This is a genomic window from Streptomyces sp. NPDC051243 (assembly GCF_044455405.1).
GTDB lineage: Bacteria > Actinomycetota > Actinomycetes > Streptomycetales > Streptomycetaceae > Streptomyces.
Genome location: NZ_JBITES010000017.1, coordinates 55,100 through 109,461 on the forward strand (window position 1 = coordinate 55,100; position 54,362 = coordinate 109,461).

The window sequence follows — 54,362 nt, forward strand, 5'->3', positions numbered from 1 at the left end:
GCCGGGGCGGTCGGCGCCGATGTGGCGGGCATTGTGCGACAGCCATAGCCCTTGCACCGCGAAGTGATCGCCGTCGTGTTCCCAGCTGACGATGTCCTGTCCGATGACCGTGTGGCGCAGCTTCTCCTTGAGCGTGGATACCCCGGTGTGTGCGCCTGCGCCGGGGATGCCCTGCCTGAGCAGTTCCGCGAGCTCCCGGCTGAACACGAGGTCGTATGCCTCCTGTTCGGCCCCGGAGGCCATGAGCAGGGACACGCGGGTGCGCCCGCTCCGCACGCCTGCCACGAGGGCCTTGATGTCGGGCACGGCTCCCGCGGCGTGGCAGGTGTCGACCAGGCCGATGACGCCGTTGACGCCTGGCTGCTCCGCCGCCTGGACGAGGAGGTGGCCGACGTTCACCGTAGTGCTCAGCACATCCGGCTGCGCGTCTGCTCCCATCAGGTACAGCTCGGAGTGTCCGCGTGGCGCCATCCCATGGCCGAGGATGACGAGGACCAGCGTGGCGCCGGTGTCTCCGGCCCGCTGGGCGGCAGCACGCACCGCCGTCTCGATCCGTGCCTGAGTGACGTCCGTGCCGTACAGCACGGCGGCCCCGTCGGCCAGCGCTGGGGAACACTGGCCCAGATCGTCGTGCTGGAGTACTTCGCCCAGGGCACGCGCGGCGCCCTCCAGCTTGTCCAGATGGCCCATGGCCATGTTCTGAGGCGCCAGGATGAGAAGCAGCCGCGAGGCGGTCATGCAGCCGACCTCTCGCCGGCGCGGCGGATGGCCTCGATGACCGGGCCGGCCACGCTGGCCTGCGCCAGGTACTTGGTGGCCGTGTGGACCCAGATGCCGTCGGAGTCCACCCGATCACTCACGGGCAGGCAGCCACCGATGTTGGGCAGCACGTCCCGCTCCAGCCACGGGCGCGGGGCGATGACGTCATCCCGGTCCCAGAAGTTGAGCCAGCGCTCCACGCAGCCTGGGGTGGCAGGCGGCTGGGGACGCAGCCGGGGGTGGACGACGGTGCGCATGCAGATCGGGGATCCCACCGTCACCAACAGCGGTATGAAGCCTTGATGGTCGTGCAGGGCTTCGAGAGCGACCACGCTCCCGAGGGAGTGCGCGATAACGACGGTCGGCCGGTCACCGTCCAAGAAACCGAGGACGCGGTCGCGGATGCGTTCATCGAGCGTGCGTCCGTCGACGTCCGGCTCGGCTCTGGCCAAGTAGCGGGTCACCTGGGCGAGATGCCCCGCCATGAGTCGGCCGCTGGCCCACTGACCCGCACGTCGCATGCCAGGCAGAGCCAGCAGGGTCGTGCAGACGTTGATCAGCCGCCGTACGAGGTCTCCGCTGCCTTGCGGCTGCTGGGTCGCTGTCAGCTCTGTGCGCGCGTGGCGCAGGGTACGTCGCTCACCGTCGTCAGTGCAGGTCTCCAGCTGCGTGTCGATCAAGTCCGCCAGCAACTGCCGGAGCACCTCGCCCTCGCCTGCCTCGAGGTGCGGCGTGGTGCCGCCTTGGGACTGGGGGCATATGAACAGGTCTCCGTAGTAGGCGAAGGCCACGTCGGCGAAGCCGTTTTGGGCCAGTGCCGAGCCCTCCGACGAATGGCCTGCCTTGCGGGCTCCGGTGGCCAGGGCCGCAAGCCAGGAGTCGCGTTCCGTCTCGGGATTGCGTGCACCGCCAATCCCATGAACGAACACTAAGGCCGGTCTCACTCCAGGGTCCCCCTCTCCCCTAGCTGCTCTGCCACCGCACAAATGCAGACCAGCGGTGCGGTACGCAACAGCAGTCGACACGGTCCGCGTGTTCGGAGGAGGGCCAAGATTAGCAAGCACAGTCCCCCGCGCGGGCGAACGTGCAGCGCGGGCCATCGCAGCAGGCCGTCTACGGGCGTCATGTGCTGCCTTCGATCAGTCGAAGGCGGAGACGATCGTGTCGATGATGGCCCGGATCCCGTCCCAGTCGTGCCCGTTGGCCTGTTTGGAACGGTGAGCCTGCACCTTGTGCAGGAAGCGGTCCTGCGCCGCTTTCTTTTCCGCTTCCGCAAGCGTTCCCTGGTAGCGGCGCAGCTTCGGGTTCCATGAGCGCCATTGCACGGGCACGAGTGTGTGGTCGTCGCTGCGCAGGACATCGCGGCCGAGGTACATCTCCAAGGATCCCGCACGTCCGTTGATGTCTGCCGGCACCGGTTCGTCGCCATATGGGCCGAGGGTCGGATAGGTCTCGAGGAACCGGAGCGGCGGATAGTGCAGTACTCGGCAGCGTTCCGGCAGCGGCTGTTTCTTGAGGTTGGCCAGTCCGGCGTGGGCTTCGGTGTCGTTGTCGGCCAGGGCGACGAACCGATTGGCCACGCCGGCAGCCACGAACGCCGATACGGTCTTCGCGAGCTGGGCGACTCCACCCTCGGCACCGGCGACGGCGAAGTCAAAGAAGGTGACGAAGCCCTTCAGATGTGGGTGAGTCACTTCCATGCCCGCTGCCAACAGGCGGGCATCTGTGGGGCCTTCGGTCAGGACAAGCAAGGGGGCGTCCTGGGCGAGGCGCGCCAACTGTTCAGCGCGTGCCTCGCCGGCAGCCGGATGCGCAGGGTCCAAGTCGACACCGGATCCGGTGAGTTCGCTGAGGTCCAGGAAGACCTTGGCGTGCGGGTCAGGGGCGCATTCGAGCAGCAGGCGCGTCATGCTGCGGCGGTCCATGTAGCGGGACAACGCCTCGGGTAGGTCATACGGGTTAGGCTGCCTGCTGTCCTTGGGCCATGCCTCTTCGAACGTCATGGCCAGGAGCTGACGGATTGAGGCCTCGACGCTCTGCACGCTGGGCACCTCGGAGAAGAGCGGTGCATCCAGCGGCCTCTTCTTCGCCCACGTGGCCAGGACCTCGGCGAGTTCGGCTTTCGCCCGGGCGGCGCTGAAGCCTTGTACATGGAGTCGCTCCCGCAGCTGCGCCACGGTCGTTCCGTAGACGAACTCGGTGAGGTTCGACCCTATGGGTGTGCGCGTGCCCATGGGCTGGCGCTCCGACTCGGTGAACAGGGCCGCCAGTTCCGGGGGGCATTCTCCTCTGCAGTACAGGAACTGATGGTCGGCAATCCCCAGGTGCGCATGAAAGGCCATGCGGGACAGCTTCCCAAGGCCATGCCCGGGGCGCTGCTCATATTGTTCGGCTGGCGGCCGGGGGCAACGGCGCCTGGGCCGCTCGCCCTTGACGGCGCCGCCAGGACCCGCTGGTGCCGGAGGGCGGCTGCACGGTTCCGGTTTGCGGCAAGTAGCCGTTGGCAGAGGGCGGTTGGCAATGACGCAGCCCACCAGAAAGCTGAATCATCCGAGGAATATTCTGTGTTAATGCTTTGAGGTCTGATCTGAGGTGGTGTCGTGTGATGGCGTCCAGTGACCTGCAGGCACATCCCGGGATGCTCGTGCTGGCGCGAGAGTCGCGGGGCATGACGCAGGTCGACGTGGCCGCTGCCATGACCAAGGTGGCCCCTGATAGCGCCGTAGCGGTGTCCCAGGGATATGTCAGCCGGGCGGAGTCGGGCCGCCTTGCGGTGGCGAGGACCGTCTGGAGCTGTATGCCGCCGCCCTGGGCTACCCGCGGGAACTGTTGTGCCTGGATCCTCAGGTGAGCGGGGTGGGGGTGGGACTGATCCATCACCGCAAGCGGGCCTCGCTGTCGGCCTCGGCGATGCGCCGCATCCATGCCCAACTTGCCCTGGTGCGGCTCAGGTGACGGGCATCGCCAAGGCTGCCTCGGCGGTGGACGGTCCGCACCGGTTCCCGCGCGTGGTCCTGAACGACTTCACGACGGCCAAGGATGCGGCCCGGCAGGTGCGCCGGGCCTGGGGTCCGCCGAGGGGGCCGGTGGCCGATGTGATCGGCTCGATCGAGGCGGCCGGCGGCTGGGTCGTGTGGCCGGTGACGGACCCGGCCCAGTACGAGAAGAAGATGGGGCATCTAGCGGCCGAGGTCGAGACTCTGCGCAACGGCCCGAAGATCACCTCGCGTGGGCTCCGCGAAACCGCCCGCTCGCTCGGCTACCTATAACCGGCGACAGGCCTGCCACAGAGCCGTGGCCCGGCGTACGGAAACACCTTGACGGCCCGGGCTCCAAGGAGTCAGCTCCCTGGCGCCCAGGGCCTTGGGCTTGGGCAACGGCGCGGCAGCGCGCCGCCCGGCTGGTCGTCGGCCGGAGCCGAGGCGGAAGGGGGAACGCGGTGCGCGGGTGTGTGGGCCGGACGCCATCTCATGATGTGCACCTATACGGCGTTCCACCGGTCTCACGTCCGGGTTGCCACTCACGAGGTGGGTTCCTCGTCCGGGCGCGTCTGGTCCTCGCTGTACGGGTACGGGTCGATGGTGCTGACCGCGTAGTCCATGCCATCGAAGAGATAAGCGTGCGCCGGGAAGTTCTCGGCTTCCAGGGCTTTCCGCTCTTCGCGGATCTCCTGCGCCAGTTCGCTGTCGTAGAGGTCGAACACCTCCTCGATGGCCACGCGCTCCCAGCCGTGCGCGAGCAGGGCGGCAGTGATTCTTCCGCGACCCTCCAGAAGATTTTCCAGCGGCTCGAAGCCGGACGCGCTCATTCGGTGTGCTCCCCGCGCTCGGCCCGAGTCTTCGGGCTGCCGTTGATCCGGGTGGGCGGTCGTGGGCACGGTCTCGTGGTTGACCCATGCCCACCGGCCGATCTCACGAAAGGACGCGCTGTCCAGGCGGTAGGGGCGACAGCTCGGCGCGGAGCCCGTGCGCGGCCGTCTCCTCGATCTCTTCGCGAGCGGCTCGGCGGGCGTCACGAACTGGGGCGCCGTTGCTTGGCTGCACTAGGTCGTGTCGGGGCAGGCGGGACTTTGCGGACACGGCCTAGCCGTCCATGCCGTCGTGGTCTGCTGCCGGTACGGTGATCATCGGCCGGTAGGTGGCGGTGTCGGCTGGCTCGCCGACGGGCTTGCCGTCGGCCTCGACCCACGCGTGAGCTCCGAAGGGTGCGGTGCGTACTCCGCTGCACCAGGTGGGCCAGTGGCCGCGCATGCGGCACAGCAAAGTGGTGGCCAGGGAGCGTTGGAGGCAGTAGCGGCCCGCGCACAGGGTGCTGACGGCTGTCACTTCCCTGCGTGCCCGCAGGGCCTCGTCGTAGCGGGCGGGTCTGGCTCCTCGCCGGCCCTGGCCCAGTACGGCACGGATCCGGCGTGGTGGCAGGTGGGCGAGGAGCCGGGCGGCGATGACGGCGGCGTGGGCGGTGAGCCGGGTGCCGAGCCCGGGGCGGGTGCCGTCGGTGTCCAGGATCTGGCTCACGAGTCGGTCACCAGCCTCTCTTTCACGAGGTGTGCGACCAGTGCCGTGACGTCGGCGGTGGCGCGCTCAGGGGTGACCGGGCGGGTGGCGGCGAGCCGTTCGGCAACCTGCTCGGGCGTGGCGCCGTCCAGCAGGGCTTGTACGACGAGGGCGCCGGTGCCGTTCAGCTGCCAGTAGTGCCCGGCGCGTTCGTCAAGCAGGACCATGCCGTCGCCTGTGGCGCAGGCGGTGACATCAGAGCGTAGTCGGTGCACTGCTCATCTCCCTTGTGCCGCCCGGGGTGCGCTGGTGCTCCAGGCCGCGCAGCCACGCCTCCACTCCCAGCGTGGTCTCGAATTCCGCGATCCCGCCGATCAGTAGGTGGGGCGAGAGCAGGGCGCGGCGCAGTGCGTCTTCGTCGGCCAGTCCGGCGGCCACCAGGCGGGAGTCCTCGGCCCAGGCGGCGAGCGTGTGTCGGTTGCGGCGCAGGCCGTTGTGCCATTCGTATCCGAAGTGGTCCTTGGTGGTGCGGCGCAGGATGGTCTGGGGTACCAGGCCGTGCATGGCGGCGGCGAGGAGCGGTTTGTAGGACCAGGGGCTGGCGGCCTCGTGGGGGCGGGCGGCGAGCGCGGCTGCGATCACGGCGTCGTCGCAGAACGGGCTGTGATACGGCAGCCTGGCGAGCTGCCCGCAGTGGGCCAGAGGGCCGGCGAGTCGGCCCCCACGCTGCGCGGCGGCGAGCCAGGCGTGCCGCCCGCGTTCACGGTGCAGCGGCTCGGTGGCGTCCTGGGCCGCGCCGAGCAGCCGCTCACGGCACAGCTGTACGGTCTGCTCGCTCGCCCAGGGCGGAAGGCATGGGCGCAGCCCCCAGCGCAGGTCGTCTCCAGTCACAGGCGTGTGCAGCAGTGCGGCGGCCTCGGTGAGCCAGGCGGCGTATGAACCTTGGTCGAGCAGCGCCCTTGTGATCGCCCCGAGGGGCCGGCGGTGTCGCGCGCGCCACCCGGCCGCGTGGCGCAGGCCGGCCGCGGGTGAGCGCCGCAGCAGACCGTGCACATATGAGGGTTGCGACTGGATGACCTGGTCCCCGCCAAAACCGGACAACCGCAGCCGGGCCCCGCGCGCCCGCATCTGCTCGGCCAGGTACCGCTGCTCCACCCGCGTACGCACGATCGCGGACGGCTCGTCGCCCAGATCCACGCGCTCGTCCAGCCCGCTGAACTGGGCGGGCACATCGGCCGACTCGAACACCAGATGCTCGATGCGGGGCAGGTGCCCGGCGGCCCGGGTGGCGTAGAGACGGTCCTCGTTGGTGGGTGCGCCCGCGTCCAGGGTGACGGTGACCTGCCGGGCCCCCGCCTGGGCCGCCAGGAAACACAGCGAGGTCGAGTCCATACCGCCGGACAGATCCGCGCCCACCAGCTCGTCCGGTCGGACCCGCAACGCGACCGCCCGCTCCAGTGCCTCCCGCAGCCCGGCCGCGGCCTCATCCACGGGAAGTTCGGCCACCGGCGGCCGCCACCAGCGGCGGGTGCGCACCTCGCCGCCGGGCGCCAGCTCCATGGCGGTGCCGGGCAGCACGGCGTGCACACCACGCCACAGCGCACCCCAGCCGAGCGGATGCGGAACGGTGTCACCGGTGAGCCGCAGCGCCAGCTGCGCGGTGTCCAGCCCCGCCGCGGTCAGACGGGCGAGGAGGCGGGCCTGGTCGGAGCAGACCGTGCCGCCGCCGGCCTCGGCCCGGTACACCCGCCGCTGCCCGGAGAAGCTTCCCCGCACGTACGTGTGCCCCGCGACGGACGCCAGAACGTGGAAGCAGCCGTCGGCATCCGAAAGCACCGGCTCGATCTGCGCGCTGTCACTGATCTGCCGGGCCCGCGCGGCCAGTTCGGCGGCCTTCAGGGAACACGTCCCGGCGACCACCAGACGCACGTCACCGACGGCGCAGGCAGTCAGCTCCCCGTCCGGCCAGCAGCCGACCAGCCACGGACGGCCGGAAGCATGCGGCACGACCCGGACCACGGCCGGGCCGGCGAAGTTCCGGAGACGATCGAGGAAACCGGGTGAGAGATCCCGGTCAGGAAGGACAACGAACCAGCAGGCCGGCGTGGCGCCCATCGACAATCTCCAGAGTGCGGGACGAGTGACAGCGTGGCGGCATGGCACCGGGTGCCGGCCCAGGCCTCGCGGCCCGGACCGGGACCCGCCGGGATCATCAGAGCCACAGACCGACCGGGAAGTCGGGCCAGTCCCCGAATTCGCCCTGGGTCAGCTCGGCGTACTGCCCGACCTCGGACAGCAGCGGCGGCTCGTACACGTCCGCGGCCTCGAAGCCCTGCGACGTCTCCTGCACAGCGATCCACCTCCAGTCACACAGAGACGGAACTCCCGTCTCCCATAGGCCAGTTGGGCACTCCTGAGTGGGTCACGACAAGCGGCGCCGGGCTAATCCACCCGTAAGCAGGGAAAAGGGGTAGACATTCCGCGGCGCCTGCCGGGAAGCACACACCGGCTCACAACAAGCGCGGGAGCGACCGAAATGCCTTAGAGATCGCCTTCTCCCCGACATTTTGTCCCGGAATGAGTGTTTGTTTCCCGGATGTCGGGTCGTGGCAGGAGAGAGCGGCATCGCCGGCCAGGCACACCGGCCCGGGCCGCATCCTCGTTTTCCGGTCCCGCAAACAATTCTGACCCCGGCTCACGGCAGATCCCCTGCTCGCCACCCACCCCTGTAATCAACTCCGTCTGTCTCATTGACATCTCACTCAGAAGGCCCGACTTTGGGAGCGCTCCCATACCAGCCTTGCAACTGGAAGGAGTCCTCCCACATGTGCAAAAAGAGTCCGTTAACCCGGCGTTCGCGGGCGTCCCTCCGCCGGCCTCTCCAGGCGCTCGTCATGCTGTTCGCCGTGGCCGTCGGCGCCGTCGCCTGGTCGACCCCCGCCCAGGCTCACGGCACCGTCGTCGGCCCCGCGACCCGCGCGTACCAGTGCTGGAAGACGTGGGGCAACAACCACACGAACCCGGCCATGCAGACCCAAGACCCCATGTGTTGGCAGGCCTTCCAGGCCAACCCCGACACCATGTGGAACTGGATGAGCGCGCTCCGCGACGGCCTCGGAGGCCAGTTCCAGGCACGGACCCCCGACGGGACGCTCTGCAGCAACAACCTCTCGAGGAACGCCAGCCTGGACAAGCCCGGACCGTGGAAGACCACCACCATCGGCAACAACTTCTCGGTCCACCTGTACGACCAGGCGTCCCACGGTGCCGACTACTTCAAGGTCTACGTGAGCAAGCAGGGCTTCAACCCCAAGACCCAGACCCTGGGCTGGAGCAACCTCGACTTCATCACGCAGACCGGCCGCTTCGCCCCGGCACAGAACATCACGTTCCCCGTCCAGACCTCCGGCTACACCGGACACCACATCCTGTTCGTGATCTGGCAGGCCTCGCACCTCGACCAGGCCTACATGTGGTGCAGCGACGTGAACTTCGGCTGAGCCGCAAAGCACCGCACACGGCACCGGCCTCTGCCGGGCGCCGGTAACCCGCCGCCCGGCCGACCGAGCCCCGTCGGGGCAGGGGCCCCATTGGGTCACCCTGCCCCGACGGGGCTTCCTGCGTTCCTCACTTGACTCTCTCGGGGATCTTGGACGTTCGGGCTCAACTATCGAGGATCCGCCGGGACTTCGACCGGGAGGGCTCGGAGCCGAGGCGCCGCTGCTGGAGGAGGACGTGTGGCTCCTGGCCCACCGCGCCCGCTCGCTGCGTAGATGCAGCAGGGCGTCAACTGCAGACCCAATCGCCCCCGGAATACTTGATGCCGTTGAGCTCCACCCACCCGGAAATGTAGGCACAGTAGATCTCGGCGCCGGAGACGTAGATGGCGCCGGCGTACCTGTCGTAGTAGCCGTTGTCGTACCAGGAGGTCTGCCAGCCGTCGCGGCGGACGCGGACCTCCATATGGTGTCTGCCGTCCCGACGGTCGAAGGTCATCGCGCAGAACGTGCCGCTGCCCTCGGTCGAACGCCAGACCGCGATGTACGCCGCACCATCAGGGTCACCCAGCGGTATGGAGTCATGCTCGTTGCCCTTGCAGTACGAGAACGGGCCCGCGTAGCCGGGCGGGGCATCGGCCGGGTTGGTCGCCGATGCGGCGCCCGCCCCGCCGAGCACGGCACCCGCCACGATTCCGTAGACCGCGACGGCGGACACGATGCGCCTCGTCATCCTGATCCTGCTCACCGGGAACCTCCCCCTGTTCCTCGTGTGACCGGCAATCGACGGTCCCCGGGCCGGCGAGACGCGGACAGCGCGCCCTGCCCGGGCAGAGCCCCCGATCCCGTGCTTGGCCGATCCACCGTAGCGCCGGAGACGCCGCCGCGAGGGGCGTTCCCCGCCGAATGCATGGCTGACGAACCCCCCGGTAGCCCTCGGTCGCCGAACGGGGCCCGGACCAGGTGGTCCGGGCCTTCGCCATGCCCCGCGCATGTCTCCCACCGGTGCTGTACCAGCCCCGGCATCCGGCCCCAGGCCGTGAAGACGATGAGAGACCGCATCCGGCAGGCCATGGCGCCGTGGACCTGCGCAGGCCGCTACCGTCGTGCACGAGCCGGATCCCATCCTGCTCAGGGTCCTGTCGCCGGGGCCTGGCTCAGGAGGTGGTACAGGTCCCGGAGTCCTGTAGGCGCCCTGATCCCTTGATGTCTCGTCGCCCTGGATGACCGTACCGGGGTGACGGGTCTTGAGAGACACACTCTCTCAGGACCAGGTCACAGCGGGAGTTGTATGCCGAGGTCCTGCATAGCGCGGGAAGGCGGGCCGTCTTCTGAGCGTTCGGTCTTGTAGCCCTTGACGATGTCCTTGACGTGTCGCTCGATCGCGCGCTGATCAATCCTGGGTTTGCGGGCCACACTGCCCTCCTGTCTCGGATACCTCACGACTGTCTCGGATACCTCACGACCAGCCTACGGAGGGGGTCCGACAATGGGCCGTCCCTTCCGCCGCCGTCATGACGGGTTGCCGGGCGGAGCCAGAGGGGCCAGTGCGGGCCGGCCGCACCGCATGGGTCGACGTGTGCTTCGCCGGTGCGGCCGCTCTCATATCCAGCTCCGGCCCGACCTCATCGACGGCTGCCTGGCCGGCACCAGACTGACCCTCACCCAGCAGCCGAGAACGACCCGAGGAAGTCAGTAGCCACCGAGGCGACCACCGGTCTGCTGCGTCGGCCCGAGGCAGGCGGACGCCGGCGCTCGTGGTAGTCCCACGGTGTCGATCACACGCGAGGCCGGTTCAACAGCCGGGAGAGCACGATGGCGCTCTCGGTCCGTTCCACAGGAGCGGTGGCGCGCACGCGTTGGATGGCCTGTTCCAGGTGGGGGATGTCCCTGGCGAGCATGTGGACGACTGCGTCGGCGGCGCCCGAGACGGTACAGGCTTCGACGACCTCGGGGATGGCCTCCAGGGCTTGGCGCAGTTCTGCGGGGGTGGGATTGCCGGTGCAGTAGACCTCGACGAAAGCCTCGGTATGCCAGGCCAACGCCTGAGGATCGACGAGAGCGGTGAAACCGCGGATCGCTCCGGTAGCCACGAGGCGGTCGAGACGCCGCTTGGCGGCGGGCGCGGACAGCCCGGACGCCTTGCCGATCTGGGCGTATGTGGCCCGCGCGTCGTGCAGCACGTACCGGATGATCGCTTGATCGATGGCGTCCATGACCTCACTCCAGACGTCAGAACCTGCGGCCCAGCGCAAGAAATGGCCACGGACCCGCTGACATTGCAAGAAAGCGACAGTACGCAGCAGCAAATGGCGATTGCTTGCGTTGTCCGCCGAACATAGTCTCCGGCTTGTCCTGATGTCACGTGCTGGGAGCAGTGTTGAGATGACAGCAAGCCTGAGCGATGTGGAAGCCTCGGCACTGGCCGCGGTGGACGAGGCGGCCATCGCCCGGTTGCTGCTGGAACTTCTCGTTGTTCCGAGCGTGACGGGGAGTGCCGCGGAGTCCGAGGTTCAGCACGTCCTTGCCCGGCATCTGAAGCGGATGGACCTCGATGTCGACCTGTGGTCCATGAACCTGCCCGAGCTACGTGACCATCCCCGTTTTCCCGGCAGCGAGGCCCCGCGCACGGAGGCGTGGGGCCTGGTGGGCGGCACGGTGCCCCAGGGCGACGGGCCGACCCTGATCCTCCAGGGGCACGTCGACGTCGTCCCTTCCGGAGACCTGGCGCGTTGGGAGGGTGACCCCTTCCGCCCTCGGGTTACCGGGGACGTGGTGCACGCACGAGGAGCGTGCGACATGAAGGCGGGTGTGGTGGCGATACTCGCCGCCCTGGCCGCGATACGGGAGGCGGGCGCAAGGCTGCGCGGCCAGGTGTCGGCGCATTTCGTAGTCAGCGAAGAGGACGGGGGACTCGGGGCGTTCGGCACCCTCCAACGCGGCCACACCGGCGACGCCTGCATCATCACCGAACCGACCAGCGGCGCGGTCATGACTGCGAACGCCGGCGCCCTGACGTTTCGCATCCAAGTACCCGGCCGGGCCACCCACGGCAGCACAAGATACGTGGGAGTGAGCGCCATCGACGCATATCTGCCCATCCACCGCGCGCTTGCCCATCTGGAAGCCCGCCGCAACGTCGGCGCCGACCCGCTCATGTCCGAATACCCCATCCCCTACCCGCTGTCGGTCGGTACCGTCCATTCCGGCGACTGGGCCAGCAGCGTGCCCGACCTCCTGGTGGCCGAGGGAAGACTGGGCGTCCGGCTGGGCGAAGATCCGGCCCAGGCACGCACCGAACTGGAGGCGTGCGTGGCCGAAGCCTGCGCGGCCGACCCCTGGCTGCGCTCCCACCCCGCCACGGTGACGTGGCCCGGCGGACAGTTCGCCAGCGGACGGCTGCCGGCCGGGCATCCGCTCGCGGCCCAGGTCGCCGACGCGCACGCCGACGTCACCGGCGGCCCGCGACCTTCCGAGCGAGGCGCCCCCTACGGCAGCGACCTGCGACTGTACTCCGGGGCGGGCATCCCCACGCTGCAGTACGGCCCCGGCGACGTACGCCTCGCACACGGTCCGCAGGAACAGGTCCGCGTGAGCGACATCGTCACCGTCACCCAGGCACTGGTGCTCGCCACACTGCGCACGGTCGGCACCAAGTAGTAGTCCCCAGCCTCACCCCCTACCGGCTGCTTGTGACCCGGTGGAAGTGACTGGTGCGGCGAGCCGGAGGCGGTCGGAGGGGTGGCCAGCGGCGGTTCCGACAGTACGGCAGTCCTCGGCCACCGGCCCGAGGGCGATCACCGCAGTCCTCTCACCACGGCCGAACCGCTCACCTGCCTCGCACCGGATCGGCTCACGAAGCCGTCGCCTCTCGGCGGTCAGCCCGCCACCCTGCGCGTACCGCATACCACCGGCCTACCGCAGGAAGTCAGTAGGTACGGTCGCAACGACGCCGACGTCGCCGAACCCGGCCGGCGGGAAAGGGCAGACCCGATGACCACCGACGCTGGGCTCCCCGCGGTCAGAGCGTCCCTCCGGCTCGCGCTTCCGGCCGAGCCCGAGGGCAGCCCACAGAAGGAGCCCTCGCAGTCTGCCCCTGTTCAGGCGTAGGAGCCCAGGAGTACGCCTACCAACGCCCCGGCGAGGAGGAAGGGGCCGAATGGGACCCTGGACGCCCGGCCGGCCCGGCCCGCGAGGATGAGGGCGATGCCGTACAGCGCGCCGAGCAGGTACCGGCTGTCGGCGTGGCCGTGGCTGAGTGCGGCAGAGAAGGTGGCCAACGAGCAGACCATCACCTTCGACGTGCCCGACGACGAGACGGGTAGCCCCGGGCTCGGCCGGCCTCAGCAGGTGGACCAGGCGCGCAGCTGCGCGGCGACCTCCTGCACGCGGGCGCCCTTGTGCTTGGCCCGCATGATGAGCGCGAGGGCTTCCTCCGGCTCGCAGTCCAACATGACGCCGTTGGTGTTGAAAGGGCGGCTCCGGCGGCGCTGCGCGCTGGGCTTCGCCCACCCTGGACCGCTCGATTCGCCCCTGGACCTGGCTGGCTATCGGCGGCCCTCCCGCTTGGCGCCCGACCGCAGGTCAAGCGGCGTATGGGCGGGGAGATCCATTGAGCAGGTGTGGAGTCACCGCCGAGTAGGGGGTGGCCGGTTTCAGCTGACCTACGACGGACTGCGCGCCGCCGAGGCCAAGAGCAACGAGGACCTCCGCCTGCCGCAGCCTTTCCCCGATTTACCGGCCCGTGTCAAGCCCCGAAATGCAGTGCCGTGACGCGAATCGACGGCCAGGGCGCAATGGAGGCAGGGGTTGCCACGGTCGTCGTGGCACCGCTGGAACGAGGAGTGAGCGAAATGCCGAGCATCCCTAAGCGGTCATGGACATGGAGGGCGTTGCCATCCGCCTTGCGTCAACGCGTCACATCCCGTGGCTCGCTGCTATGGCTGATCGCCACCGCTGCCTTGTTCGTGACCTGTCTCACCTCGTTCCTGGTGTGGGTTGCGGAGGACCGTTCCGTCACCCTCACGCCCATCAGCGGCAATCATGAGGGTGCGCCATCCGGTGATCCGGTGGAGGAGCCCCCTGCGGAGGAACCACCAGTGGAGGAAGAGCCCCTGGAGGAGGCACCGGCGGAAGAGGCACCGGCGGAAGAGGCGGCAACAGAGGAGAGTGCACCGACCTCGCCGAGTGTCCTGCCGATCGTGGTCTCCGGGGTGTCCGGCATCGGTGGGCTGCTGAGTGGTGTCGCGGCGATGATCACTGTGCGGCAAGCCGCTGACAAGAGGGGGACCCAGCAGGCTCCGGGATCCACGCACAGCCGGCGGCTCCCGGAGCAACAGCAGTTCAATCGAGCTTGTGGCCGCCGACGCGGCTACTGAACTTGAATAGGCGATGTCGGGGTCGGCTGCCCGGCGGGTGTTGCCCGCCTCGCGGGCCTGCGGGTTCAGCCAGCCCGCTTCGACCGGCCGGACCCGCCCGTCTGGCCCCTGCCCATCCCCCGACGAGCCCCGGGCTACGACTCCTTGAACTCCCTCAGGCGCGCCGCATAAACGGCGGCGATTCGCTGAGCCTCCTCCGGGTCGGCGGTCGCCAGCTGCGTTTGATCGGCGAGTGCGGCCTGACGGCCGGCCTCAGCTCCTCGATCCGCTCGTCATCGGGCACCGGCGCGCGGCGCTCCGTGATGATCTGGGTGTTGTACCAGTTCACCACCTCCTGGACGGCGTCCTCCGCCGCCCGCTCCTCGCCGCCTCCCAGGCCGGAGAAATCGGGCTCGTCTGTGCCGGACACGGCAACCCCCTCGATCTTGATCATGAAATGGGGTGGTCATTGTCCTCCCCTGCTTGGCGCGGACCGCCGCATCGGCACCGCGAGGGTGTCCCAGCCGAGGCGTGCAGGGGAGCGGAAGGAAGCGTTCGCGTGCTGGAGGAATCCGTGCCGGGCAAGTCGTGGGAGACCGCGGCGTTCGGTTCGCCAGCGTGCCTGTGACCTCTGACGACAGGAGTTGCATGTTGGACACGTCAACGCTGATCAACATAGGAACAGTGGTGGTGTCGGTGTCGGCTCTCGTCATCTCTTCGTGGCTGGCGAGGAACCAGTTCACCGCTCAGCGACACGGCAACCACGTGGGCCCCGTTCTTGAGCTCCTGAGCGAGTTCCGGTCGCTCGACTTCCAGCGAAACTACGCCTTTGTCCGAGACGAGTTGCCGCAGCTGCCGAGCGACAACGGGATCTCAGGTCTTGACGAGGACGTGCAGCGAAAGATCTACGACATCGGGTACTTCTTTCAGCTCTGGGCCGTTCTGGCCTACCTCGACATCATGGATGAGCGGTTCGTCAACGCGTTGCTGCGCCGTCGGTACCTTGAGATCTGGTCGGCTCTGCAGCCATTTGTCGCCAAGGAGCGTGAGTTGCTGGGTGTACCCGACAGCGCCGTCCTGAGTGTCCTGGAAGACTTCGTGACACGGCTGGAGGCCGCCCCGCGCGAGAGGCCCCAGCTACTGGCCGGTCGCCTGCGTCGATGAAGCCGCCACGGCGATCGACGCATGCCGGCTGCCTCTGGCACGCGAGGCTGTGACGCAACACGGCCCGGGTCATGCCCGGAGGCAGGCTCCCCAACGCGCACTGGACCGGCATAGGTTGACCCCTTGGCTGATCATCTTTCGGGAGCCTACGTGGCAGGCCGGGATCTCAGGGCCCTGTTCAGTACGAACAACCGCAGCGTGCAGTCTGCGCAAGCGTTCACAAACCGGTCCTTGCAGTGGGAGCTGGTCGCGGCCGCGCTCACCGAGCACCTCCAGCACCTCAGCGCTCCCGCCTTCGATGCAGAGGACCTCGAGGCGCCCCGCAACCACGTGCTCGTCTTCCACGGGGTCGGCGGAATCGGCAAGACGACTTTGTCTGTCATCGACAGCCGCCTGCTCCCCGATGACCTGCAACATATGGCGTTGTACTACCGGGCATAGGCCCACCGCGACCTCGGGGACAGCCCGGCCTCTCGCGCGGGCATGCAGGACGTCGCCAACGGCGGAGGCCGCCTCGCCCCCGCCGCCCGCCGCGGACTTGCCCATCTCGCCCGTCTTGCCGGCGACTTCTCCACCGCACTGGCCACCGCCCACACCTCGGGCTGGGAAGGTCGCCACCACCGCGTCGAAGGCGATATCCGGTGGCCCCACGGGGACATGGACCGCGCTGCCGCCGCGTATGCCGCCGCACGCGACGAAGCCGAACAACACGGTGTCCTCGATGGCGGCCAGGATGCGGTGAACCGCCCAGAACTCCCCCGCGCAGCGGTGTTCACTCGGCCAGCGCGAGGCCACCCACCGGGCCGTCTTGACGTTGCTGAACTTCCGCGGCCCCGTAGCTGGAAGTCCAGGCCGGCGGGTCTGGCCTCGAACAGCACGAAGCGGACGGTGCCGGCATGCCGTCGGGCCGCGTCTCCCTGCCTCCGTGAGCCGCAGGGCATGACTAGTCGCCCTTCAGCAGGCGGGCGAGTTCGTCGTCCATGTCGACCTTGCCGGTGTCGACGGCGGTCTTCGCTGTACGGAGGTTGACGCCGTTCTTGCGTGCCGCCTCCAGCGCGGGCCCGGGCCAGGGTGCACAACCGCCGCCCGTCTTCCCCTTCAGCTCTTACGTAACCTATCGTTATTCGATAGATTTCCATCGCAAGTCGATGGAGAGGTGGGTCATGGGACAGCTGACCGTGCGTGCGCTGCGCGCCGTGCTCGTGGTGGTGCTCGTCGGCACCGTGTTCGTACAGGCAGGGATGGTGTGGGCGTTGGTCAGCGGTAGCGACCCAGAGGACAAGTCGCTCCCGCTGACCCCGCTGCGCGTGATGACGATCCTGGGCATGGTGTCGGTCCAGATCGCCCTGGTCTGTGTATGGCGGCTGGTGACGATGGTGCGACGCGGAACCGTGTTCTCCCACGCCGCCTTCCGCTACGTGGATGGCGTGATCGGCGCGATCGTGGCGGCGGCCCTCGTGTGGTTCGCGGTCACGGCCATCAATGCGCCGGGCCAGCGGGACGACCCGGGCGTCACCCTCATCATGGGCGGAGTTGGCGTGGCCATCCTGGGGGTCGCGCTCATCGTGCTCGTGCTGCGGATGCTGCTCGCCCAAGCCGTCGCACGCGATGTCGAAGCAACTCAAATGCAGGCCGAGTTGGACGAGGTGATCTGATGCCGATCGCCGTCGACATCGACGTGATGCTGGCCAAGCGGAAGATGTCCGTGGGCGAGCTCGCGGACCGCGTAGGGATCACGCCTGCCAACCTGGCAGTTCTCAAGAACGGCCGCGCCAAGGCGGTGCGCTTCACGACGCTCGCCTCACTCTGTGAAGTGCTCAAGTGCCAGCCGGGCGACCTGCTCCGATGGGAGGCCGACGACGCCGCAGGCGGATGACCGGGCCTTCCGAGATCATGGACTTCTTGACGCCCCGGGATCCGAGTGGAAGACCCCGCCTGTCGACACGTCACCGCCGATCCCAGTTACCTCTTGACCAACTCTTCGCACCCCAGGACCGTGCCCGAGGAGATCCCAGGCCCGTTGGAGCGGCTGACCGAGGTACCCGACCTCGCGATCCGCCTCCCAGCCCGGCCGAGGCAGTTGTTCGAGCGGGTGTCCGGGGGCGCCTGACACTTCGGTCCCTTCTCAGGGTCTCCCCCACTGAACTGGTATACCTCGGCACCCGCATTGATTCTCCTCGCGTGACTGGTGGCTGAGGCCGACAGGCCTTTCGCAGAGACAGCCCTACGATCTTGGCTGGGGCGGCGCTATGTGGCTCCACCCGAGGCGGCTCCAACTGGCCCCACTGAGAGGGGCCTTCAGAGGTACTTGGGGGTAGTGGCGAGGTGGAGCGGCCCCACCGTGGGCCTTGCGATGGGACGGTGGATGTGGTCCGCCGAGGCTGTCGGTTCACTGATCCTCGTTGCTCAGCCGCCCGCTCCGGTCTTCGTGAGGGGGCGTACTGCCGGTTCGAGCAGCGACAGCGTCCGCTGCTGCGCGTCGAGAGCGACGCGGATGCCGACCGGCATCGGCAGATTCGGGCCGGCGTGTCCGAACTCAATGTTGCCCAGGACCGGGATGTCACGGTCGCCGAGGACGTCGAGGACGATCTCGCGCAAGGTGGGGGACGCGTGGGGCGAGTCGAGTCCGTCGATCCCGTCCGGGATGCCCACGACCATGCCGGAGATCCGATCGAGGATGCCGGCGTGCCGCAGTACCTGCAGATAGTTCCACACATGCGCTGCCAGGCCTCCCGTCTCCTCCCAGAACAGCACCGCGCCGTCGAACCATTCGAGCGGCAGCGCGTAGGGCGTCGCCTGCGCCAGCACGATGCGGTTGATCACTCCGCCGATCAGGCGGCCTTCGGTGCGACCGGCGCGCCAGCATTCCCACGTCGGGGTGGCCGGCAGTGTGCCGATCGGCCCCGTACCGGTCAGCAGCGTCGAGTAGAGCTTCTCAAGTTCCGCTTGGTGTGCTGCGGGCGCGCGCTGCCAGTGCCCACCGAGCCCAGGGGTGGCCAGGTCGGTATGGAAGCCGACCAGACCCGTGCGCACGTAGAACACCAGATGCAACAGTGAGATGTCGCTGAAGCCGAGGATCGGCTTGGGGTCGGCAGTGACCGCCTCGAAGTCGATCAGGTCGAGGTAGCCGAGCGCCGTCTGGCCGCCGTCATGCGCGATGATCGCGCGCACTTCGGGGTCCCGCAGAAGAGCGTTGAGCTCTTCGGCTATCTCCGCCGGCCGAGCCGCGCTCCACCAACGGTGCCGCCCTGTCTCGAGAAGCGGTGATCGACGGACACGGAATCCCATCCGCTCGAGCACGACCACCGCCTTCTCAAGGTCGGGCTCGTAAGTGGCATGGAGCGGCCCGGACAGCGATGCGATAACGACGAGATCTCCGGGCCTCAGGGCACGAGGTCGAAGCGGTTGAGGCAGTGCGGTATAGGTCACCGAGGCAGTATCTCGACACGCTCAGTAACATGCGACACATTTACCGGCGTCCATCCACGAAGCCCCTGGGCCCAGAACAAGCCGCCCTCCGGGGCCTCTTCACGACCCTGATCTTCGCGAATCGTCACCAAACCGGGGCCAGTTGGAGACGCCTCGGGTGAAGCCGAAGAGCGCCGCCCTAGCCATACGATCTCAGTTCATGACGACTCCCGACTGCTATGCATGCAGTAAGGAAGCAGAGTTCGACGACCTACCATCACGCGAGTGCATGGCGTATGACCAGCACTGGCGAGTGGCCCACGCCTTCAACACCGCAGTGCCCGGCTGGCTGGTGCTGCTGCCTCGGCGGCATGTTGCCGCAGTTCATGACCTCACCGACGCTGAGGCATCTGTCCTAGGGGTGTGGCAGGTCCAGCTCTCCCGGGCCCTCCGCAGCATGACTGGTTGCGCCAAGACCTACGTCGTCCAATTCGCCGAAGCCGAAGGCTTCGCGCACGTGCACTTCCACATCGTTCCGCGCATGGCAGATCTGCAACCAGAGCATCGTGGGCCGGGCATTTTCGAGCTGCTTCGGCGACCTGAACAGGAGCAGGTATCGGCTGACCAGGCAGACCAAATAGCCCAGTCTCTCCGAGCCCGACTTCATGGGGGCCCGAACGCTCAGTAACCAGATCACGGAATCTGTGCCAGAACCCGAGTTTCGACAGCACCCCCGCCTGGTCGTGGGCTGGGCATGTTCGACAGGAACGGAGCCCGGTGGGGCCCGACCGATATCGCCTGGCGGATCGGTGCCAAAGTCGGGCAGTCCGGCCGCACATGTGGTCGGCCTCAGGTCCGGGCGGGGCGCGACTGATGACGGCACGTAGGCGCACCATCTGTCGCGGCGGCGCTCCGGTCAGCGATCCACGGCGGGCAGGTGGGCCAGTCCGGTGTCGAGCATGATGCGGTCGACGGTCTCGTGCAGGGCGCTGTCCGCGCCGATGACGGTCTCGATGCCGCCGGGCAGCAGATCACGCTCCCGGTACCAGTCGCGCAGCTGCCTCTCGTTGACCTCGTCGGCGATCGACTTGGTGGCGTGCCGAGCGAGGGTTTCGCCGAACGGCACGTCCAGGTAGTAGCCGTGGGTCGGGCCACGGTGGTCGGCGCGCAGCGCCGCGAGCATGTCGCCGTAGCGGTCGGCGTACAGGATGCCTTCGACCACGACGTGGAATCCGGCGTCCAGGGCGTAGCGGGCGGTCAGGTCGATCAGGCCGATGTTCGCCGCTCCCGGCCGGTCCCGCTCGCGCAGCACGATGCGGCGGAGGTTGTCCTGGCCCACCAGAGCCAGGCCGCGGCCGAACCGCTCGCGCAGGCCGGCCGCGACGGACGATTTCCCCGAGGCGCTGTTGCCGCGCAGGACGACCAGCCGGGTTTCTTCAGTCCCCACCATCACGGCGATCACGCTACCGACGCCGCTGACGTCGACTCGGACCGGGCAGCGCGGGGCGCGCCGGTGGCGTTCAAGGACGGTGTACGACAGCGGCCCGGCACCGGCGTTTCTCGCCGCCAACGCCGACCGCGCCCCGGCGACCCGAAAAGAAGGCTCATCAGGTACTGATCAGTTACGCACTGCCCGGGCCGACCTCAAGGATCCCGGAGCAGGGGGTCTTCTGGTGATACCGGGCTTGCGGGATACGGGCCTCAGGGTCGGCTATTCCTCGTCAATGGCTTCCGGGGCCAGCAGCGGACCCAGACCCCGGGCAGGTCAGAAATTCGCGGGACCGGGCAACTGCTGGAAGGCGAGCGCGGCGGCGGCCGTGATGCCCGTACCGCACGGCGTGATGCTGCACGGTGTGCGAACCGGTTGCGTCCGTCTACGCCCAACGGAATGATCGGGCCTGAGCCGAAAGAGCCGAGGGCGCGGGGTGGCCATGGGGGACGTCCAGATATTGGCGGGGCGATATCAACTGGAGCGGTTTCTGGGGCAGGGCGGTATGGGCCGGGTGTACGAGGCCCGAGACACCGCGCTGGACCGGCCGGTCGCAGTGAAGCTGCTGTCGGGGTACGCGGCGGAGAGCCCGTCCGCGGCCGAGCGGTTCCGGCGGGAAGCGCAGGCGGCCGCTCGGATCAGCAGTCGTAACGCCGTGGCGGTGTACGACGTCGGGGTCGAGGGCGGCCAGCCTTATCTCGTGATGGAGCGGCTCGACGGCGTTTCGCTCAACCGGATCCTGGCCGCGTCCGCGGGGCCGGTGCCGGAAGCCGTGGTACGGGCCGTGGTCTCGGGCATGTGCGCCGGTCTGGCGGCCGCACACGACGTCGGCATCGTCCACCGGGATGTGAAGCCTGGAAACGTCTTCCTCTGCCGCGATGGGCGGGTCGTGCTGGTGGACTTCGGCATCGCGCGTCTCGTCGAGGCCGGGATGCTCACCACCACAGACATGCTTGCTGGAACGCCCGCCTACATGGCGCCGGAAGCAGTGCGAGGGCTGACGGTGGGCCCGCCGGCCGACCTCTACGGCCTCGGCTGTCTGATGTACCGGATGCTCTCCGGTGAGGAGCCCTTCACCGGCGGCGACGGATCAACCTATGGGATCCTCTTCGCCAAGGTCAACCAGCCGCCGCCCACTCTGCGCGACCGCGAGGGCGTGGACTCCGAACTGGCAGGCATGGTGGACAGGTTACTGAGACGCGAGCCGCAGTCACGGCCGTCCGGCGCCGGAGAGGTCGCCTTGTACCTCGGCACTCCGGAGCGGGTCGAGGAGGTCGTCGCCGCCCTGGTCGCCGACCATCTGCGCGAGTCGGCGGAGGAGTGGGCCCGTACTGCCCCCGAGCCGGCCACGGCAACGACGTTCCATCTGATGGCGCGGCGGCCTGTGCCGAATGCCTTCAGTCCTCCGCCCCCACCGCCGCCCGGCTTCGGTCCGCCTCCATCAATCTCGCCGCCCGTCGCCTCGGAACTCCCAAGCTATCTCCCGCCGCTCGACGGCTTCGACGACGAATGGCAGTCCTCCAAGCCCTCCCTCGTAAACCGCACCCACACGCTGATGCGTGAGGGGCTTTCCCCCGAAGCTATCGAGGCAAGGCACCGCGAGGCCGTAAACATGGTGAGCCGAGGCAAGTACAGCGAAGCGCTCGATCTGCACGGCTATCTGATCCAGCAGCGCACCGCCGACCTCGGCGAGATGCACCCCGCGACCCTGGTCAACCACTTCTGGGCCGCGGTCTGCCTGGCCCGCCTTGGCGTCGCGCCCGAAGCCTTGAACCGCCTGTCGATGATCAACGATGCCTGCTCGCCGGGCCGCCCTGGAGTCTGACGTGGCCCTTCTTGTGGAGATCAGCGCCTTGGGTGCGGACGCGGAGTACGAACTGCGCTCGCTACACCGTTGGATCGGCGCGGACGAGACCCTCACCGGCGCCTGCACGGGAACTCCCCGCGCCTCCGGTCCGCCGAATCCAGACCACATGGGACTGGGCTTCGACATCCTGGAGTTTGCGGTCAACTCGGGCCTGGCCACGGGCGCTCTCGCCGTGTCGATCGCGTCCTGGCTGGACGCCCGCCGGGGCGCGGCTCGACTGCGGATGACTCGCGGCCGGGTGGTCGTGGAGCTACCGGCGGACACGCCCGAGGCGACCCTGGCCGCCATCCGCATGCTGTTCCACGACGGAAACGACGAGAACCTTGGCACCGACGGGGAAGAGACCGTGGCCGGCACCGATGGGGAGGACGACATGCGGACCGCGGACGGGCACCAGCAGTGAGCGATGACCTGCCCGACCCGGCCACCTCCCGTGCCGTGCTGATCGGCGGCAGCGAGTACCGGCATCTGATCCCGCTCCCGCCGGTCGCGCAAAACCTGAGGAGCCTGAGCACGGCTCTGCAGGATCCGACAATCTGCGGCATCCCCGAGTCCAACTGCACGGTCGTGGAGAATCCTCGGTTCCCCGCCGAGTTCCTGGACCCGGTCGCGGCCGCCGCATCCGACGCGCGTGACACCCTGCTGGTCTACTTCAGCGGGCACGGACTACGCGACCCGGACGATCCCGACCTGTACATGGCGCTCCACGACTCCCAGGACGGGCGTGGCTGGTCCGCGGTGGCCTATCACCATCTGCGGTCGGTGGTACGAGCATCACCGGCCCTGCGCCGGATCGTGATCCTGGACTGCTGCTTCAGCGGCCGCGCCGCCCGCGCCATGGGCGATAACGGACAGAACCTGGCGATGCAGGCCATGGTCGACGGCGCGTACGTACTGGCCGCCTCGCCCGGAGATCGGCCCGCGCTCGCGCCTGAGGGCGAGATCTATACGACCTTCACCGGCGAGCTGTTGGACCTGCTGCGCGGCGGCATTCCCGACGGGCCCGAGCTGCTCGACCTCGAGATCGTGTACAGCACGCTCAAGGCCCGGCTGCGGGCCAAGAGCAAGCCGGAACCCCGCCGTGCCTGCGAGAACTCCTCGGGACGACTGCCGATCGCGCGCAACCGGGCCTGTGCGCCGCCCCAGGGTGTCGGCGGACCGGTGCTCGACCAGCAGATCACCTCGGCGATCACGACAACCGGGCTGCGGCTCGCACGGCGGCTGCGTGCCATCGGCCGCACTCGGGACGCGCTGCCTGTACTCCGGCTTGTCATCGGGCAGCCCGGTGTGACCGAGGGCGGTGACGACATCGCTGTACGACTGGAACTCGCCGACATCCTCACCGAACTGGACCACAGCCGCGAGGCGATCGAGGTGCTGGAGACCGCCTTCGCCGCAGTGCACGACAGGGTGGGCCCCGAGGTGGTGGCTGTGTGCCGGCGTCTGGCCGCACTGCTGCGCGAGGTGGGCAGCCACGCGGAGGCCTGCGACGTACTGGAACACGCGCTGAAGGTCAGCTTCCCCGGGGACCGGCCGTTCCCGAACGTTGAGGTACCGAGGTGACTCGATACACGTCATAGACGTGTGCCGGTCTCCCCGCAGTCCTCCCGCTCGCAGGTCCAGCGGGACCGGGTGAAGCGCAGGTACATCAGCAACCGCGGCGGCAGTTACGGCGGTTCGCCGACCTTCGACCCGAGGGGGTGGCGATGGCGGCCGCTGGAGCCCGAGGGAGGCCGGGGCGCCGGGCGTGTCCGACCCTGGCCGGACCGCCCAGTGGTTTCGTAGACGAGAGCGGGCAACGTTTATCGACGGTTTTGGGCACGCCTAGCGATCAGACCGCTTGGAAATGTCGATGAGAACTGGCAACGCTGGCGCATGGTCGCCTCGTGGGGTGACCTGTTCCGACACCGTCTGTTGGTGATCTTCGTTGGTACGGTCCGATCATGCCGCGCCTGGTGGAAGTTCCTGGGTACGTACGCTTCTGGACCGCCTCGGCTGTGTCTGCTTTCGGTTCTCAGGTCACGGGGCTGACCTTGCAGATCCTCACCGCCGTGGCTCTGAGCGCGTCCGCCAGGGAGGTCGGCATCGTCAACGCCGCCCGCTGGGTTCCGTATCTGCTCTTCGGACTCGTGGCCGGCGTCGTCGTGGACCGCTGCCGGCGCAAGCCGATAATGGTCGGCACAGATCTCGCAAGGGCAGTCCTGCTCGGTGCGATTCCCCTGCTGTATGCCCTGGATCAGCTCAGCATCCCGGCACTGTGCTTGTTCGTCTTCGCAGTTCGGGGTGCTGTCGTTGCTGTTCGAGGCGGCGAACCAGTCGTATGTGCCGCAGTTGGTGCCAAAGGGGCTTCTCAACGCGGGGTACGCCCGAGTGGAACAGGCCGGTGCGGTGGCCGGCTCGACCGGCCCTTTGAGCCCGGGGTACTGATCAAAATCATGGGTGCGCCGCTTGCCGTACTGGTAGACGCCCTCACCTATCTCATATCCGGCCTGCTCCTCGCCTCGGTGAAGGCACCCGACCCTGTCCCCGATCGAGGCGCACGTCGCAGCCTGGCCAACGAACTGCGCGAGGGACTCGCCTGGGTATACCGGCATCGCACGCTGGCGTCCATCGCCCTGACCTCGCACGCGATGCTCCACTTCAACAGCATGGTGAGCACGGTCTTCGTGGCCTTCGCCCTGCACGAGCCCAAGATCGGGGAATTCGGCCTGGGCGCCACCTACGCCTTCGGCGGTGTCGGCGCAGTCCTCGGCGGTGCGCTCTCCGGACGCGTGGCCAAAAGGCTGGATGCCGGCGTCACCCTGATCGCCTTCCGCCTGCTCGCCGCTATCGGCTGGCTGCCCCTGGTCCTGACCGAGCGTGGACCATGGGCGCTCGCCTCCGTGTCGCTCGCCTTTTTCCTCGTGTCCCTGGCCATCGGCATCGAAAGCCCGGTGGAGGTGAGCTACCGCCAGGCGGTGACGCCCGACCGGCTGGGTGGGCGAATGCGATGAACTGGGGAATGGTCGCGGTGGGGGCACCACTTGGCGGCGTACTCGCCGACCAGGTCAGCTATCGCTTCGCGCCCTGTGGATCGGACTGTCCGGAGCAGTCATCCAAGCGCTCGCGCTGGCTGTTTGTCGTGCCCGCAGGGCCCGCACCACCGACGAGCTCAGTTCCTCGACATCCGACCTGGCACCTGACAGAGCAGAAGCCGCCGGCAGGGAGAGCAAGGATTGACCAGCTCGCGGTGACGTCCTGGGCTCGGGCCGCCCGGGTGCTGGCCATGCGGTACGACTGGATGCCAGTTTCGATGATGTTCCCGCCGAAGGTGAGGCGGTCGACGATGGCCGCGCAGAGCTATGAATCCGTGAACGTCCTGGTCCACCCGCCGAACGACTCATTGGAGACGATGGCGACGCTGTTCTTCTCTTCACGCTCGGTCAGAGCCTGAAACAGCAGTTTCAGCAGTTCCGCGCCCCGGCGGTCCAGCTCCATGTAGCCGAGTTCGTCACTGCAGAGGAGATCGACGCGTCCGTAGCGGGCTATGGTCTTGGTCAGGATCTTCTCGTCCGTGGCTTCGACCAGTTCGTTGACCAGCTTGGTGGCGAGGGCATAGCGAAACCGAAAGCCGGCCATGGTGGCCTCTGTACCCAGCGCGATCAGCAGGTGCAGGTCATCCAGAATCACAGCACCCAAGCCAAACCCGGGGTCAGTAGCGTCACCCCAGGACCGAACTGACGTACAAGAAAGTTGCTGCACGGCCCAGGCGGCAACCCGTCCACTGCCCTCGCCCGCATCCGGACCCGCGAAGGCACTACGCGGATACCGACCAACCCCAACACCGAACAGACACCGACACTCCGCCCGCTCACCCAGCCACAACTGACCGGACAACCCCCTGCCACACGAGATCGATACCGAAAGCACCACCCACCAGCTCGACGACCTGGTCACCACCGACCAGTGAGTCAGAGCCAGGCTCCGACCTTGGCCGACAGACCCGAACCTGCGTTGAACACAACGGTGGGCAGGCGGCGTGTCGGCTGCTTGGCGGCGGTAAGCGTCAGACGGTACAGGTGGGCGTACTCGCTCTCGAAGAAGCGGGTGGCCACGTCCAGGTAGCGGTCGTAGTTGTCGACCGTCTCCTCGCTGACCAGCGCGACCGCCGCGGAGCGCTGACGGCGCAGGCGCCTGTGCCATTCCATGCATGTGCGCTGGTAGTGGTGGCCGTCGGAACGCAGCGCCTCCACATGGAACAAGCGTTCCGCAGCATGCATGACTTCCGACAGGAACGGGGGGTTCGACTGCGGCAAGATACGAGCGAGATGACTGCCGTCGCTGAGAGTTTGCCTGTCCATCGGCACGCCGGAGCCCCAAGCGATGAACTGCAGGGACAGACGGCCGCCGGGTTTCAGCCAGGAGTGGCAGCGGCGCAGGAAGTGGCGGTAGGCGCGCACCTTCGCTGTCCGGGGCCGGCTTGTTCTGGCGAAGTGCTCGAGGGCTTCGAAGCAGATGATCGCGTCGTAGGCCTGATCAGGAGTATGGGTCTGCCAGCTCTCCTGGCGGACTTCGATCTGCGGGTGGTGGGGTGATCGCGCCCAGGCGGTTTGTGCGGGGCTGGGGGTGAGCCCGACGGCATGCTGAACTCCGTGGTGCTCGACAAGGCGGCGCAGGGCGCTTCCCCAGCCGCAACCGATGTCCAGCACCCGGGCGCTTCCGGCAGCCCGGGCTTGTCTGACGTGGTAGTCGATCTTTCGTTGCTGGGCGGTCGCCAGCGAGTCGCCGTCTTCCCAGAGGGCGCAGCTGTAGGTGAGCCTCGGGTCGAGCCAGAGCTCGAAGAACTGGTTGGACACGTCGTAGTGATGCCGCAGTACCGCTGCGGTGGCCCCTGCGTTCCTGGTGGGCATGTGCGCCTTCCTCGGTGTGTTGAGGGCCTCCTCTCAGGGACGGGCTGTCCCACAGGAGGAGGCAGTGATCGGGGTGGTCGCGCTGGTGTGAGGGCCCGGATGACGTTGGGGCCGCTGAAGCCGCAGGAGTGGTTGGCCGCTGCCCCCTTGGCGCCTGGGCTGCTCGCCCATGCGGGTCGGTGCCGAGCCGGACGCCGGGCTCCAACGCCCGGCTACGCCCGCGGTCAGCTGTCATCAGTGATAAGAGGCCGCGCGCGGCCCTCACGGCCCCGCTCTGGAACTTCCGCCCTACTGGGCGGCAACGACCTGCCTGGGGTGGACCGGTGAAGAGGAGAACGTTGTCGGGTGGCCGGGAAGCTGTCCTTGCGGCGGATGGCGCCGCGGGTGCGGTAGTGGAAAGTGAGGAAACCGATGACGGCGCTACCGGCGAACCATCCGGCCTGAACCAAGAGGTACGTGGGCAGGGGGGAACTGGAGAACCCGGCACCCGTGGCAGCCTGCATCGCGCCGTAGGAGGGCAGATAGCGCACGACGCCGCTGTTGGAGCTGACGCTCCAGAGCGGATTTTGCAGGGCGAGGTCGATGATGCTGGTCATCACGATGGCGAACATTCCCTCCACCTCCCGCCGCAAGAGCGAGCCGAAGGCGACGCCCAGGGCGCCGTAGGTGATACCGGCCCCAAACAGAGCGGCGGCGAGCAGTGCGGGCTGCTCGGGGATCCAAAAGGCACAGGTGGCAGCGGTCGCATAGGCGGCCACCACAGCGGAAGCCAGCACCAGGGAGGTGAGTTTGGCGAGAACGAGATGGGCGCGGGGGTAGCCGGCCAGGGCCAGTCGCTGATCGAACGGACCGCCGTTGAAGGAGACCGCGAACATCATGAAGCCGACGATCAGGGTCACGGCGTTGAGGGCCCCGGAGATCCCGGTCAGCTGGTTGCCATGCGGGGTGAGCAGCTGCCCGGTCGCGTGAAGCAGGAAAGGCGCCACGGTGTCAGAGACACAGAAGAAGGCCAGCACGCTCCATACAGGGATGAATACGGCGATGAGGACCATGGCGAAGCGGTTACGCAGGTGCTCGATCAGGGCGTAGTGGACTGCGGTGAGAAAGAGGGTGCAGTGCCGGCGCAGGCTGGAGGAAGGGCTCATGCGGTGTTCTCCATGGCCCGGTCGTGCAGAAGGCCGTCCTCCAGGCGCCACAACACGTCGAGGCGTTCGGCGTCGTAGGCGAGGTGGGAGACGACCAGGATGGCGCGGCCGGCTTCACGCAACCGGGCGGTCAGCTCCCAGAACCGCCGGTAGGTCTCCCAGTCGAACCCCTGGTAGGGCTCGTCGAGCAGGAGAGTCTGCGGGTCGTGCATCAGCGCAAGGGTGAGATTCACCTTCTGCCGGGTTCCGCCGCTGAGGACTCCCGCCCGTTCGTCGGCGTATTCGCTGAACTGGAGCGCCTCCATGATTTCCTCGGCTCGTCGCAGATCGCTGAGGCCGTGGGCGACTTTGAAGTAGTTCAGATGCTGACGGATCGTGAGTGCGTCATTGAGCACAGCGGCCTGCGGGCAGTATCCGAATCCTCCGTTGTGGTGGACCGTGCCGCGATCGGGAGACAGTTCGCCCGCGAGAATTCTCAGCAGGGTCGTCTTGCCCGCTCCGTTCTCCCCCACGATCCCGGCTACGGCTCCCGGGGGCAGCCCGAGGTTGATGCCGCGCAGGACGCTACGGCGCCCGTAGGAGTGGTGCAGGTTTCTGACTTCCAAGGCGCCCTTCCCGTGCCGAAGCGATGCCAGAGCCACAACTGATTCGCCTAACTGCAGGTCACTGCCCGTCAGTGAGGTGTTGGCGCGTGTCATTCGTTGGGAGGGTTTAGGTACGAAGTCACGCCAGTGCCAGGCTTGGGGCGCATAGGTTGGCCGCGTGATCGACATGCCCGCGGCCGTGCGTTCCCCGTCTCTCCCGCGCTTCTCGACCATTTGACCCTGCCGGCGTTCCACGGCTGGGCCGTCCTTTCCACGGCTGGGCCGTCCGTAGCGAGAGCGCCGCGTCGCAGCCATCGGGCAGCAGCCCACACCGGACAGACCGGACAGAGACGAGGGATGGGGGGAACCTGAGGTGCTGGTACGGCGGTGGCTGGACGAGGCCGGGATCCACGATCCTGTCCTGCGGCAGTGCTACACGATGTGCGTCCGGCAGCTCCACACCTGCGACGACGGGCGGGCCGGCTGGTGGGGGCTGCGGCCGGCTCCGGCGGCGCTGCGGCCGTACGCCGCGGCGCTGTTCGCTCACGGGTGCACGGTCGACAGGCACTGCGACACCGGGCCAGTCCAGGAGCGGCTGCGTCGACTCGACGAGTACCGTCACGCGAGTTTCGCGGCACTCGAGTCAGGCAGCGCCGACCCGGTCCTGCACGCAATGGCACACACCTACCGCGCATTCGACCTGCCCAGATCGCTGCTGGAACACGGTTTCGCCGCCATGCGCAGCGAGATCGACATGCCCCAGCCGGCCACCTACGAGGACTGGCAGCGATGGGCCACAGGGATCTCCGGGACTCCGGCCATCGTCCTGACGCTGGTCCTGTATTCCGGCGCCCTCGGCCCATGGCAGCCCATGGTCCGCGAGCTCGGCGAGCTGTACCAGCTGACCGACGTACTCTGCGACCTGGCCGATGACCTGGCCCAGGGGCGGCTGTGGCTGCCGGCGGAAGACTTCGATCTGTTCGGGGTCCGTGTCACGGACTTTCTGGCCAGGCGCTGGAGCCCTGCCGCCGCCGAACTCATCGCGTTCGAGGCCGATCGCGTCCAGCGCCGGCTTCCGGAACTGGTCGCCGCCTTGGAGGCCAGTCCCGCCGGTTCCTGGGCCCGCGCCATGAGCTGCCACTGCACGCTCCTCGTCGACCTCGTGCGCGCCGCCGGCGCCGAACTGCTGCACCATCCCGTGCGCCCGCCCGTCGCCGCGCTGGTCGAGGTGTGGAAGAACCAGTGGCGTGCTGCCATCCCCTGCTAGCCACGAAAGGCCCTGCATGGCCGCCACCGCCGCCCAGTCACCCCTCACGTTGATCCCGCTCATCGAAGCCGAACTGGCCCGCCTCGTGGGCAACGGCGACGATCTGCTGGAACTGGCCTGCCTGGACGCCCTGTTCCCCACCGGCAAGCTCCTGCGGCCCATGCTGTGCATCGAATCGGCACGGGCGGTCGGCGGCCGAGCGGAGTCGGTGCTCTCCTTCGCATCAGCCCTCGAATGCCTGCACGTGGCCAGCCTCGTTCACGACGACATCGTCGACCAGGACCCGATGCGCCGCGGGAGGGCCTCCACCGCCGAGCGATTCGGCATCGCCGAGGCGTTGCTGGCCGGAGACGGGCTGTTCACCGCCGGATGGGTGGCCATGCTCCGCAACAGCCCGGCCGGGTCCGTCCTTCAAGCGTCCCTCGCAGTCGCTGAAGCGATGCACGCCATGTGCCGCGCCAGCATGCACGAGACCACGATCCGCGAGGACCTGTCCTGCGGCCGATCAGCCGTGCTGGAGGTGATCCGTGGCAAGACCGCCGCGCTGACCGGCGCCGCCTGCCAGGCCGGCGCGATCCTGGCCGCCGCGACACCCGGACAAGCCGAGGACTTGCGCCGGTACGGCGAGCTCCTCGGCACCGCTTTCCAGATCCGAGACGACCTGCTGCCCTACACCGCCCACGACAAGATGACCGGCAAGCACGCCATCAGCGACGTCGCCAACCGGCAGCCGACCCTGCCCGTCCTGCTCGCCTACGAGTCGGCAGACGACCATGACCGCCGCCTGCTCACCAGGGTCTTCCACGGCGACGCCGACCCCGCGACCGCCCACCGCGACCTGCTCGACGTGCTGACACGGACCGGCGCCATCGCCGAGGCGACACGGCAGGCGCATGACTGCGCCGCCCAGGCACGCGCGGCGCTTGACGGACTGCCGTCCGCCGAGCGACTCGCCCAGCTCGCGGATTTGGCCGTCGACCGCCACCGATAGCCGCCTCACGGCTGTGCGGCCCGGACCGACGGCCCACGGCCTCGCCAACGACCACCGGCTCCCACCGGCCGAAGGTCAGCACACACACCGGCGACCGCATCATCAGCGCCGTCCTCAAAGCCACCCCCGCCCCATGAGCCCCCTGGGGTGAGGCAGAGCCGACGCATCCTCTGCCCTCCAGCCAGCAATACCCGCCCGACCGCGCCAACGGCCCCGATGTGCGGCGAAGGTCGGACACGGGCCACCGATGGCCGTCTCATCCCTCCGCGTCGGCATCCTGTTCTCTCTCCCCCCCGGCTGACAACGTCCAGGTCTTCCCCTTCCCGGCCGACCCACCAGCGGCGATCACCCAGGTACTCGACTTCGCAGAGATTTCCTCAGAGGCGGAACCAGCTACCAAACGCCGGTGTCAGCGAAGTGTTCGGCGGGATCGACGACGTGGACATCGACGCGGTGACCGACGCTGACACGCCGCCCGGCGACTCGGGACACGCCGGACCGGGTCCTGCGGAACGTCCGGCAAAGTGCCAGAAGGCCGCGCGCCCTCGTCCATGAACTTGCTCGCGCAGGGCCTACCGTGCGCGCCGGGCGGGGCTCGGCGACGCCGACAAGGGGAGGAACCCACCCCACTGCAGGCTCTGTGCCGTACGCCGTCGCGTGGGGCCCACTCGGTGCCGCGAGCACGCTCACAAGGTTCAAGCCATTTCACAACGGGGGCACATCGGCCAGGCCTTCGACCGGCGGCAGGGCGGAATACCGCTCACCTCCTCAACCACGATGAGCGTTTAACCAATCAAGCCACTGATTGAATAGGCAATTGGGTCTGGATTTCGATGATGGGAAAGTCTTCAGTTGTACACCGTGAGACAGGAGCGAGAAGACGGGTACTTCGAGGCACTGAGAACCGCAAAGAGAAAAGGAGTTGCACCATGCGACCAATGGCACGCTGGGCAATGACAGGAGCCCTCCTCACCACGGCCCTCGCGGGTCCCCTGAGCATGCCCGCCCACAGCGCTCCCGCTTCGCTGTACGCCCCCTCGGCACTGGTTGTGACCACGGGCCCAGGCGAGAGTGCCGCAGCGGCACCGGAGCGCGCAGTAACGCTGAACTGTGCGTATGCCACATCGGGGACGCATCCCGATCCGCGGCAGGCCTGTGCGGACCTGGATCGCGTGAACGGGGATCTCAACCGCCTGGCCACCCTCCGCGCCGAACAGACGGAACGGCCCTGTACGAAGGAATACCGTCCCATTGTGGTCACCATACAAGGTGTATGGCGGGGCACACGCGTGAACTACGAGCACACCTTCGCCAATTCCTGCATCAAGGAGACGCAGGGGGCTTCGGTATTCGCCTTCTGAGGTATCACAGCTCAGTAAGGTCTCTCATCGCGGGCCGTGATGGTGGTACTGCGTCACGGCCCCCGCAACGTGTGGTGCGGCCGGTAGGTCCCATCGCTGAGCGCGCCGCCGCCCGCGAGTTGGAGCCGCCCCGCTTCCTGCCCGATGTCCCGGTCCTCGCGGCGGCATTGGCGACCCCGCTGTGATCTTCTGGTCCACGAACCCGCAGCCGTCGTGCAGGACGCCTCAGGAGGTGCTCTCACCGTTGCTGGTTACCGCCAGTGCCGACGGTGAGCTGGACGGTGTCGCCCTGTACCGGGTGAGGGCCAAGGGATCCGGCTCATCTCCGCCACCTCGCCAACAGCGGCTGACAGAGGGAGGTGGATCGTCGCCGAGTGCCGTGTCCGGGACGGTAGTTGAGCGTTCGGTGATCTGTGGGGACCTCGTCGTGGATGGTGTCGGATGAGCTGTGGGACCGCCCGGAGCCGCCGCTGCCGCGGCGTGAGCGGCGCTTGCGGTACCCGGGCCGGAAACCTCTGCCGGACCACGACGTGCTATCCGTGATCCTGTACGTGTTGCACAACGGAATCCAGCGACATCCACCGCGACCAGGTGCGCGACCGAGGCATCGTGCCCCCGATCGCTCGCCGCGGCACACGACAGGGCACCGGCCGGGGCACCTACCCCTGGGTGATCGAGCGGAGTTTCGCGTGGCTGCACGGCATTCGACGCCTGCGAATCCCCGCGGGGGTGTCCACGACGTAAGCGGATCGCATCGACGATCTCGCGGCGGGGATGCTTCTCCGACCGGCTGCCCCGGGCGCTCTCGCGGGCCGGGGTCGGCAGCAGCGGTTCGATAGAGCCCCCTCGGCGTCGGCCCGGGCTGAGTTCGCGCTTCGGCTCACCCGTAGGTCGATCGGCCGATCAGATGGTTCGTCGGCCGGCTACCGGTCAGTCGGCGGGCAGGCCGAACCAGCGCAGGAGTACGGGTCGTGCGTCGGCCGGGGCGTCCTCAGGCCCGCGGGCATAGCGCGCGAGCAGGGCCAGATAGTCGTCATGGAACGCGTCCAGCTCATCCTTCGTGAGGTGGATGAGGCTGCGTGAGCCCCGCATCCAGCCTTCGGAGTGCGCCTGTCCGGCGGTCAACTGCCGGGCGAGCTCGACGTCCTCCTCCATCCTCATCCGGTCCAGTTCGGCCGACATGGCGCGCTCGGCCTCCGTCAGCTCCTCCTGCGGCGGTCTGCGGATGTCTAGGCCGCGCACCCCGCGCCACCAGCGCTCCCGCCCGGTGGAGCGCTCGGGGATGTCCTCGATGAGGCCGCTGCGCTCCAGCATGCGCAGGTGGTAGCTGAGCGTGCCGGTGTTCTCGCCGAGGGCGGCGGACAGGGTGGTTGAGGTGGCCGGGCCCGCTGTGCCGAGCTGGCGCAGGATACGCAGGCGCAGGGGATGCGAGAGGGCTTTGAGCACCTCGGGGCTGTCGACGGTGCGCCGCCCTGCGGCCGCCGCTCTGCGCTCTTTCGTCATGGCGGCAGTCTAGCCGGAGAGCAGCATTTTCTCTGCAGAGCTTCCTATGCAGAGAAACCTCTGCAATGCTGTCGTGTATGACGCCGAACCGCGTGACCCTGAATCGCACAGTCCGCCGCTTCACAAGTACTGTCGCGGGGGCTCTACTTGCCGGACTCGCCCTGGGTGCCGCACCCGCGCATGGAACTGAACCGACGGCGGATCTACCCGAGTTCGATTTCTCCGCCTGTCCGACCGTCGGTGAGCTACCAGCGGGGGCGGACCCCGGGACCTGGCGCTGCGAGGTCATGCACGCCACGGGGCATCTGCGCATGGGCGCCGTCGACGAGCCGCTCACCGAACCTATGAAGATCACCTTTGCGGAAGGCCGTGTGGACGGTGAATTCCGCCAGGTCTTCGGGGAGATGACCGCTGCGCCTATCCGGGTGGGGGGCACCCCGTTGACCCTGACTCCGCAGTACGGCGGCTACGCGGACTTCCTGTCCGACGACACCCGGCGCGGCGAGTTCGACATCAAGTTCGCCATAGGCTCGGCGCACGGGTCGGCGGCCCGGCCGTCGTCGGGCTGCTCGGTGGGTAGCGATGAGGACGCGGTGCACCTGGTACTGCAGAACACCGATCCCACCCGGGTGATATCCAGGGACCCCCTGGTCGTCGCCTTCGGTGCCCAGGACGCGGAGTTCGCTGCCCCGGGCACTCGTGGTTGCGGCCCGCTGAGTCGCGTGCTCGAACGGGCCCTGGGCCTGCCGTCCGCGGCGGGGGCGAATGCCTTCGACATGGATGTCACGGTGGCCATCCGGCCCTACATGTAGACCGGCTCGGTGAGTGACTGTCCATACCCTTGGGTCGGTGGCCTTCGGCGGGCAAGTGAAACCTGATGCCGGTTCACGTGAAGGATGACCACGGTCGGCTCCCTGCCAGCGCATGCCCAGGGCGTGTTTTAACGAGGGCGGCGCGTTCTGCGCAGTCCAGCCCGCCGGGCAGCTGGCCGCCCAGTGCATTCCGGGATCCGGCCGCCTCGGCATTGGTCGGTGCCCATGCCGAAGAGGTGGCGGCGGCCGCCTCTCACCGTGCACGCGAGCTGGTACACGGACAACTCCTGCGTGCCGGGTTCCATATCTTGCACGCAGGAGTTGTCTGCGCGGACGAAGCCCGCGGTCCGGGGTGGTCCTCGTGGTCCTGGCTATTTCCCGCCGGGCGGGCACAGTTCCCTGTCGATGACCTTGTTCTGTGCGTGCTCTGTGGACTTGTCGGACGCGCCGTCGCCTGTCGTTGCGAGGACCACGACGTGGCGGCCGCCGCCCCGGCACAGCTTGACTTCTCCATTGGGAAGCCGCTTGAGTCCTGCGCCCATGTGCGCTGTGGCTGAGCGGCTGCTCTGACTGCTGAGTGCTTGAGTTGGTCGCTTGAGCGCCGCGGGTGACCCGACTGAACACAAGGGCCGCGGTTTCAGTAGGGCAACTGGCTTGAGCGGAGTCCGGTCCGCCGCTCAGTAGCCGGGCGGGATCCGGTCCTGCGGCCCGTCAGCCACCTCTGCAGCGCCGTCGTCCATCTGCGCCCGCTCGGTCACGGCCGGGTCGGTCGAGTCCGAGACCAGCTCCGTGATGCGCAAGGTGCACTCCCACTGCGTCAGCTTGCCTTTGATCACCACCAGGTACGACTCCTGGTCGGCGAAGCGGTACACGTGACGCCGCTTCTCGACGATGTGTTTACTCGGCACATACGTGTGGAGGGCGGCGCGCAGTGCCTTCAGTGCCTGGTCCTTCGTTTCCAGCCCACGGCCGATGAACTCGGTCCTGTACACGTCGCTGTAGTACTGCGCGATCACGACCCAGTTGCCCATCCACTCCCCCTCGGCGCCGCTGCCAGTCAGCCACAGCTCGGCCTCCGGAACAAGAGTGATGCAGACCGAGGGGTGGCCTCCATGCGAGGGCGGGGACGGGACGAGGTACGGCCGGGAGCGCCAGGACGAGGCGCAGCTTCTCCTCCAGCCGGCAGTACCGGCACACTGCCAAGGCCCGCCCGCCGGGCGCCGGGACAGGAGAAGTACTGCATGGCCCCGTCCTGCCCGCAGCGCGCACGGCCGGTTTCGACGACTTCCACCGGCACGTGGGACTGTCTGAGGCGGTGCTGGCGGATCGGCTGCGCAAAACTGGTCGCCGCCGGGGTCCTGGATACGGTCCCGTACCGCGAGCCGGGCCACCGCACGTGTCACGACTACCGGCTCACCCGTAAGGGCAGGGATTTGTGGCCGTGATGCTCGCCTCGAAGCAGTGAGGCGACCGCTACACGGCGGATCCGGAGGGGCCGCCCCTGGAAGTCCGTCACCGTGACTGTGGTGAACCGCTGGAGACGGTCGTCGTCTGCGCGGGCGGACCACGGGCCTCTCGCCCCGCGCGGCAGGCTTACACACGGCCTGGTGCCACGGCGCACGTGACCACACGATGAGGACGGTGCCGGGCGCCACATGGGAGGGGATGAGTGCGGTCGGCGCGCAGCACGGGTGGTGGTCTGTGATGTCGGCGCCGTCCCGTGTATGAGGTACGGTCCGGCCGGCTGCAGGCAGCGTGTGTGGTGGCCGGGCCGGGGCATCCGGATTGCCGGGAGGTCCACATGGACACGAGTACATTGGCAGGGACCGGTCGGGCTCCTGTGTTCTCTTTCGCAATGGCCCGCTGGCAACGGGTCTGCACCGCGTCCTACGGGAAACCCGAAGGGGATGAACGACTCCGAGATTCCATATGGCGACGGCCGGCCCGTGGACGTGTACCTGGACCTCCTCCGCTTGCAGATGGACGCGGAGGACTACAGCCGTCTGCTGCGCGCGGTGGCACCTGTGCTGAAGGCGATCGAAGAGGAGCGCCTCTTCAGGGTCGACCTCACGCTCGACCCAGGTTCCGACGACGAACTGCCCCAAGAGGTACGAGACGAGGCCGCCCTGGTCATCGCCACCGCAGTGACCGGCCGGCTGGACAACGAGCTGGTCGAGATCGACGTCGACGAGGCCGACCCGATCAGGATCGTCACGGACGCGAACACCGCTGCCGACCCGGTCCGCCTCCGCGAAATCGCCGACTACGTCAAGGAACAGCACAGGGAGAACCAGGAACTGCGGGGCATCGCCGAGGCGAGCGGGCTGCCGACGGACTTCTGAGCGGCAGCGGCCCCCCGCCCGTGGCCCGCAGGTCTCTGTGACGCGACCGCGCTGACCGCGGCAGTGAAGTCGCCGGTCGTCATGATGGCGCCGCGCACTCGAGTGACAAGCACCGTTCGACAGCTGTCGCTCATCAACGGCGCGATCCGGCCGCGCCGCGCTGCCGCACGCCCTGTTCCCCTTGTGGTCAGCGGCGTTCCTCGCACCGGAGCACAGGAAGGGTGACGTCGTCCGTGCGCTGCGCGAAGGTCTGCGCTGCAGCACGGCCGACGCATATCTGCGGCCGGCCCGGTCCCGGCCGAACCTCAAGGTGCTGACCGGCGCCCAGTGCACCCGCGTGCTGCTCGGCAGCGACAGTGCGACCGGCGTCGAAGTGGACCGGGACGGCGAACTGATGTGCCTGCGCGCCGAACGCCAGGTCGCCGCCCGGGCCGGTGCCTACAACTCTCCGCAGCTGCTCATGCTCTCCGGCATCGGCCCGGGCGGCGACCTGGCGGCCCGCGGCATCACGCCCCGCGTCGACCTCCCCGTCGAAAAGAACCTGCAGGATCATCCCCATGTCGGGCTGTGCTACCTCACCGACACCGAATCGCTGTTCACCGCCGAAACACCGGACGACCTCCGCCTGCTGGAGACCGAGGGCCGCGGCCCGCTCACCTCGAACCTCGGCGAGGCCGGCGGGTTTCACCGCACTCGTGAGGAACTGGACGCCCCCGACATCCAGGTGCATGCCACACCGGTGATGTTCCATGAAGAGGGCATCAGCCGCGTGACCGACCACGCCTTCATGTTCGGGGCGGTCCTGCTCGCCCCCACGAGTCAGGGCCGGATCTTCCTGCGCTCGGCGCTCCCCAGCACCAAACCGCACATTCTGCACAACTACTGACCACCGAAGAGGATTGCGCCACGATGATCCGGGCACTGCGGATGCTGCTCGACATCGCCGACCGGCCCAGCCTGGCCAAGCACCGCCTGGCCGACTTCCGCGTACCGCGCTCCACGGACGACGCCGACCTGCTCGACTTCGCCCGGCGTGAGCTGCAGACCCTCCATCACACTGCGGGCACTTGTTCCATCGGCCCGGTCGTGAATTCCCGGCTCAGGGTGCACTGCGTGAACGGCCTGCGGGTGGTGGACGCCTCGGTGATGCCCACCGTGGTGCGAGGTAACACCAATGCTCCCACGATCTTGATCGCGGAAAAGGCCGCAGACATGATCCGCGGTTTCCCGGCACCGGTGTGACGGCAATGCCACGCACGGACCGGTGCGACGTCCTGGACTAGTGCTGTGACTGCATAGGTTCACCGGCTTGGTGATGCGTCGGCGGAGCGGGCCATGTTCTCGGCATGAACGACGCTGAAGTCGTCTCGCTCTCGGCCGGATGTGCTCGCTGCCCATACCCCGGGGGGGGCAGGACTCCCCGCGCAGCACGCTCTCATCGTCCCAAACGGCCGAGGACGAGCCTCTGGGGCGGCGGAGGTTGCCTCGAAATGGGCAGGGCGGCCGACCATTTGAGGATGCGGCGTCCAAGGATGTGCCGTCTACGGCCCATGCGCGTAATGTGGTCCGGGTACGTCCCAGACCACGCCCCAGGGCGTGATCGTCGGTCCCGCGTGCCCCCACGCCTCCGCGTCGACGGGGCTCGCCCGGGTGAGCGGAGGGTCAGCGATGGGCACGGTCACCACCGACGACGGCACCACCATCTTCTACAAGGACTGGGGTCCACGAAACGGCCGGCCGATCGTCTTCCACCATGGGTGGCCGCTGAGCGCCGACGACTGGGACAACCAGATGTTGTTCTTCCTGGCACACGGCTACCGAGTCATCGCCCACGACCGCCGGGGGCACGGACGCTCGAGCCAGACGGCCACCGGCCATGACATGGACACCTACGCCGCCGACGTGATTGCCCTCACGGACGCGCTCGATCTGCGCGAGGCATTCCACGTCGGCCACTCCACCGGCGGCGGCGAGGTCGCACGCTATGTCGCACGTGCCGAGCCCGGCCGCGTCGCGAAGGCGGTGCTGGTGGGCGCCGTACCGCCCGTCATGGTCAAGTCGCAGACCAATCCGGGCGGCCTGCCCATCGAGACCTTCGACGGCTTCCGCGAGGCTCTCGCCGCCAACCGCGCGCAGTTCTACATCGACGTGCCCTCGGGGCCGTTCTACGGCTTCAACCGCCCCGGCGCGCAAGTGTCGCAGGGACTGATCGACAACTGGTGGCGGCAGGGAATGATGGGCGCGGCCAACGCTCACTACGAATGCATCAAGGCGTTCTCCGAGACCGACTTCACCGAGGACCTCAAGCAGATCGACGTACCCGTCCTCGTCGCTCACGGAACCGACGACCAGGTCGTTCCGTACGAGGACTCGGCGCCGCTGACGGTCAAGCTCCTGAAGAACGGCACGCTCAAGAGCTACGAGGGGCTTCCACACGGGATGTTGTCGACCCACCCGGACGTCCTCAATCCCGACATCCTCGCGTTCCTGCAGTCCTGACCGCGTCCCCGCCTGACCGAGAGTGATGCGCTTCGCACCGCATGTGCTCCCGGGGCCGACGGAACGAGACGTCGGCCCCACGGCATTCGACAACAGAGCGTACGTCTTCCAGGGCACGGTAAGCCTCGCCGCAATCCGGCTCTGGCTCCGGTAGGGGCCTGCCGGACAGTCCCTCGTCACCTTCGGCGACGATAAATACGCCCGTGACGAGACTCTGGAGCGCGTGCCCCATCGATGGTGTTCAGCCGCTTGAACCGGGTCTCGTTGCTCTCGGACGGGCCGATCAGCGACGCTCCGACGACGCTGAGGAACCTCTGGGGGTTACCGAAAGCCGAGAGCTTCTGCCTGATCGTGACAGAGTTCCCGCTGACCGGTAGCCATTGCCTGATCATGGGCGACGAAAGAATCGCGTTCGGGAAGGCGCCGTTCTCGACACCATCGCCATCTTTGCTCTGCCCGGTATTAGCACGGACCGCGCCGCCCTGCGAGAAGGTACCGCGTTGACCGCATCCTCGAATCGCTTCGCATCGCCGACCGACAGCTTGAAGCGGACGTTTGTACCGGCCTTGTCCAACTCGACGCGAGTGAGGTCGGCCTCGGGCAGGTTGGTGCCGCCAGTGATGCGGTTGAGCCATGTGGCGTCGCCGGAGGAATCGACCATCGTTCTCAACGACGCTGCCGCACAGGCCGGAAGCTACCTGCTCTCCGGCACAACGCTCGAGAGCGCATGGGACGATGGCGCCATACGACTGGCATCTGTCGTCCCCCGGACCTCCGTCCCCGAGATCGCCGAACGCCTCGGCCTCGATATCGCAAAGCTGCACGCGCGGCTCGCGTCACAGATGCCACCGCTGTCATAGACAGCCGAAACGGCTGGCGAAGTCTTCGCGCTTGAACACGTCGGTCGCAACCGTCATCCCACCCGCGCCCGATCAGGCTCAACCCGCCGACCTGGTGCCCTCCGCCCCCGCCGTTGCGCCGGCGTCATGGCACCAGCGGGCCCCTCCAACTCGTCCAGACGCAGGCACTCGATCAGGTAGTCGCCGGTGTCGGGGGCACGCGTCACCCCGTGCGTCTCGCTGCCGAAGCCGGGGAAGCGACGGTCGAAGGACTCCAGGGCACTGAGGTAGCGCAGGAGAGGGCCGTCTTCCTCCCCGACGCTCTCGCCCGGCATGAGGACCGGGATACCGGGCGGCGTCACCGTGACCATCGCCGCGGCGACCCGGCCCGGTGCCTCCGTCAGGCGGATCCGTTCCGTGCCGCCGCGGATCAGGCGCTGGTAGCACAGCTGGGGCGGGGCGACCGGCTCCGGGAGTTGCTGGAAGGCCGTGTCGAGTAGTTCGACCAGGCGGGCCTCGCGCAGGTGCTCGTGCATCTCCTGGCACAGGTCGCGCAGCGTCAGCCCGGCGTAGCGTCGAGGATGCTCGGCGACCAGCGCGGGCAGCACACGGTCCAGCAAGGCATCACCGTCGTAGAGGTCCTTGAAGTCCATCAGGGCGTCCAGCAGCGTGCCCCACTTGCCCTTGGTGATGCCCATGGAGAACAGCACCAGCGTGGTAGAGCTGTCGGTTCCGGCGAAGTACTACCCGGGAGTTGCGAGGAAGAATGCGAGGTTGGCGGGCGCCTGGTCACCGGCGGTGGCGAACAGCCACGGCTGGAAGGCGTCCATCCTGTGGCGGAGCCGGGCGGCTCGGTTCTTCTGCAGGTTCTTCAGATCACGCACGGCGACGCGGCCTGCGTCGGTGAGGTGCACGTACGTGTTGTGCGGTCCCGTAGCGCGTGACGTCGATGTACATCGACGAGGTCTCCTTCACGCAGCCATCCAGCCACAACAGCACGAGTTCTGTCTCGACTGAGCAGCGTTCGCGACGGTGAGATGAGGAACGTCTCCTCCCTTGGGCCCCAGTGAGCTTGTCAGTCGGCTGACCTCTCGTTGATCAGAGACCCTTGGCTCAGCCATCGAACGAACGCGAAAGCCCAGGTCGCGAAGAGAAGGAGCAACAGGATGAGAGCCAGGAGCCAGGGGGCTGGACGGAACCAGCCGGCGAGGAGGGCCACGACGGCTGCCATGACGAGAAAGGCCTGCACTGACTTGTAGGCGGGGTGGCGGTCGTAGTCCGCCAGAGTGGGCAGAAGCACCACGGTAGTGATCAGCATGACGGCTACCGATCCACCCATCAGCCAGCTCACGGCCGCCGGTGACCGGTGGTCGGCGGCGTGCTCCACCAGCCCGACCATTCCCGCACCGGCTGCCGCCACCGCCATGGTCAGCGGCAGGTGCACGAAGATCCACGTCGCCAGGGAATAACCGGTCTCGCGGGGCAGCCGTCGGGACACCAGGTCGGCGTAGTTCCACCAGAAGCCGAAGCCGACGGCGAGCCCGAGCAGTCCCGTGGCCGTGACGAGTGCACTGCGTTCGGCGTCAGTCAGGCCGTTCACGACACCGATGACGACCTCGCCGAGCACGATAATGATGAACAGCCCGAAGCGCTCGACCATGGAGTCGGTCACGACGTCGTAACTCGGCCTTCTGCGCCAGGAGATGAGAACGACGCACTCCACGCTGCACCACGCGACGACGAACACCGCCCAGACGGCAAGGCGGGCGTCGACCGAAAGGGGTACCGAAGCCGCGATCAGGAACATGCCCGCGACCATGACGATCAGATAGCGTCGGGGCGTCCTGCGCAGCTCCGGCAGATCCAGCCGGTACACGGAGTACCACTGATAGCTCAGCAGGGCCAGCAGCAGTGCGTAGAGTGCGGCCAGGGTGCGGCCGTCGTCGCCGTCAGCATGGCCCACGTAGACCGCCATGAGGGACAGCAGCAGCATCTGCACGAAGATCAGCGAACGGGTGTGACCGTCTTCGCGGCCGTGCAGTTCGTAGAAGAGTGTGCCGTTCATCCAGGCGATCCAGATCAGCCCGAAGACCACGGCGAAAGTGGCCGTGCCCCGCCAGGACAGGTCCTCCGCGAGGGTGTGGGCCGCCTGCCCGATCAGGACGACGTAGACGAGGTCGTAGAAGAGCTCCAGGAAGCTGACGCTGCGAGCCGTGTCGACCTCGCCGTGCCGCCGCGGCGGACGGAAGAGCCATCGGCGCGTACCGATGCCCAGGGGGACTGCCTCAGCGGTGCCGGGACGCGACTCGGAGGCACTGTCTGACATATCGGACATAGGAGGCTCCCTTATCGGCAAGCGGCACGCAGTCGCACGGGTGTGTCGGTGCCGGTCAGCGGTCGGCCGAGTGCGTCCAGGCGTTGGTTCTCGCTCATCGGGACTCGTCGGGACGCCTTCATCGATGGTGTTGAGACCGAACGTCGGAACCGGGCCGGGGACAGCTCGCAGCCCACCGCACCGACCGCGCTCGGACTGGAGGGGGAGCCGGCAACACCGCGGGGACGGACGGCTGTGTCCGGCGGACTCGTCGCGGGGCACGCCTGCAGCACTCGTAGAAACAACTCCTCGCTAGGGGCCATCCACCCCAAACCACCCTCGCGGTCGGTGATGAAGCCGTCCACCGAGACACTCATCGAGCAGATCAGCATGGCTTCGAGCTCATCGCGCCGGAAGGACGGATGAGGACCGCGATGGATTTCGTCCCTGAGCTCGACATTGGGCTCTCCTTCCTTCTGCAGGCTGCTGTGCCACAGCCAGTCACGGATCGCGAGACGCAAAACCCATCCTCGGGGGAGGTCCAAGTGATCGTACGGCCATTGCCGGCGCCGCACCCGGACCCCGGCAGCGGCCGGCGCCGGTCTCGCGGCGCCGGGAGTCAGGGCGGCCAGACGCCGCCGGGCGGCTGTGACTGATCGTCCCAGGGCCGGCACCGGCAGAGCCGCTCGGGCACTCAGAAGTTCCGGATCATGCCATGACGGCTATGGGGATCACCACCGCGTCGGCCGTTCGGCTGACCTGCAGCGTGCAGCGAGGGTTGCCTGCGGGGGTCGGGGGCGGAACCCGCAGCTGAGTCTCCTCCAGTTCCCGGACCGGGCCGGCGGCCGGCATCACCGCGGCCACGGTCAGCGACCGGCCCGGCCCGGGTGCGACCCGCCACAGGACTGCCCGCCCGGGCATGCCGTGTTCGCATGCCCCTCTCAGTCAGCCGCACCACCTGCGCCCGAACCGGCCGCAGCCGCGGGCGGGACACCGGCTCACCGGGGTGGGCCCTGGAGGCCGGCACCCGCTTCAGGAACGGCTGTCGACCCGTGTCCTTCACCTCGCCATGCGAAATGGCGGGAAGACGAGCACGCTCGATTCACCCCGGCACCTCCAGGGCCGGCCCGAACCAGGCCAAGCCCCAATGACAGCCGTCCAGGCGTCAGGGCTCTCTGCTCACGGCCGACGCTCGCAGCAGGCCGTCGCCGGGCCACGGATCGCGCTCAGTCACCAGGCGCCCCACAGCAGGCCCGGCCGACCACGCCCGCGAGCGCAATTCACAGCGGCCGCCGCCGGCCGCGGCGGCCCTGCACCAGCAAGGCCTGCAGGGCCGCGAAGCGCTGCGGACCACGAACACCACCGTCGCCTCCCCCCACTGCGCACACGCTCCCCGCCCCGGGCATCCAGCCGGTCGGGCAGGCGCCCGGCGAGGACCGGGGTGCCGCATGATCACCCGGCCGGGGCCAGTGTGTTGTCGGAACATGCCGTTGTGGTTCCGTGCCTCGTCGGGGATCTGCTGCCTGAGGTCCCAGTGTTCGGCGATCCGGCCATCCTCCAAGCGGAAGATGTCGACGATCGCCGTTTCGGGGCCGCCCGGCACCCGGACGCCGTGGACGTGGGCGATCACGTGGTCGCCCTCGGCAAAGATCCGCTTCACCTCGGCGCGGAGGTAGGGGAAGTCCGCCTTGAGGGTTTCGACGAACTCCCGGAAGCCCTCCAAGCCGTCGGCGATTCGGGGGGTGTGCTGTATGTAGCTGCGACTGAGCGGCTATGCCTTCGAGCGCTCCGTCGGCGCCGTCGCGGTGGCTCTCGTGGCCGCCGGGGTGGAGGCCACGGGCCTGCGCGACATCATGGGCCGCCTGGACCTGACCCGGGTCCCGGACCGTCTGTTGCCCGGCCTGCTCGTGCTCAGCCAGGGTGCATCGCTGTTCGGAAGGCGGGGCGCATACCGGGGCGAGTGGATCCGGCAGTGGCTGGTGAAGGAATTGGCGCCGTGGCCGGCGACAAGACGTACTCCTCCCGCGCGCCTATCCGCGTCGCCGCGGTATCAAGTTGGTCATCGCGGCGAAGGCTGACCAGGCCTCCAACCGGGAGAAGACTGGCCGCTCCGGCGGGCGGCCCGTCTCTCACGACGCGGCTCTTTGCCGGACCGCAAGACGCCCTTGCTGCATCCGGCCGCGAAGCCGACGTTGGTGACGTACTCGTACTGGCCCCATTCGGAGCCGAGGTCCACGGTTGCGTCGCTGATCCATGCGTCGTCCAAGGCGGCGTCGTCTTCGTTGGCCCACGCCTCGACGATCCGGTCCCAGCGACGGACGTTGAACGTACGGAAGGACACGACGCGCTGGCGGGGCCGGTCGATCTGGGACTGGTTGACCGGGTGGAACACAACACGGATGCCGCGACCTTCACGACTGAGACGTGCGAGCAAGTACCTGGCGACGTTGTCGCGGCGCACCGTGCGGTAGGCGGTCTCGACGTTCTGCAGATGCTTCCTCGAAGGGCTGCGCTTGCCGTCCAGCCATGCCCTGAGCGTGCGGTCGGTGAGGGTGAGGCCGGCCTCGCGGGCTGCCTGGCGGGCGTGGTCGCTGCGGGTGAGGTGGTGCAGACGAGCCGGCAAGGCGTGCGCTGCTTTGTGGCCGTCAGGCACACGCCAGGTCCTGACCTGCTGGTTCGGGAGTTGCGTGAACGTGGCGCATGACAGCTCGAGTTACGGTGCGGCCATGGCGCTGGACGAGTACGGGGTGCGGTTGCTGCGCATGCGGATGGGGGATGTGCTCGCGCGCGGCACACAGATGGGGCAGCGCACCATCGCGCTCCCAAGAAGGTGCTGATCTTGCGGACGCCGGCGGCTGGGCGGCGTCGGCCGTGGTCCGGGTGCCGACGTCTTCGTATCCCGGGTAGAGGTAGTCGCGGGTGAGGGCTTGTGTGAAGCGGGCTTGATCGTCATGGACGAAGCACTGCACCTGCTCGGGGTGGCCGGCGGCCGTTTCGCGGATTTGGGCGCTCAGGACTGCGGCGCGCGCTGCCGTCGCGCGCTGCTGTGCACGTGGCACAGCAACAGGCATACGTCGTCCTCGTGTTCGGAGTCATGCAGCAGCGGGTGCAGGAGCCGGTCGGCCGACGCCTCCAGGTTCTCTTCGAGTCCGGTCCGGCCCAAGCCGCCCAACACCTCGGCGAGGCGCCCGATACCGGGGTCTATCCCACAGGAGCGGCGCTCCACCAGGCCGTCGGTGTACAGCGCCAGCGTCGATCCGGGCGGGAGCGGCACGGTGTGGTCGCGGATCTCCTGCTTCAGGGGGATGCCCAGCATGGCACCGGGCTTGGCGTCGAGGGTGCGCACCTGACCGTCGGGGGTACGCAGCACCGGTGGCGGGTGACCGGCGGCGGCCCAGGTGAGTGTGGGTTCGTCGGGATGGAAGCGTGCGATGGCCGCGGTGGCGTAGAGGTCGAGGCGCAGGCGGTGCAGGAACTGATGTAGCCGTGTCAGGAGTTGGCCGGGGCTGCTGCCGTCGACGGCGTAGGCGCGCAGGGCGGTGCGCAGCTGACTCATCATCACCGCGGCGTGCAGTCCGTGTCCGGTGACGTCTCCGATGACGGTGATCAGGCTGCCGTCGGGCTGGCGGAAGGCGTCGTACCAGTCGCCGCCGATGTTCAGGCCGCGGGTGGCGGGCAGGTAGCGTGCGGCCAGGCTCAGGCCGGGTGTGGTGGGCAGTTCGGTGAGCAGGGCGCGTTGCAGGGTCTCGGCGATGTCCCGGTTGTGCTCGAAACGTCTGGCGTTCTCCAGGGCGATGCTGGCCCGTCGGGTCAGCTCGATCAGCATGACGGCGTCGTCCGGGTCCCAGCGTTCGTCGGGCGGCGACAGCGTGAGGACGCCCTGCGATGCCCGCCGGGTGAGCAGGGGGATGCACAGCAGGGGCCGGCCGGGGTCGAGGGCCGAGGGCGGCTGGTCGTCGACACCGGGCAGCCCGCCGGGGTGATCGGCGGCGTACTGCGGGCGGCCGCGGCGGGCCGCGAGGACGGCGGCGGCCGGATGCGGGCCGCCGCCCAGCTCGTCGTCCGCACCGTCGAACAGCCAGACGTCGACGGTGCGCGCGTATCGCGGCACCAGCAGTGCAGGGAGCAGCCGAACGATGGCCTCGTGGTTCAAGGAGGCCGTCAGGGCGGCGCTGGCGTCGGCCAGGAAGGTGAGCCGGCCGCGGGCGTTCTCCGCCTCCTTGCGGGCCTTCTGCTCGGCGGCGAAGAGTTCCCGCTGGGCCCGGCCGGCGGCGTCCAGTTCAGCGTGGAGCGCAAGGACGCCCTGGTTGGTCTGGTGGAGTTCCTCGCGGTGGAACGCGACCAGTGCCTCCTGCTCGTCGAGCCGCTCCAGCAGCAGGGCCGCGTCCTCGTCGGCGCCGAACAGGGCCTCGGCCAGGGTCGCCGGGTCGTCGGCCGCCTGCTCGGCGCCGGAGACGTCCACGTCCTCGGCGCAGGGGACCGACGCCCGCCACGGAGGCTGCCGGTCCTCCGGGCGGCGCTTCGCCGGCGCCACCTCGACGCGGAAGGCGCCGCCACCGGGCGACAGAGCCACGTCCGCGGCGACCTGCCAGTCACCTCCTTTGGTGAGGCACTGGCGCAGTTGTGCGGTGAGCGCAGCCACCAGGCGCATCCGCTCGACGGGGGCCACTGCGCACCCGGCGGCCAGCCGCGCGGTGGCGATGCGGGCCTGCGCGGCGTCGGTGGTGGTGCGTACGTACCAGGTGCGGGTCATCAGGAGCCGTCCGAGGGGAAGGGACTCAGCACGACAACGGCGGTGTCGTCGCGCACCGGCAGGGCGGGGCTGCTGGCGTCCCGCACGATCGACGCGGCGATCACGGCGGGGTCGAGTGACGGTGAGGCATGTGCGGCCGGTCCGGGACTCCAGCGGCTCGGCAGGCCGTCGGTGTGCAGGACCAGGAGACAGTCGTCCGTCCACAGCTCCTGGGACTGCGGCAGCCGGGCCGGTAGGTGGGCACCGACGATGCCCGGGCGCGAGACAAGCCCCTGCCAGCGCTCGCCTCGGCGCAGCCGGGCCCCCACGTTGCCCACTCCGGCGAAGTGCAGCTGTCCTGCGGCGACGTCGATCTGCGCCACGGCCACGGCCGCACCCCTGGTCTCGCGCAGGGCTCCGTGCAGCCGCCGCAGCAGGTCCGCCGGTGACAGGTGGGGCGCGCTGCGCAGTGCCTCCACCGCGGCGGAGGAGGCGCGGGCTGCCTGAGGGCCGTGGCCCAGGCCGTCGGCCAGCAGCAGTGTCACGCGGTCGCCCGTCCGGACGCACGCCCAGGCGTCGCCGGAGAACTCCGCGCCCGCGAGGGGGATGTTGACGCCGCCGGCCCGTACCGGGACAGGGGCGGGGTACCAGCCCGCGGCGTCACGGTCCGGGCCGGGAGCGATCCTGGCCATGGCGACCGTGCCCCGCCCCGGTGTGCTGTGCAGGGCGAAGTCGCCGGCCGTGCGCAGGCACGTGCCGAGGCCGGCGCCGAGGGAGGCGGTGGTGGAGTAGCCGTCGCGCAGCGCCACGGCGGTGTCGGGCATGCCCGGTCCGTGGTCGACGGCCACGATCTGCACCACTGCGATCCTCTCGTCGCCGTAGGCCGGAACCACCGGCCCCACGAGGTCGAGGAGTATCTGCCCGCCGCCGGCGTGTTTCAGCAGATTGGTGGCGAGTTCCGTGGCCACGAGCTCGGCGGCGGCGACCCTGTCATCGGCCAGCCCGGCATGGCGGGACGCGGCCCCGGCCGCCACGCGGACGTCGCGTACGCGGGTCGAGTCGTGCACCGGCACCTCCCACACGCGTGGCATCAGGGTGCCTCACGCGGACGGGGTGGCCGGGCGGTCCATGACGTCACCGTAACGGTGGTGCCGATGCCGCGGCGGCTGTCGATGGAGAATTCGTGCACCAGGCGCCGGGCGCCGCCCAGGCCCATCCCCAGCCCCTCGCCGGAGGTGTAGCCGTCGGACAGGGCCTGGTCCAGGTCGGCGATGCCGGGGCCCTGGTCGCTGAAGACGAGCCGCAGCCCCTGGATGCCGCCGCTGCTCACAGGTGTGCACTCCAGCTGGCCCCCGCCGCCGTGGACGAGGGCGTTGCGCGCCAGCTCGCTGGCGGCGGTGACGAGTTTCGTCTGCTCGACCAGACGGAACCCGAGTTGGGCGGTCATCTCCCGCACATGCTGCCGTACTCGCACCAGATCGAGGTCCGAGTGGATGGGCAGGCAGGCGGAGACACTGCCGGTGCTGTGGGTCACGGGCTCTCCCGGTGGGCCCGCCCGGCCCGGGGCAGGGCCGACACCTCGGCCCCGAGCAGGCGCAGGGCCTCCTCGGTGTTCAGAGCCGTAAGCAACCCCGGCAGGGTCAGGCCGAGTTCCACCAGGGTGATGGCCACCGCCGGGCGCATCCCCGCCACCACGGTCTGAGCGGCCAGCAGTCGGGTCATGGCCGCGACGTCACTGAGCACGCGGCCCATGAAGGAGTCGACGACCTCGACACCGGAGAGGTCGATGACGACACCGTTGATCGCGCTGTCGGCGACGGTCGCGCCGATGTCCTGCTGGAGCTGTTCCGCTGTGCTGTCGTACAGGTCGCCCTGGAGGGTGACCAGGAGCACCCCACCGAGCCTGAGGACCGGCACGTGTCCTTCGTGCGGGAAGGTGGCGGCGCCGGTCACCGGGCCTCCACGGTCGAGGCGGGGTTCGGCACGATGTGCGCCCCCTGCTGCTGCAGTGCGTAGGCCAGGGCGTCGGCGAGGCTGGCGCGGGTGAGCACCGAGCTCAGGTCGATGCCGAGGTGGACGATGGTCTGAGCGATGGCGGGCCGGATCCCGGACACTATGCACTCCGCTCCCATCAGTCGGGCGGCCGCCACGGTCTTCATCAAGTGCTGCGCCACCAGGGAGTCGACGGTCGGCACTCCGGTGATGTCCAGGATCGCGATGCGGGCGTGCTCTTCGACGACGGCGTCCAGGAGCGTCTCCATGACCACCTGGCTGCGGGCGCTGTCCAGAGTGCCGATCAGGGGGACGGCGACGATGCCTTCCCACAGCTTGATCACAGGTGTGGCGATCTCCAGCAGTTCGAGCCGCTGACGGCTGATGAGTTCCTGCCCGGCGATCGTCGTCGTCTCCAGCATGACCAGGCGCAGTGTGCCCATGAGCACGGTCAGCGCCGTCGTGCACTCCCTCAAGTGCTCGGCGGGCGCTTCGGAGAGCTCGTCGAGCAGGAGGTCGGTGACGAGCGGTCGCAACGCGTCCATCTCGGCCGAGATCTGCGCGAGGGTGGCGCCGGCACGGGCCCGGGAGTGCGCCGTACGCGCCAACTGCTCGCGCACGACCGCGAACCCGTCCGCCTCCGCGTCCTCCACCCGCCCCGAGGCGGCCACCGCGGCCAACGCCTCCACCACTGTCCGTCCGGCTTCCACCGCCTCGTCCCGGGAGACGGTGAACACGGTGCGAAACAGCGTCGCGTCGGCCCAGCGCTGGGCGATCTGCTCCCGCCGTCGCCGGAGGAAGGCCTCGACCTCCTCCACCGGGTTGGTCTGATGTTCTGCCGCCTGCGGCTCCGGCACGTGCTTCCCTCCTCATACGGTGTGCGCTGCCCCGACCGTACGGGGAGCGCCGGACGGTACGGTCAAGGCGCCTGCCGTGGCCCCGACCGGTCGGCACAGACCACGAGCGCGTCGTCGCCGGCCACTGCCGTACCGCGGTGACCCGGCGTTCTCTCAGGACGGCACCCGGGGGGCCTCGGCCGCACGGCGGCAGCGTCCGGGGAGAGCCGGCGTCGACGACCGGAAGCCCGCCCCCGTTCCGATCGAGGTCGGGCAGGAGCACGGACAGGTGGGCGTCTTTGCGGTGGTGGGTGTGGCCGGCCGGGCCGGCGGAAGGCATCGTGACGGCCGGGACGCCGAACCGGTCGCCGCGCACCATCGCCGGCGCACACAGGCGTGCCTGGCCGTCGGTCGGCTTCTCGACGACGGGGTCCTGGCCTCCGGAAGCCCGTCCGGCCGGGCTGCGGTACGCCGGCACGGGCTCGGTGGGGCTTGGAGCCGGGTGAACGGGATGGAGCGTGGCGAAGCCGTGGTCCGCCGGGCGCGGTCGAACGCTCTTCGACGCGCAGCCGTCGCACGGTACTTCGCGGACCCTGTCCACCTGTTGGTGCGGGGCCGCGGAGCCGAGCGCGTGCCCGGCTGCCACGAATCTGCTCACGAGTCGGATACGCCATTCTCACCTGTGGCCGCCGAGCTGCCGGGGGGTCCTGTGAGGAGCGGGACCTCGACAGCACCGGTGTCCGTCGCCCTGCTCACGCTGTCGTCCTCACCGCCGCGGTCGTCCCACGGCAACTGCCGGCGCTGCTTGTGCGGCCCGCGATCGATGAACTGCCTCTCGGAGAATGTGTTTTCACTCGTCCGTCGAGGCCGCAGGCTCGGGGTGCGCCGACCGGGAGTCCGCAGTGGCGAGCGCCTCCTCGACACTGCCGACGATCGGAACGGTGATGCTGACCCCGGTCAGATCCAGGATGCGCTGGACGGCGGGCGTTGGGGAGATGACGTACACACCGCCCGAGACCTCACGCACCTCCTGATAGGCGCGCAGGACGATGTTCATGCCGGACGAGTCCATGAAGGGAACGCCGGCGATGTCGAGCAGGAAGTGGCGCCGGCCGTGGTGGAGTTGGTTGGCGAGATGGTGCTGCAACTCGGTCGCTGTATCCATGTCCAGGTCGCCCTCGACCGTGAGCAGCACGGCGTCCTCCCGGGGCAGCTCCACGTTGATCGACAAGGGATTCTGGGCAACGGACACAAAAACCTCCCACAGGCGTCGGCGATCGGTACGGGTGCCCCGACGGTCGGATTTCATGCATCGCGGCGCCGAGACACCCCAGGACCGGCCCCTGGAGGCCGTCATGGGTGGTTTCGGGCATGGCACTCCTGTCCCGCGCGTGCTGTTGACCGTCCGTCGATGCCTTCGCCCGCCTACCCCCGGATGCTCACAGCACACGGGGGTGGTGCGAGGCAGTGGCACTCCGTCGGGCCTTTGGCTGCTTTTGTGCGCATGGCTTCGAGCGGCGGTTTGGCGGCTCGCCGACTGGTCACGCGGAAAGGAGGAAGGCATCACGGATGTGGAGGAGGGGAGGGAACTCAGGCCTGCCTCAGGGTCCGTCATGGACGCACGGCGGGTCCTTCGTCCCCTCGCCTCCATCAGGGAGCGAAAGGATGAGTGAGACGTACCGGACCGGTGCCCCCAAGAGCTCGACGGGAGCGGGCCGAGAGCGCCGCGGACCGCGGAGTCCGGCGGAGGCACGCGGAGCCGTGCGGCGGGTGCTGTCCGAACAGTCGCGGGCCCGGGGCACCGCATGCCCATCGGACACGCTCTCGGACGCTTTGCTGGTGGCATCGGAACTGACGACCAACGCGATGCTGCACGGCGGCGGCATCACCGACTTCGACGCCGAGGTGGTGGGTCAGAACCTGTACCTGTCCGTCAGTGACCGGGAGCGGCGGCGGCCGGTCGCTCTCGACCCGGTCGACCGTCACGGACGACGGCGCTGCTCAGGCCGCGGATGGCCGATCGTGTGCAGGCTGTCCCGCGATGTGCTGGTGTCGGATCTTCCGGCCGGCGGCAAGCGCGTCACCGCGGTGATTCCCCTTTCGGCGCGGTGATTCCCTTTCGGCGGAGTGCCGGCGCCCGGTCGACAGCACCTGATGACCCGGACGTGCCGCTGGGCCGACGGCCGGCGGCCGCGGCCCTCGCTGGGCGGCCGCGGCCATGCTGGGCGGCCGTGCTCAGGCGACCTCGGGCTCCAACAGCCCGGCACGCAGTTGCTTGATGATGCGGCTGATGAGCCGCGAGACGTGCATCTGGGAGACGCCGATCCGATCGGCGATCTGCGCCTGGGTGAGCTCCTCGACGAAACGCAGATGGATGATCCGGCGTTCACGCTCGTCGAGCCCGTCGATCAGGGGCGCCAACGAGTGGAAGTCCTCGACGAGTTCGAGCGACGGATCCTCCTCACCGAGGAGGTCGGCCAGGACGGAATCGCCGTTTTCCGCGTCCCCCGCGACGGCGGCGTCCAAGGAAGAGCACTGGTAACAGTTGGAGGCCTTGCGAGCCTCGATCACCTCGTCCTCCGACAGGGACATCAGCTGCGAGAGCTCGCGCGTGGTCGGTGTACGGCCCAGCCGAGAACTGAGTTCTTCCGTGGCCCTGGCCAGCTCCACCCGCGCCTCCTGCAGCCGGCGCGGCACATGGACCGCCCAGCTCGTGTCGCGGAAGAAGCGCTTGATCTCGCCGACGATGTACGGGACGGCGAACGTCGTGAACTCGACCTCCCGGGACACCTCGAAGCGGTCGATGGCCTTGATCAGCCCGATGGTCCCGACCTGGACGATGTCCTCCAGCGAGTCCCCGCGGGCGCGGAAGCGCGACGCCGCGTACCGCACCAGCGACAGGTTCATCTCGATCAGCGTGTTGCGCACGTACTGGAATTCGCGGGTGCCCTCCTCCAGCATGACCAGCCGGTCGAAGAACTGACGCGACAACTCGCGTGCCTCCTGGGGCCTCACCCTCGTCGGATCCTCGATCAGCGGCAGCGCCGCCCCGTCCGTCGTGACCGTCTGCTGTGCCGTGGCCGTTGCCTGCGCCACCGTCACGGCTGCCATGCTGCCCTCCCGATCGCCGGAACCTGCGTCCTTCCCCGCGTGCCCCTGCTCGCGCGGCTCACTCCCCTTTTGTGAGCCGGAACACAGCACCGTGATGAGTTCTGGCGCGAAGTCGCCCCTCGGTGCGCTCGATCCGGACACGTTGTCGGTGGAGATCCCGGCCGACGCCGGGCCGGGTGTCAACCCTCGTGGGCCGGCGGCTGTTTGCGTGCCCGGTCGCGGGGCATGCGGGTTTTCGTGCTTCGGACCAGAGGCGCACCGGTGCGTGAGGTGTGACCGCTCCGGGGCCCAGTGCCCCGTGCACCGTTTCCCATGGAGATTCCCTGAGAGCGCATTTTCGGGAGCTGTTCCCACATGCTGGTTGAACCGTCCGCACATGGTTCCGACATCTCTGCCCGTCCCCGCGTGGCCGGCGGACGCGTCCACGACGACGCCCCCGACACCGCGGCCGACTTCGCCCACCTGGCCGCTCTGCCCGATGGCCCCGAGCGGGACGCGGTACGCGACCGGCTGACCGAGGCGTGGCTGCCCATGGCCCACCGCATTGCCGGCAAGTTCCGCAACCGCGGTGAGTCACTCGAGGATCTGCGCCAAGTGGCGGCCCTGGGACTGGTGAAGGCCATCGACCGGTACGAGCCTGGACGAGGGGCCTTCGAAAGCTACGCCGTACCCACCATCACTGGGGAGATCAAGCGGCACTTCCGCGACCGGATGTGGGCCCTCAGGGTCCCCCGTCGCGTCCAGGAGGTGCGCAACAAGGTGCGGATCGCGCGCCGCGACCTCGCCGACTCCCCCGGCGGCTCCGACCCCTCGGTCGCGGAGATCGCCGCCCACACGGGGCTCACCGCGGAGGAGGTCAACGCGGGCTTGGAAGCCATAGAGAGCTTCAGCACCCTGTCCCTCGACGCGGAGATGTCCTCGAGCGACGACGGCTTCAGCCTCGCCGACACGATCGGCACCTGCGAGGAGGCGTACGACGTCGTCATCGACCGGGAGGCGGCCAAGGAAGGCCTGCGGCGCCTGCCCGAACGTGAGCGCGCCATCCTGTACATGCGCTTCTTCGAGGACATGACCCAGAGCCGTATCGCCGACCGCCTGGGCATATCGCAGA

At 68.6% G+C, this 54,362-nt stretch carries 57 protein-coding genes and 5 pseudogenes (2 of these 62 running past the window's edge); 26 read left to right on the forward strand and 36 right to left on the reverse strand.

From position 1 onward, the window contains the following. From ACIBAG_RS35660 to ACIBAG_RS35670, 3 genes are all read right to left on the reverse strand, one after another. Window positions 1-738, reverse strand: partial view of a hypothetical protein gene (locus ACIBAG_RS35660; protein WP_399111020.1) — the 5' portion only. The gene continues 1,332 nt to the left of window position 1, outside the view; only the first 738 of its 2,070 coding nucleotides appear in the window; the start codon lies at window positions 736-738; its stop codon lies off the left edge, out of view. Continuing rightward, window positions 735-1,703, reverse strand: coding sequence for an alpha/beta hydrolase (locus tag ACIBAG_RS35665; RefSeq protein ID WP_399111021.1), 969 nt, complete (start codon window positions 1,701-1,703; stop codon window positions 735-737). The genes ACIBAG_RS35660 and ACIBAG_RS35665 overlap by 4 nt, the downstream gene beginning before the upstream one ends. A gap of 195 nt (window positions 1,704-1,898) precedes the next feature. Continuing rightward, window positions 1,899-3,101 (reverse strand): hypothetical protein, encoded by a 1,203-nt coding sequence (locus ACIBAG_RS35670; protein ID WP_399111023.1) that lies wholly within the window; start codon window positions 3,099-3,101, stop codon window positions 1,899-1,901. Between the two features lie 609 nt (window positions 3,102-3,710). Between ACIBAG_RS35670 and ACIBAG_RS35675 the strand changes: the two genes are divergently transcribed. Next, window positions 3,711-4,028, forward strand: a complete 318-nt coding sequence (locus tag ACIBAG_RS35675; RefSeq protein ID WP_399111024.1) for a hypothetical protein — start codon at window positions 3,711-3,713, stop codon at window positions 4,026-4,028. Window positions 4,029-4,279: 251 nt separating this feature from the next. Here ACIBAG_RS35675 and ACIBAG_RS35680 read toward each other — a convergent pair whose 3' ends face one another. The 5 genes from ACIBAG_RS35680 to ACIBAG_RS35700 all read right to left on the reverse strand — a co-directional run bounded on the left by ACIBAG_RS35680 (window position 4,280) and on the right by ACIBAG_RS35700 (window position 7,602). Next, window positions 4,280-4,567 (reverse strand): hypothetical protein, encoded by a 288-nt coding sequence (locus tag ACIBAG_RS35680; protein WP_399111026.1) that lies wholly within the window; start codon window positions 4,565-4,567, stop codon window positions 4,280-4,282. Between the two features lie 274 nt (window positions 4,568-4,841). Next, entirely contained in the window at window positions 4,842-5,273 is a 432-nt protein-coding gene (locus ACIBAG_RS35685) for a lasso peptide biosynthesis B2 protein (RefSeq protein ID WP_399111028.1), read from the reverse strand. Further along, window positions 5,270-5,479 (reverse strand): lasso peptide biosynthesis PqqD family chaperone, encoded by a 210-nt coding sequence (locus ACIBAG_RS35690; RefSeq protein ID WP_399111029.1) that lies wholly within the window; start codon window positions 5,477-5,479, stop codon window positions 5,270-5,272. Before ACIBAG_RS35690 ends, ACIBAG_RS35685 begins: the two co-directional genes overlap by 4 nt. Window positions 5,480-5,507: 28 nt before the next feature. Next, window positions 5,508-7,367 carry an asparagine synthase-related protein gene (locus ACIBAG_RS35695; RefSeq protein WP_399111031.1) on the reverse strand — a complete coding sequence of 620 codons (1,860 nt, stop codon included), beginning with the start codon at window positions 7,365-7,367 and terminating at the stop codon, window positions 5,508-5,510. A 97-nt stretch (window positions 7,368-7,464) separates the two neighbouring features. Further along, window positions 7,465-7,602, reverse strand: a complete 138-nt coding sequence (locus ACIBAG_RS35700; RefSeq protein ID WP_399111032.1) for a lasso RiPP family leader peptide-containing protein — start codon at window positions 7,600-7,602, stop codon at window positions 7,465-7,467. A gap of 544 nt (window positions 7,603-8,146) precedes the next feature. On the opposite strand from ACIBAG_RS35700, the gene ACIBAG_RS35705 reads away from it, so the two are divergent. Further along, window positions 8,147-8,752: a lytic polysaccharide monooxygenase gene (locus ACIBAG_RS35705; RefSeq protein WP_399111033.1), complete on the forward strand. Its 606-nt coding sequence runs from the start codon at window positions 8,147-8,149 to the stop codon at window positions 8,750-8,752. 286 nt (window positions 8,753-9,038) lie between these two features. Here the strand turns inward: ACIBAG_RS35705 and ACIBAG_RS35710 are convergent, their stop codons facing one another. From ACIBAG_RS35710 to ACIBAG_RS35720, 3 genes are all read right to left on the reverse strand, one after another. Next, window positions 9,039-9,497, reverse strand: a complete 459-nt coding sequence (locus ACIBAG_RS35710) for a hypothetical protein (RefSeq protein WP_399111035.1) — start codon at window positions 9,495-9,497, stop codon at window positions 9,039-9,041. A 527-nt stretch (window positions 9,498-10,024) separates the two neighbouring features. Beyond that, a complete protein-coding gene (locus tag ACIBAG_RS35715) occupies window positions 10,025-10,165 on the reverse strand; it encodes a hypothetical protein (protein ID WP_399111036.1) in 141 nt (46 codons plus the stop codon). 362 nt (window positions 10,166-10,527) lie between these two features. Beyond that, window positions 10,528-10,965 carry an Lrp/AsnC family transcriptional regulator gene (locus tag ACIBAG_RS35720; protein WP_030049525.1) on the reverse strand — a complete coding sequence of 146 codons (438 nt, stop codon included), beginning with the start codon at window positions 10,963-10,965 and terminating at the stop codon, window positions 10,528-10,530. Between the two features lie 169 nt (window positions 10,966-11,134). Here ACIBAG_RS35720 and ACIBAG_RS35725 point away from each other — a divergent pair, with 169 nt between their 5' ends. Beyond that, window positions 11,135-12,409 carry an ArgE/DapE family deacylase gene (locus ACIBAG_RS35725; RefSeq protein WP_399111038.1) on the forward strand — a complete coding sequence of 425 codons (1,275 nt, stop codon included), beginning with the start codon at window positions 11,135-11,137 and terminating at the stop codon, window positions 12,407-12,409. A 440-nt stretch (window positions 12,410-12,849) separates the two neighbouring features. Here the strand turns inward: ACIBAG_RS35725 and ACIBAG_RS35730 are convergent, their stop codons facing one another. Beyond that, window positions 12,850-13,029, reverse strand: a complete 180-nt coding sequence (locus tag ACIBAG_RS35730; protein WP_399111039.1) for a hypothetical protein — start codon at window positions 13,027-13,029, stop codon at window positions 12,850-12,852. 489 nt (window positions 13,030-13,518) lie between these two features. On the opposite strand from ACIBAG_RS35730, the gene ACIBAG_RS35735 reads away from it, so the two are divergent. Continuing rightward, window positions 13,519-14,127, forward strand: coding sequence for a hypothetical protein (locus tag ACIBAG_RS35735; protein ID WP_399111041.1), 609 nt, complete (start codon window positions 13,519-13,521; stop codon window positions 14,125-14,127). Window positions 14,128-14,281: 154 nt separating this feature from the next. Here ACIBAG_RS35735 and ACIBAG_RS35740 read toward each other — a convergent pair whose 3' ends face one another. Continuing rightward, window positions 14,282-14,560, reverse strand: coding sequence for a hypothetical protein (locus ACIBAG_RS35740; RefSeq protein ID WP_399111043.1), 279 nt, complete (start codon window positions 14,558-14,560; stop codon window positions 14,282-14,284). A 194-nt stretch (window positions 14,561-14,754) separates the two neighbouring features. Between ACIBAG_RS35740 and ACIBAG_RS35745 the strand changes: the two genes are divergently transcribed. The 4 genes from ACIBAG_RS35745 to ACIBAG_RS35760 all read left to right on the forward strand — a co-directional run bounded on the left by ACIBAG_RS35745 (window position 14,755) and on the right by ACIBAG_RS35760 (window position 17,146). Further along, entirely contained in the window at window positions 14,755-15,270 is a 516-nt protein-coding gene (locus ACIBAG_RS35745) for a hypothetical protein (protein WP_399111045.1), read from the forward strand. Between the two features lie 231 nt (window positions 15,271-15,501). Then, complete coding sequence (locus ACIBAG_RS35750; protein ID WP_399111046.1) at window positions 15,502-15,711, forward strand: hypothetical protein; 210 nt, start codon at window positions 15,502-15,504, stop codon at window positions 15,709-15,711. 722 nt (window positions 15,712-16,433) lie between these two features. Beyond that, window positions 16,434-16,925: a DUF2975 domain-containing protein gene (locus tag ACIBAG_RS35755; protein WP_399111048.1), complete on the forward strand. Its 492-nt coding sequence runs from the start codon at window positions 16,434-16,436 to the stop codon at window positions 16,923-16,925. After that, window positions 16,925-17,146, forward strand: a complete 222-nt coding sequence (locus tag ACIBAG_RS35760; RefSeq protein ID WP_399111049.1) for a helix-turn-helix domain-containing protein — start codon at window positions 16,925-16,927, stop codon at window positions 17,144-17,146. Before ACIBAG_RS35755 ends, ACIBAG_RS35760 begins: the two co-directional genes overlap by 1 nt. Window positions 17,147-17,676: 530 nt before the next feature. On the opposite strand, the gene ACIBAG_RS35765 is transcribed toward ACIBAG_RS35760, so the two are convergent. Beyond that, window positions 17,677-18,699, reverse strand: a complete 1,023-nt coding sequence (locus tag ACIBAG_RS35765; protein WP_399111051.1) for an LD-carboxypeptidase — start codon at window positions 18,697-18,699, stop codon at window positions 17,677-17,679. A 199-nt stretch (window positions 18,700-18,898) separates the two neighbouring features. Here ACIBAG_RS35765 and ACIBAG_RS35770 point away from each other — a divergent pair, with 199 nt between their 5' ends. Further along, complete coding sequence (locus tag ACIBAG_RS35770) at window positions 18,899-19,366, forward strand: HIT family protein (RefSeq protein ID WP_399111053.1); 468 nt, start codon at window positions 18,899-18,901, stop codon at window positions 19,364-19,366. 228 nt (window positions 19,367-19,594) lie between these two features. Here ACIBAG_RS35770 and ACIBAG_RS35775 read toward each other — a convergent pair whose 3' ends face one another. Further along, window positions 19,595-20,128 (reverse strand): AAA family ATPase, encoded by a 534-nt coding sequence (locus tag ACIBAG_RS35775; protein WP_399111054.1) that lies wholly within the window; start codon window positions 20,126-20,128, stop codon window positions 19,595-19,597. A gap of 481 nt (window positions 20,129-20,609) precedes the next feature. Here ACIBAG_RS35775 and ACIBAG_RS35780 point away from each other — a divergent pair, with 481 nt between their 5' ends. From ACIBAG_RS35780 to ACIBAG_RS35795, 4 genes are all read left to right on the forward strand, one after another. Further along, window positions 20,610-21,992 (forward strand): serine/threonine-protein kinase, encoded by a 1,383-nt coding sequence (locus ACIBAG_RS35780; protein ID WP_399111056.1) that lies wholly within the window; start codon window positions 20,610-20,612, stop codon window positions 21,990-21,992. Between the two features lies 1 nt (window position 21,993). Beyond that, window positions 21,994-22,437 (forward strand): hypothetical protein, encoded by a 444-nt coding sequence (locus tag ACIBAG_RS35785; RefSeq protein ID WP_399111057.1) that lies wholly within the window; start codon window positions 21,994-21,996, stop codon window positions 22,435-22,437. After that, window positions 22,434-23,597 (forward strand): caspase family protein, encoded by a 1,164-nt coding sequence (locus ACIBAG_RS35790; RefSeq protein ID WP_399111059.1) that lies wholly within the window; start codon window positions 22,434-22,436, stop codon window positions 23,595-23,597. Before ACIBAG_RS35785 ends, ACIBAG_RS35790 begins: the two co-directional genes overlap by 4 nt. A 380-nt stretch (window positions 23,598-23,977) precedes the next feature. After that, window positions 23,978-25,027: an MFS transporter gene (locus tag ACIBAG_RS35795; protein ID WP_399111060.1), complete on the forward strand. Its 1,050-nt coding sequence runs from the start codon at window positions 23,978-23,980 to the stop codon at window positions 25,025-25,027. Between the two features lie 229 nt (window positions 25,028-25,256). Here ACIBAG_RS35795 and ACIBAG_RS35800 read toward each other — a convergent pair. The 4 genes and pseudogenes from ACIBAG_RS35800 to ACIBAG_RS35815 form a co-directional block, all read right to left on the reverse strand. Beyond that, a pseudogene (locus ACIBAG_RS35800) lies at window positions 25,257-25,685 on the reverse strand (ATP-binding protein); the annotation flags it as partial. Window positions 25,686-25,984: 299 nt separating this feature from the next. Beyond that, a complete protein-coding gene (locus ACIBAG_RS35805; protein WP_399111062.1) occupies window positions 25,985-26,923 on the reverse strand; it encodes an SAM-dependent methyltransferase in 939 nt (312 codons plus the stop codon). 224 nt (window positions 26,924-27,147) lie between these two features. Next, the gene (locus ACIBAG_RS35810; protein WP_399111063.1) at window positions 27,148-28,068 is read right to left on the reverse strand and encodes an ABC transporter permease; all 921 of its coding nucleotides are present in this window, start codon (window positions 28,066-28,068) and stop codon (window positions 27,148-27,150) included. Next, the gene (locus ACIBAG_RS35815; RefSeq protein WP_399111065.1) at window positions 28,065-28,673 is read right to left on the reverse strand and encodes an ABC transporter ATP-binding protein; all 609 of its coding nucleotides are present in this window, start codon (window positions 28,671-28,673) and stop codon (window positions 28,065-28,067) included. Before ACIBAG_RS35815 ends, ACIBAG_RS35810 begins: the two co-directional genes overlap by 4 nt. 352 nt (window positions 28,674-29,025) lie before the next feature. Here ACIBAG_RS35815 and ACIBAG_RS35820 point away from each other — a divergent pair, with 352 nt between their 5' ends. The 4 genes and pseudogenes from ACIBAG_RS35820 to ACIBAG_RS35835 form a co-directional block, all read left to right on the forward strand. Further along, window positions 29,026-29,919, forward strand: coding sequence for a phytoene/squalene synthase family protein (locus ACIBAG_RS35820; protein WP_399111066.1), 894 nt, complete (start codon window positions 29,026-29,028; stop codon window positions 29,917-29,919). Window positions 29,920-29,935: 16 nt separating this feature from the next. After that, window positions 29,936-30,910 (forward strand): polyprenyl synthetase family protein, encoded by a 975-nt coding sequence (locus ACIBAG_RS35825; RefSeq protein WP_399111068.1) that lies wholly within the window; start codon window positions 29,936-29,938, stop codon window positions 30,908-30,910. Window positions 30,911-31,908: 998 nt separating this feature from the next. After that, the gene (locus tag ACIBAG_RS35830) at window positions 31,909-32,271 is read left to right on the forward strand and encodes a subtilase-type protease inhibitor (RefSeq protein ID WP_399111254.1); all 363 of its coding nucleotides are present in this window, start codon (window positions 31,909-31,911) and stop codon (window positions 32,269-32,271) included. Between the two features lie 570 nt (window positions 32,272-32,841). Next, window positions 32,842-32,991 (forward strand): annotated as a pseudogene (locus ACIBAG_RS35835) (IS5/IS1182 family transposase); the annotation flags it as partial. Here the strand turns inward: ACIBAG_RS35835 and ACIBAG_RS35840 are convergent. Together ACIBAG_RS35840 and ACIBAG_RS35845 are read right to left on the reverse strand one after the other, a co-directional pair. Further along, window positions 32,943-33,108 (reverse strand): annotated as a pseudogene (locus tag ACIBAG_RS35840) (IS5/IS1182 family transposase); the annotation flags it as partial. The pseudogenes ACIBAG_RS35835 and ACIBAG_RS35840 sit on opposite strands and share 49 nt — an antisense overlap. Before the next feature lie 93 nt (window positions 33,109-33,201). Next, window positions 33,202-33,774 carry an ArsR/SmtB family transcription factor gene (locus ACIBAG_RS35845; RefSeq protein ID WP_399111069.1) on the reverse strand — a complete coding sequence of 191 codons (573 nt, stop codon included), beginning with the start codon at window positions 33,772-33,774 and terminating at the stop codon, window positions 33,202-33,204. 311 nt (window positions 33,775-34,085) lie between these two features. Here ACIBAG_RS35845 and ACIBAG_RS35850 point away from each other — a divergent pair, with 311 nt between their 5' ends. Continuing rightward, a complete protein-coding gene (locus tag ACIBAG_RS35850; RefSeq protein ID WP_399111070.1) occupies window positions 34,086-34,586 on the forward strand; it encodes a hypothetical protein in 501 nt (166 codons plus the stop codon). 677 nt (window positions 34,587-35,263) lie between these two features. On the opposite strand, the gene ACIBAG_RS35855 is transcribed toward ACIBAG_RS35850, so the two are convergent. Further along, window positions 35,264-35,617 carry a hypothetical protein gene (locus tag ACIBAG_RS35855; RefSeq protein ID WP_399111072.1) on the reverse strand — a complete coding sequence of 118 codons (354 nt, stop codon included), beginning with the start codon at window positions 35,615-35,617 and terminating at the stop codon, window positions 35,264-35,266. 876 nt (window positions 35,618-36,493) lie between these two features. On the opposite strand from ACIBAG_RS35855, the gene ACIBAG_RS35860 reads away from it, so the two are divergent. The 4 genes from ACIBAG_RS35860 (at window position 36,494) to ACIBAG_RS35875 (ending at window position 39,427) form a co-directional block, all read left to right on the forward strand. After that, entirely contained in the window at window positions 36,494-36,928 is a 435-nt protein-coding gene (locus ACIBAG_RS35860) for a hypothetical protein (RefSeq protein ID WP_399111073.1), read from the forward strand. Window positions 36,929-37,109: 181 nt separating this feature from the next. Further along, on the forward strand, window positions 37,110-37,814 hold the full coding sequence (locus ACIBAG_RS35865; RefSeq protein WP_399111075.1) for a GMC family oxidoreductase N-terminal domain-containing protein: 705 nt from the start codon (window positions 37,110-37,112) through the stop codon (window positions 37,812-37,814). 23 nt (window positions 37,815-37,837) lie between these two features. Then, a complete protein-coding gene (locus ACIBAG_RS35870) occupies window positions 37,838-38,170 on the forward strand; it encodes a GMC oxidoreductase (protein WP_399111076.1) in 333 nt (110 codons plus the stop codon). Between the two features lie 426 nt (window positions 38,171-38,596). Continuing rightward, window positions 38,597-39,427 (forward strand): alpha/beta fold hydrolase, encoded by an 831-nt coding sequence (locus ACIBAG_RS35875; protein ID WP_399111078.1) that lies wholly within the window; start codon window positions 38,597-38,599, stop codon window positions 39,425-39,427. Window positions 39,428-39,815: 388 nt separating this feature from the next. Here the strand turns inward: ACIBAG_RS35875 and ACIBAG_RS35880 are convergent, their stop codons facing one another. The 6 genes and pseudogenes from ACIBAG_RS35880 to ACIBAG_RS35905 all read right to left on the reverse strand — a co-directional run bounded on the left by ACIBAG_RS35880 (window position 39,816) and on the right by ACIBAG_RS35905 (window position 44,333). After that, a complete protein-coding gene (locus ACIBAG_RS35880) occupies window positions 39,816-40,088 on the reverse strand; it encodes a hypothetical protein (protein WP_399111079.1) in 273 nt (90 codons plus the stop codon). A 252-nt stretch (window positions 40,089-40,340) separates the two neighbouring features. Continuing rightward, window positions 40,341-40,997 (reverse strand): annotated as a pseudogene (locus ACIBAG_RS35885) (arginine decarboxylase); the annotation flags it as partial. A 12-nt stretch (window positions 40,998-41,009) separates the two neighbouring features. Next, window positions 41,010-41,180, reverse strand: coding sequence for a hypothetical protein (locus ACIBAG_RS35890; protein ID WP_399111081.1), 171 nt, complete (start codon window positions 41,178-41,180; stop codon window positions 41,010-41,012). Between the two features lie 161 nt (window positions 41,181-41,341). Continuing rightward, the gene (locus tag ACIBAG_RS35895; protein WP_399111083.1) at window positions 41,342-42,601 is read right to left on the reverse strand and encodes a low temperature requirement protein A; all 1,260 of its coding nucleotides are present in this window, start codon (window positions 42,599-42,601) and stop codon (window positions 41,342-41,344) included. A gap of 687 nt (window positions 42,602-43,288) precedes the next feature. Continuing rightward, on the reverse strand, window positions 43,289-43,501 hold the full coding sequence (locus ACIBAG_RS35900) for a hypothetical protein (RefSeq protein WP_399111084.1): 213 nt from the start codon (window positions 43,499-43,501) through the stop codon (window positions 43,289-43,291). A gap of 244 nt (window positions 43,502-43,745) precedes the next feature. Further along, on the reverse strand, window positions 43,746-44,333 hold the full coding sequence (locus ACIBAG_RS35905) for an ester cyclase (RefSeq protein ID WP_399111256.1): 588 nt from the start codon (window positions 44,331-44,333) through the stop codon (window positions 43,746-43,748). A 61-nt stretch (window positions 44,334-44,394) separates the two neighbouring features. Here ACIBAG_RS35905 and ACIBAG_RS35910 point away from each other — a divergent pair, with 61 nt between their 5' ends. Next, window positions 44,395-44,658 (forward strand): hypothetical protein, encoded by a 264-nt coding sequence (locus tag ACIBAG_RS35910; protein ID WP_399111085.1) that lies wholly within the window; start codon window positions 44,395-44,397, stop codon window positions 44,656-44,658. Window positions 44,659-44,756: 98 nt separating this feature from the next. Here the strand turns inward: ACIBAG_RS35910 and ACIBAG_RS35915 are convergent. After that, window positions 44,757-45,203 (reverse strand): annotated as a pseudogene (locus ACIBAG_RS35915) (transcriptional regulator); the annotation flags it as partial. A gap of 70 nt (window positions 45,204-45,273) precedes the next feature. On the opposite strand from ACIBAG_RS35915, the gene ACIBAG_RS35920 reads away from it, so the two are divergent. Next, window positions 45,274-45,417, forward strand: a complete 144-nt coding sequence (locus tag ACIBAG_RS35920; RefSeq protein WP_399111087.1) for a hypothetical protein — start codon at window positions 45,274-45,276, stop codon at window positions 45,415-45,417. A 173-nt stretch (window positions 45,418-45,590) separates the two neighbouring features. On the opposite strand, the gene ACIBAG_RS35925 is transcribed toward ACIBAG_RS35920, so the two are convergent. From ACIBAG_RS35925 to ACIBAG_RS35950, 6 genes are all read right to left on the reverse strand, one after another. Beyond that, the gene (locus ACIBAG_RS35925; protein ID WP_399111089.1) at window positions 45,591-47,333 is read right to left on the reverse strand and encodes a PP2C family protein-serine/threonine phosphatase; all 1,743 of its coding nucleotides are present in this window, start codon (window positions 47,331-47,333) and stop codon (window positions 45,591-45,593) included. Then, the gene (locus ACIBAG_RS35930) at window positions 47,333-48,403 is read right to left on the reverse strand and encodes an ATP-binding SpoIIE family protein phosphatase (protein ID WP_399111090.1); all 1,071 of its coding nucleotides are present in this window, start codon (window positions 48,401-48,403) and stop codon (window positions 47,333-47,335) included. Before ACIBAG_RS35930 ends, ACIBAG_RS35925 begins: the two co-directional genes overlap by 1 nt. Then, entirely contained in the window at window positions 48,403-48,846 is a 444-nt protein-coding gene (locus ACIBAG_RS35935) for an anti-sigma regulatory factor (RefSeq protein WP_399111091.1), read from the reverse strand. Before ACIBAG_RS35935 ends, ACIBAG_RS35930 begins: the two co-directional genes overlap by 1 nt. After that, window positions 48,843-49,265 carry an STAS domain-containing protein gene (locus tag ACIBAG_RS35940; RefSeq protein ID WP_399111093.1) on the reverse strand — a complete coding sequence of 141 codons (423 nt, stop codon included), beginning with the start codon at window positions 49,263-49,265 and terminating at the stop codon, window positions 48,843-48,845. The genes ACIBAG_RS35935 and ACIBAG_RS35940 overlap by 4 nt, the downstream gene beginning before the upstream one ends. Further along, the gene (locus tag ACIBAG_RS35945) at window positions 49,262-50,161 is read right to left on the reverse strand and encodes an STAS domain-containing protein (protein ID WP_399111094.1); all 900 of its coding nucleotides are present in this window, start codon (window positions 50,159-50,161) and stop codon (window positions 49,262-49,264) included. Before ACIBAG_RS35945 ends, ACIBAG_RS35940 begins: the two co-directional genes overlap by 4 nt. 829 nt (window positions 50,162-50,990) lie before the next feature. Continuing rightward, window positions 50,991-51,392, reverse strand: coding sequence for an STAS domain-containing protein (locus ACIBAG_RS35950; protein ID WP_399111096.1), 402 nt, complete (start codon window positions 51,390-51,392; stop codon window positions 50,991-50,993). Between the two features lie 413 nt (window positions 51,393-51,805). On the opposite strand from ACIBAG_RS35950, the gene ACIBAG_RS35955 reads away from it, so the two are divergent. Then, the gene (locus ACIBAG_RS35955) at window positions 51,806-52,252 is read left to right on the forward strand and encodes an ATP-binding protein (RefSeq protein WP_399111098.1); all 447 of its coding nucleotides are present in this window, start codon (window positions 51,806-51,808) and stop codon (window positions 52,250-52,252) included. Window positions 52,253-52,375: 123 nt separating this feature from the next. Here ACIBAG_RS35955 and ACIBAG_RS35960 read toward each other — a convergent pair whose 3' ends face one another. Further along, complete coding sequence (locus ACIBAG_RS35960) at window positions 52,376-53,251, reverse strand: RNA polymerase sigma factor SigF (protein ID WP_399111100.1); 876 nt, start codon at window positions 53,249-53,251, stop codon at window positions 52,376-52,378. Between the two features lie 354 nt (window positions 53,252-53,605). Here ACIBAG_RS35960 and ACIBAG_RS35965 point away from each other — a divergent pair, with 354 nt between their 5' ends. Further along, on the forward strand, window positions 53,606-54,362 hold the 5' portion of the coding sequence (locus ACIBAG_RS35965; protein ID WP_399111102.1) for a SigB/SigF/SigG family RNA polymerase sigma factor. The gene runs 107 nt beyond the window's last position; 757 of the gene's 864 nt are visible here — the first part of the coding sequence; its start codon is at window positions 53,606-53,608; its stop codon lies beyond the right edge, outside the window.

Excerpts from the sequence above, each read along its gene's own strand:
- ACIBAG_RS35780 (WP_399111056.1), top strand. The coding sequence starts at position 20,610 with ATGGGGGACGTCCAGATATTGGCGGGGCGATATCAACTGGAGCGGTTT.
- ACIBAG_RS35740 (WP_399111043.1), bottom strand. The coding sequence starts at position 14,560 with ATGATCAAGATCGAGGGGGTTGCCGTGTCCGGCACAGACGAGCCCGAT.
- ACIBAG_RS35720 (WP_030049525.1), bottom strand. The coding sequence starts at position 10,965 with ATGGACGCCATCGATCAAGCGATCATCCGGTACGTGCTGCACGACGCG.
- ACIBAG_RS35805 (WP_399111062.1), bottom strand. The coding sequence starts at position 26,923 with ATGCCCACCAGGAACGCAGGGGCCACCGCAGCGGTACTGCGGCATCAC.
- ACIBAG_RS35755 (WP_399111048.1), top strand. The coding sequence starts at position 16,434 with ATGGGACAGCTGACCGTGCGTGCGCTGCGCGCCGTGCTCGTGGTGGTG.
- ACIBAG_RS35695 (WP_399111031.1), bottom strand. The coding sequence starts at position 7,367 with ATGGGCGCCACGCCGGCCTGCTGGTTCGTTGTCCTTCCTGACCGGGAT.
- ACIBAG_RS35860 (WP_399111073.1), top strand. The coding sequence starts at position 36,494 with ATGAACGACTCCGAGATTCCATATGGCGACGGCCGGCCCGTGGACGTG.
- ACIBAG_RS35770 (WP_399111053.1), top strand. The coding sequence starts at position 18,899 with ATGACGACTCCCGACTGCTATGCATGCAGTAAGGAAGCAGAGTTCGAC.
- ACIBAG_RS35925 (WP_399111089.1), bottom strand. The coding sequence starts at position 47,333 with ATGACCCGCACCTGGTACGTACGCACCACCACCGACGCCGCGCAGGCC.
- ACIBAG_RS35850 (WP_399111070.1), top strand. The coding sequence starts at position 34,086 with ATGGGCGCCGTCGACGAGCCGCTCACCGAACCTATGAAGATCACCTTT.
- ACIBAG_RS35930 (WP_399111090.1), bottom strand. The coding sequence starts at position 48,403 with ATGCCACGCGTGTGGGAGGTGCCGGTGCACGACTCGACCCGCGTACGC.
- ACIBAG_RS35845 (WP_399111069.1), bottom strand. The coding sequence starts at position 33,774 with ATGACGAAAGAGCGCAGAGCGGCGGCCGCAGGGCGGCGCACCGTCGAC.
- ACIBAG_RS35870 (WP_399111076.1), top strand. The coding sequence starts at position 37,838 with ATGATCCGGGCACTGCGGATGCTGCTCGACATCGCCGACCGGCCCAGC.
- ACIBAG_RS35855 (WP_399111072.1), bottom strand. The coding sequence starts at position 35,617 with ATGGGCAACTGGGTCGTGATCGCGCAGTACTACAGCGACGTGTACAGG.
- ACIBAG_RS35745 (WP_399111045.1), top strand. The coding sequence starts at position 14,755 with ATGTTGGACACGTCAACGCTGATCAACATAGGAACAGTGGTGGTGTCG.
- ACIBAG_RS35830 (WP_399111254.1), top strand. The coding sequence starts at position 31,909 with ATGCCCGCCCACAGCGCTCCCGCTTCGCTGTACGCCCCCTCGGCACTG.
- ACIBAG_RS35810 (WP_399111063.1), bottom strand. The coding sequence starts at position 28,068 with ATGAGCCCTTCCTCCAGCCTGCGCCGGCACTGCACCCTCTTTCTCACC.
- ACIBAG_RS35680 (WP_399111026.1), bottom strand. The coding sequence starts at position 4,567 with ATGAGCGCGTCCGGCTTCGAGCCGCTGGAAAATCTTCTGGAGGGTCGC.
- ACIBAG_RS35960 (WP_399111100.1), bottom strand. The coding sequence starts at position 53,251 with ATGGCAGCCGTGACGGTGGCGCAGGCAACGGCCACGGCACAGCAGACG.
- ACIBAG_RS35875 (WP_399111078.1), top strand. The coding sequence starts at position 38,597 with ATGGGCACGGTCACCACCGACGACGGCACCACCATCTTCTACAAGGAC.
- ACIBAG_RS35725 (WP_399111038.1), top strand. The coding sequence starts at position 11,135 with ATGACAGCAAGCCTGAGCGATGTGGAAGCCTCGGCACTGGCCGCGGTG.
- ACIBAG_RS35895 (WP_399111083.1), bottom strand. The coding sequence starts at position 42,601 with ATGTCCGATATGTCAGACAGTGCCTCCGAGTCGCGTCCCGGCACCGCT.
- ACIBAG_RS35825 (WP_399111068.1), top strand. The coding sequence starts at position 29,936 with ATGGCCGCCACCGCCGCCCAGTCACCCCTCACGTTGATCCCGCTCATC.
- ACIBAG_RS35705 (WP_399111033.1), top strand. The coding sequence starts at position 8,147 with ATGCTGTTCGCCGTGGCCGTCGGCGCCGTCGCCTGGTCGACCCCCGCC.
- ACIBAG_RS35670 (WP_399111023.1), bottom strand. The coding sequence starts at position 3,101 with ATGGCCTTTCATGCGCACCTGGGGATTGCCGACCATCAGTTCCTGTAC.
- ACIBAG_RS35760 (WP_399111049.1), top strand. The coding sequence starts at position 16,925 with ATGCCGATCGCCGTCGACATCGACGTGATGCTGGCCAAGCGGAAGATG.
- ACIBAG_RS35690 (WP_399111029.1), bottom strand. The coding sequence starts at position 5,479 with ATGGTCCTGCTTGACGAACGCGCCGGGCACTACTGGCAGCTGAACGGC.
- ACIBAG_RS35955 (WP_399111098.1), top strand. The coding sequence starts at position 51,806 with ATGAGTGAGACGTACCGGACCGGTGCCCCCAAGAGCTCGACGGGAGCG.
- ACIBAG_RS35880 (WP_399111079.1), bottom strand. The coding sequence starts at position 40,088 with ATGGTCGATTCCTCCGGCGACGCCACATGGCTCAACCGCATCACTGGC.
- ACIBAG_RS35775 (WP_399111054.1), bottom strand. The coding sequence starts at position 20,128 with ATGGTGGGGACTGAAGAAACCCGGCTGGTCGTCCTGCGCGGCAACAGC.
- ACIBAG_RS35795 (WP_399111060.1), top strand. The coding sequence starts at position 23,978 with ATGCCGCGCCTGGTGGAAGTTCCTGGGTACGTACGCTTCTGGACCGCC.
- ACIBAG_RS35900 (WP_399111084.1), bottom strand. The coding sequence starts at position 43,501 with ATGCCCGGGCGGGCAGTCCTGTGGCGGGTCGCACCCGGGCCGGGCCGG.